This is a genomic window from Streptomyces natalensis ATCC 27448 (genome assembly GCF_000935125.1).
Lineage (GTDB): Bacteria > Actinomycetota > Actinomycetes > Streptomycetales > Streptomycetaceae > Streptomyces > Streptomyces natalensis.
Genome location: NZ_JRKI01000037.1, coordinates 1 through 44,169 on the forward strand (window position 1 = coordinate 1; position 44,169 = coordinate 44,169).

Annotated in this window: 44 protein-coding genes; 5 read left to right on the plus strand and 39 right to left on the minus strand. The window is 68.8% G+C overall.

What is annotated here, in order from left to right; genetic code table 11:
* Nucleotides 1–149 precede the first annotated feature (149 nt).
* From SNA_RS28375 to SNA_RS28485, 25 genes are all read right to left on the minus strand, one after another.
* Entirely contained in the window at nt 150–332 is a 183-nt protein-coding gene (locus tag SNA_RS28375) for a hypothetical protein (RefSeq protein ID WP_030065397.1), read from the minus strand.
* 33 nt (nt 333–365) lie between these two features.
* Nucleotides 366–1,226 (minus strand): SPDY domain-containing protein, encoded by an 861-nt coding sequence (locus SNA_RS28380; protein WP_044367412.1) that lies wholly within the window; start codon nt 1,224–1,226, stop codon nt 366–368.
* A 102-nt stretch (nt 1,227–1,328) separates the two neighbouring features.
* The gene (locus SNA_RS28385) at nt 1,329–2,114 is read right to left on the minus strand and encodes a winged helix-turn-helix transcriptional regulator (RefSeq protein WP_030065400.1); all 786 of its coding nucleotides are present in this window, start codon (nt 2,112–2,114) and stop codon (nt 1,329–1,331) included.
* Between the two features lie 80 nt (nt 2,115–2,194).
* A complete protein-coding gene (locus tag SNA_RS28390) occupies nt 2,195–2,671 on the minus strand; it encodes a type II toxin-antitoxin system RelE family toxin (protein WP_044367414.1) in 477 nt (158 codons plus the stop codon).
* Nucleotides 2,668–3,471, minus strand: a complete 804-nt coding sequence (locus tag SNA_RS28395; RefSeq protein WP_044367417.1) for a hypothetical protein — start codon at nt 3,469–3,471, stop codon at nt 2,668–2,670. The genes SNA_RS28390 and SNA_RS28395 overlap by 4 nt, the downstream gene beginning before the upstream one ends.
* A 1-nt stretch (nt 3,472) precedes the next feature.
* Complete coding sequence (locus tag SNA_RS28400) at nt 3,473–4,084, minus strand: DUF4913 domain-containing protein (RefSeq protein ID WP_044367419.1); 612 nt, start codon at nt 4,082–4,084, stop codon at nt 3,473–3,475.
* A gap of 90 nt (nt 4,085–4,174) precedes the next feature.
* Complete coding sequence (locus SNA_RS44380; protein ID WP_338059831.1) at nt 4,175–5,017, minus strand: DNA cytosine methyltransferase; 843 nt, start codon at nt 5,015–5,017, stop codon at nt 4,175–4,177.
* The gene (locus tag SNA_RS44385) at nt 5,010–5,303 is read right to left on the minus strand and encodes a DNA cytosine methyltransferase (protein ID WP_241779873.1); all 294 of its coding nucleotides are present in this window, start codon (nt 5,301–5,303) and stop codon (nt 5,010–5,012) included. The genes SNA_RS44380 and SNA_RS44385 overlap by 8 nt, the downstream gene beginning before the upstream one ends.
* Entirely contained in the window at nt 5,293–5,901 is a 609-nt protein-coding gene (locus SNA_RS28410; RefSeq protein WP_051877413.1) for a hypothetical protein, read from the minus strand. The genes SNA_RS44385 and SNA_RS28410 overlap by 11 nt, the downstream gene beginning before the upstream one ends.
* Nucleotides 5,898–7,085: a DnaB-like helicase N-terminal domain-containing protein gene (locus SNA_RS28415; protein WP_044367421.1), complete on the minus strand. Its 1,188-nt coding sequence runs from the start codon at nt 7,083–7,085 to the stop codon at nt 5,898–5,900. The genes SNA_RS28410 and SNA_RS28415 overlap by 4 nt, the downstream gene beginning before the upstream one ends.
* A complete protein-coding gene (locus SNA_RS28420) occupies nt 7,082–7,330 on the minus strand; it encodes a hypothetical protein (RefSeq protein ID WP_037791847.1) in 249 nt (82 codons plus the stop codon). Before SNA_RS28420 ends, SNA_RS28415 begins: the two co-directional genes overlap by 4 nt.
* Nucleotides 7,331–7,441: 111 nt before the next feature.
* Nucleotides 7,442–9,235 carry a type IV secretory system conjugative DNA transfer family protein gene (locus tag SNA_RS28425; RefSeq protein WP_030068295.1) on the minus strand — a complete coding sequence of 598 codons (1,794 nt, stop codon included), beginning with the start codon at nt 9,233–9,235 and terminating at the stop codon, nt 7,442–7,444.
* A gap of 88 nt (nt 9,236–9,323) precedes the next feature.
* Entirely contained in the window at nt 9,324–9,755 is a 432-nt protein-coding gene (locus SNA_RS28430; protein WP_030068294.1) for a hypothetical protein, read from the minus strand.
* Between the two features lie 35 nt (nt 9,756–9,790).
* Complete coding sequence (locus tag SNA_RS28435; protein ID WP_030068293.1) at nt 9,791–10,297, minus strand: hypothetical protein; 507 nt, start codon at nt 10,295–10,297, stop codon at nt 9,791–9,793.
* A 32-nt stretch (nt 10,298–10,329) separates the two neighbouring features.
* Nucleotides 10,330–10,827, minus strand: a complete 498-nt coding sequence (locus SNA_RS28440; RefSeq protein WP_030068292.1) for a hypothetical protein — start codon at nt 10,825–10,827, stop codon at nt 10,330–10,332.
* A 44-nt stretch (nt 10,828–10,871) separates the two neighbouring features.
* Nucleotides 10,872–11,579, minus strand: a complete 708-nt coding sequence (locus tag SNA_RS28445) for a hypothetical protein (RefSeq protein WP_044367424.1) — start codon at nt 11,577–11,579, stop codon at nt 10,872–10,874.
* 27 nt (nt 11,580–11,606) lie between these two features.
* Nucleotides 11,607–12,320, minus strand: coding sequence for a hypothetical protein (locus SNA_RS28450; protein ID WP_030068290.1), 714 nt, complete (start codon nt 12,318–12,320; stop codon nt 11,607–11,609).
* 152 nt (nt 12,321–12,472) lie between these two features.
* Nucleotides 12,473–12,667 carry a hypothetical protein gene (locus SNA_RS42850; RefSeq protein ID WP_157880130.1) on the minus strand — a complete coding sequence of 65 codons (195 nt, stop codon included), beginning with the start codon at nt 12,665–12,667 and terminating at the stop codon, nt 12,473–12,475.
* 98 nt (nt 12,668–12,765) lie between these two features.
* Complete coding sequence (locus SNA_RS28455; RefSeq protein ID WP_030068289.1) at nt 12,766–14,274, minus strand: ATP-binding protein; 1,509 nt, start codon at nt 14,272–14,274, stop codon at nt 12,766–12,768.
* Between the two features lie 18 nt (nt 14,275–14,292).
* Nucleotides 14,293–14,748, minus strand: a complete 456-nt coding sequence (locus SNA_RS28460) for a DUF6238 family protein (protein ID WP_044367426.1) — start codon at nt 14,746–14,748, stop codon at nt 14,293–14,295.
* Nucleotides 14,749–14,794: 46 nt separating this feature from the next.
* Nucleotides 14,795–16,264 carry an SCO6880 family protein gene (locus SNA_RS28465; RefSeq protein WP_030068286.1) on the minus strand — a complete coding sequence of 490 codons (1,470 nt, stop codon included), beginning with the start codon at nt 16,262–16,264 and terminating at the stop codon, nt 14,795–14,797.
* A 96-nt stretch (nt 16,265–16,360) separates the two neighbouring features.
* Entirely contained in the window at nt 16,361–17,746 is a 1,386-nt protein-coding gene (locus SNA_RS28470; protein ID WP_030068285.1) for an SCO6881 family protein, read from the minus strand.
* A 31-nt stretch (nt 17,747–17,777) separates the two neighbouring features.
* Nucleotides 17,778–18,467 carry a hypothetical protein gene (locus SNA_RS28475; RefSeq protein WP_030068284.1) on the minus strand — a complete coding sequence of 230 codons (690 nt, stop codon included), beginning with the start codon at nt 18,465–18,467 and terminating at the stop codon, nt 17,778–17,780.
* On the minus strand, nt 18,467–18,775 hold the full coding sequence (locus tag SNA_RS28480) for a DUF6112 family protein (RefSeq protein WP_030068283.1): 309 nt from the start codon (nt 18,773–18,775) through the stop codon (nt 18,467–18,469). Before SNA_RS28480 ends, SNA_RS28475 begins: the two co-directional genes overlap by 1 nt.
* A gap of 81 nt (nt 18,776–18,856) precedes the next feature.
* Complete coding sequence (locus SNA_RS28485; protein WP_104532094.1) at nt 18,857–19,990, minus strand: C40 family peptidase; 1,134 nt, start codon at nt 19,988–19,990, stop codon at nt 18,857–18,859.
* A gap of 609 nt (nt 19,991–20,599) precedes the next feature.
* Here SNA_RS28485 and SNA_RS28490 point away from each other — a divergent pair.
* Entirely contained in the window at nt 20,600–21,349 is a 750-nt protein-coding gene (locus SNA_RS28490) for a DNA-methyltransferase (RefSeq protein ID WP_030068281.1), read from the plus strand.
* Nucleotides 21,350–21,445: 96 nt separating this feature from the next.
* Here SNA_RS28490 and SNA_RS28495 read toward each other — a convergent pair whose 3' ends face one another.
* Together SNA_RS28495 and SNA_RS44855 are read right to left on the minus strand one after the other, a co-directional pair.
* Nucleotides 21,446–22,363 carry a DUF5655 domain-containing protein gene (locus tag SNA_RS28495; protein ID WP_030068280.1) on the minus strand — a complete coding sequence of 306 codons (918 nt, stop codon included), beginning with the start codon at nt 22,361–22,363 and terminating at the stop codon, nt 21,446–21,448.
* Between the two features lie 55 nt (nt 22,364–22,418).
* Entirely contained in the window at nt 22,419–22,553 is a 135-nt protein-coding gene (locus tag SNA_RS44855) for a hypothetical protein (RefSeq protein WP_275042037.1), read from the minus strand.
* Nucleotides 22,554–22,686: 133 nt separating this feature from the next.
* Here SNA_RS44855 and SNA_RS44390 point away from each other — a divergent pair, with 133 nt between their 5' ends.
* Both SNA_RS44390 and SNA_RS44395 read left to right on the plus strand, forming a co-directional pair.
* Complete coding sequence (locus SNA_RS44390) at nt 22,687–23,130, plus strand: NUDIX domain-containing protein (protein WP_241779877.1); 444 nt, start codon at nt 22,687–22,689, stop codon at nt 23,128–23,130.
* Between the two features lie 3 nt (nt 23,131–23,133).
* Nucleotides 23,134–23,322: a hypothetical protein gene (locus SNA_RS44395; RefSeq protein ID WP_044367429.1), complete on the plus strand. Its 189-nt coding sequence runs from the start codon at nt 23,134–23,136 to the stop codon at nt 23,320–23,322.
* 251 nt (nt 23,323–23,573) lie between these two features.
* Here the strand turns inward: SNA_RS44395 and SNA_RS28510 are convergent, their stop codons facing one another.
* The 11 genes from SNA_RS28510 to SNA_RS28560 form a co-directional block, all read right to left on the minus strand.
* Nucleotides 23,574–24,437, minus strand: coding sequence for an immunity 49 family protein (locus SNA_RS28510; protein WP_241779874.1), 864 nt, complete (start codon nt 24,435–24,437; stop codon nt 23,574–23,576).
* Nucleotides 24,438–24,576: 139 nt separating this feature from the next.
* Nucleotides 24,577–25,446 (minus strand): immunity 49 family protein, encoded by an 870-nt coding sequence (locus SNA_RS28515; protein WP_241779875.1) that lies wholly within the window; start codon nt 25,444–25,446, stop codon nt 24,577–24,579.
* A complete protein-coding gene (locus SNA_RS28520) occupies nt 25,443–26,306 on the minus strand; it encodes an immunity 49 family protein (RefSeq protein ID WP_030068276.1) in 864 nt (287 codons plus the stop codon). The genes SNA_RS28515 and SNA_RS28520 overlap by 4 nt, the downstream gene beginning before the upstream one ends.
* Nucleotides 26,303–29,092, minus strand: a complete 2,790-nt coding sequence (locus SNA_RS28525) for a hypothetical protein (protein ID WP_030068275.1) — start codon at nt 29,090–29,092, stop codon at nt 26,303–26,305. Before SNA_RS28525 ends, SNA_RS28520 begins: the two co-directional genes overlap by 4 nt.
* Nucleotides 29,089–29,541 (minus strand): DUF6507 family protein, encoded by a 453-nt coding sequence (locus SNA_RS28530; protein WP_030068274.1) that lies wholly within the window; start codon nt 29,539–29,541, stop codon nt 29,089–29,091. The genes SNA_RS28525 and SNA_RS28530 overlap by 4 nt, the downstream gene beginning before the upstream one ends.
* Before the next feature lie 126 nt (nt 29,542–29,667).
* Entirely contained in the window at nt 29,668–29,979 is a 312-nt protein-coding gene (locus tag SNA_RS28535) for a pore-forming ESAT-6 family protein (RefSeq protein ID WP_030068273.1), read from the minus strand.
* Between the two features lie 48 nt (nt 29,980–30,027).
* Complete coding sequence (locus SNA_RS28540) at nt 30,028–30,360, minus strand: hypothetical protein (RefSeq protein ID WP_030068272.1); 333 nt, start codon at nt 30,358–30,360, stop codon at nt 30,028–30,030.
* A gap of 193 nt (nt 30,361–30,553) precedes the next feature.
* Entirely contained in the window at nt 30,554–31,972 is a 1,419-nt protein-coding gene (locus SNA_RS28545) for a DUF6177 family protein (protein ID WP_044367431.1), read from the minus strand.
* 82 nt (nt 31,973–32,054) lie between these two features.
* Nucleotides 32,055–36,029 (minus strand): type VII secretion protein EccC, encoded by a 3,975-nt coding sequence (locus SNA_RS28550; protein ID WP_044367434.1) that lies wholly within the window; start codon nt 36,027–36,029, stop codon nt 32,055–32,057.
* Between the two features lie 36 nt (nt 36,030–36,065).
* Nucleotides 36,066–36,812, minus strand: coding sequence for a MinD/ParA family ATP-binding protein (locus SNA_RS45080; protein ID WP_338059830.1), 747 nt, complete (start codon nt 36,810–36,812; stop codon nt 36,066–36,068).
* Between the two features lie 547 nt (nt 36,813–37,359).
* A complete protein-coding gene (locus SNA_RS28560; RefSeq protein ID WP_044367436.1) occupies nt 37,360–38,715 on the minus strand; it encodes an EsaB/YukD family protein in 1,356 nt (451 codons plus the stop codon).
* A gap of 2,178 nt (nt 38,716–40,893) precedes the next feature.
* Here SNA_RS28560 and SNA_RS28575 point away from each other — a divergent pair.
* Nucleotides 40,894–41,667 carry a calcium-binding protein gene (locus SNA_RS28575; protein WP_044367440.1) on the plus strand — a complete coding sequence of 258 codons (774 nt, stop codon included), beginning with the start codon at nt 40,894–40,896 and terminating at the stop codon, nt 41,665–41,667.
* Between the two features lie 490 nt (nt 41,668–42,157).
* On the plus strand, nt 42,158–42,901 hold the full coding sequence (locus tag SNA_RS28580; RefSeq protein WP_044367442.1) for a hypothetical protein: 744 nt from the start codon (nt 42,158–42,160) through the stop codon (nt 42,899–42,901).
* Between the two features lie 464 nt (nt 42,902–43,365).
* On the opposite strand, the gene SNA_RS28585 is transcribed toward SNA_RS28580, so the two are convergent.
* A complete protein-coding gene (locus tag SNA_RS28585; protein WP_044367445.1) occupies nt 43,366–44,022 on the minus strand; it encodes an HNH endonuclease family protein in 657 nt (218 codons plus the stop codon).
* Nucleotides 44,023–44,169 lie beyond the last annotated feature (147 nt).

The following is a 44,169-nucleotide window of genomic DNA, read 5'->3' on the forward strand; positions in this document are numbered from 1 at the left end:
GACGCCGCATCCCTCCCTCACCCCAAGCGCAACCATTCCTGACCAGCAGAAATCAAGGGATCACATTCGGTTGAGAGACGGCTTCTAATGCCACAACCGGCCAACGGCCGCCCGTGGCGTTGTTCCCCTTGATTGTTGCGGGGCAGCCCTCAGGCAGGGACAAACATCATGGTGCCTTGACAAATCTGATTCCACATAATCGCCAGTTCGTCGTGGTGGAGGTGGAACCCCTGGTCGAGCAGCGGCTGAAGGGCAGGGTCACCGGTGAAGGTGGCGCCGGCGAGGTAGACCGGGGAAACGTAGAAGTCCCCGTCAGGAGTGTGGGCGGGCATGGCGGTCGGATCTCCGGGTGTGCGGTGTGGGTGTCAGCGTTGACGGCGCGAGCCGGCGATTACGGGCGTGACGAGAGCGGATGCGGCTGGTGGAGGCTGGACTTGGTGCACCGCGTTGGTGCGCGAACTGCGGGCCAGTGCAGCCGTGCTGCGGGAAGTCGTCTGGTCGGGTCGCAGGGGCTGCGTTTTGACCAGGGAGCGGTGGCGGTCGGGGATGAGGAATGCCGTGCGGACAACGGGCCTTGGGTCGGTCAGAGCGTCGGCCGTGGCGGTGATGAGGTGCTCGGGAATGTAGCTGCTGAAGTACGCCTGCCAGCTCGGCTTGGCGATGGGGTCGGGGCCGGCGGACATGCGCCAAGTCGACTTCTTGGGGTCGAGCAGCTCGTCGTACTCATGGATCCAGCCGCCGCGTATCCGGAAGGCGGCGTGGCCGTCGGGCGAAACCGTACGGAACGGCCGCGCGCCGCGGACGGCCTCCCACTGGTGCTGGGAGAACACGGTAGCGGGCGTGTGCCCCGTGTAGTGCGTGCCGCCGCGCAGGGAGTCGGCAAAGTGGCTGGGGAGTCCGTGGACGAGCGTGCCCGTGAAGGCTGCCACGATCTCTTGCGGGGTGTCGCGGTCGAAGGTGGTGATCCAGTCCGGTACACCGAGCGGGTCCTCGGCATACGAGATCGTCCAGCCGCCATAGTGGCTCGCCACTGCGTTGGCGATGCGTACACGCTGGCAGGGGCTGGTGTAGTACGTGTCGCTGCCGAAGGCCACGACCTTGGTCCAGCCTGCCGCGGAATCAAGGGTGTTGAAGACGGCTTCGCCACTGCCGGGTCCGGCGAGGTAGACGGGGGCGATCAGGACTTCGGCGCCCGGGTCTGGAGTGTGGGGGTCGGTGGTGGGCATGGGGAACAGCTCCGGAGGGGGTGCACGGGCACCCGCGTGGCTCGATCTGGAACGTGCGCGGGCGCCGGTGTGGCGGCGGGGTCTGACGGGGGGCATGTCGATCTACCTGGTCCGTGAGGGGTGGGAGAGCGCCGTGACGTGTGCCAGAACACGTGGCTGGGGGGCCGGGGCGTGGGAGAACAACCCCGGGAGGGCTGAGGGGGTTCGCTGTACGGCCGCGTTGGCCCTGGTCGTGCTGGCCGTTGCCAGTGCGGCGGGCTTGTGCTGCACAGCGACTGATGCGGCCATCGACTCGAAGGCGGCCAGCTCCGCGTAGACCGGCCCGAGTTCCTGGGCTGCCGGAGTCAGGGCGTACGCGGCGCGGAAGGACGGGCCTGTGCGGGTCAGCAGCTGATCCTCCTGGAGCTGCTGGAGGCGGTAATGAAAGGAGCCCGTGGCCAGTCCCGATGCCTTGCGCAGTTCGCCGTGCGGAAGGGGGCCGTGCTTCGACAGGGTGTGGAGGACCTCGACTGCCCCCTCTCCGCGCAGCTGGCGCAGGGCGTCCTCCGTCCGCTCTGCCTCGGCGACCGCCGGGCTGTTTCCACCGGCGTGTGTGCGGTGCCAGGAAGCGAGCGTGCGGTGCACGCTGCACGCGTTCTGACCCGAGGGGGAGAGCTCGTAGACCCCGTAGTCCGGTCGGTCCAGCAGGTTGTTGGTGTGCATTCGCCGCAGGATCTGCTGCGTGTACTGGGTGCTGAGCCACGGCAGCGCCACGGCGATCTTCGCGAAGCGCATCTGGGCGTGCTGCGCGATGGTCTGGAGCGTCCAGGTCGTCCAGCGGGGAGCGAGGCGGTCGATCGCCTTGCTGACGAGCGCGGTGTCGTGCGCCGATATGCGGTGGTCGGGCATGTCCAGTTCTCCGGAAGTCGGTCGGGGGCTGTTCGCGGGAGTGCGCAGAGCGTCCAGCGGGCGCGGGTGAACTCGGGGGATCAGGTGCGGGTGCGACGGGCCCGTGGCTGTGTGGCGGGAGCCGTCGGCGTCTGCGGACGGGCGGTGGTCAGGCCGCCGCTGCTGCCGTGGGGGGAGCGGGCCCTGGCGGCCTGGGCGCGACGCCCGAGAGGCTGCGTGGCAGCGGATGCCTCCCGCTCACGCTCCAGCCGGTGTGCTGCGGTGCGGTAGGCGGCCTGGTCCTGGCGCTCGCCGACGGCCAGGAGGTAGATCTCCCTCTTGTGCTGGGAGGAGGCCGGGGCGTCCCGGTACTGGATGACCAGCCGCCACCGGGTTTCCGGATCGACGTAGACCTTGTGGCAGCCCGCCAGTTCGCGGTGCAGGGCGGCTCCGCGCTCGTTGCCGTGGACCAGGTGCTGCAGTTCCAGCAGGGCCAGGTCGCGAATGTTCTCCGGGACGGACCGCAGGTCGGCGAGGGCCTCGGGATGAGCCGCGAAGGCGTACCGGGCCCGGCTCACGGCGTGCTCCGACGCAGACGTGCCGGTGCAGCTGCGGGTCGAGACGGCACGACGGCTGCCGGAGGCGCGGCGAGGACACCGGAGTTGACCGTCGAGCGGGCACGGGCAGCCTCGGCCCGCAGGCCGACCGCGCCATGGGGTGCCGGAGCCAGGGGAAGGAGAGTGGATCGCTCCCGGAGCCAGGTGTCTGCGGCTTCGGCGGTGGGGAAGGCACCCTCTCGCACCGTGTAGGAGCCGAAGTCCTTGGTGGTCTCCTCGAGGAAGAGCCGGTACGGAGCGTGCCCGGAGGCGGGGTGGTTGTCGTGGACGGCGGTGCTGACCTCGATGCCGAAGTCGAAGGAGCACGGGTTGTCGGTGGAGTGGTCGAGGACCGTGTACCGATCGTCCGGATTGGCTCGGAGCATGTCCTCAAGTCGGGCCGTGAGCGCATCGGCTGGCCGCGGACCGTGGTTCGTGGACAGCTCCACCGATTCGGCCGGGCAGCCCTGGCGGATGAGCCAGTTCTGCGCCTGCGGAATGACCGGGTGGCGCTCGTGCGCGAAGTCGAACGTGCGCTGGACGGTGTCCCGGGTGATGTGCAGCGTGACGTACTCTGCCGTACCGGGGATGTCCCAGATGGCGGCCCGGTCGTACAGCAGTAGATAGGTGTCGCGGCCATCGGCGCTGTGGTGCTCGGCAAGAGGCACGAGCATGTCGTCCGAGAGCGTCACCGAGAAGAAGTCGTCCTCGGTCTGTTCGGTGGCGGCTTCGAAGCTGTCGAACCGGTAGTCCGGGCGCGGTGGTTCGTAGGAGTTGGCCATGTCAGACCCCGGCAGGCTCGGGCGCGGCCAGCACGCGGTGGTTGGGCCGGGCCGGGCTGGTGGTGCACGCCCCGAATGGGCCGTCCGGTGTGCGGAGTTGCAGCAGGGCCGGGTCGAGGTGGTCGCGGTGCCAGGTGGAGGGTCCGGCTAGGCCGGCCTCGACGTCGGTGAGCTGCTGCCAGGCCAGCCACAGGGCGTGCAGCCGGGCCACGGCCTCGGGGTGCTCGTGCCACTGCTGGCACCACGGGCGGCCGGTGGTGATCTCCCGCCCGTAGACCGGCAGCAGAAGGTGGTGCACCCAGGTCGTCAGTGCGGCGAGTTCCTCGGCGTACGCCTTGCCGTCGAGCGCGAGGATGAAGATGGAGGACGGCCCCTCTGCCCCGGTGGCAGCCGCATCGCTGCCCGCCGGGGCGGAGGCCGGAGTGGTCTCTTCCGTGTGAACGGGCTCGTCGTGTTCGCCGTCCTGCTGGGGTGGCTGGTCGTCGGTGAGCCGGGCGAGCGTCTCGCCCTGCTTGCGGCTCTCCGTGACGAGCTGGGTGACGGTGGCGACGAGGTCGTCCAGGTTGTGGTCCGGTATGCGTACCGGCTCGCTGTCGTGAGCGGGGTCAGACATCGATACCCCTTGGCGTGAACGTGTGGGGTGTCGAGGTTCCGGAGAAAGCACGGTTTGGCCATGCCGGAAATTTGGTGTAGAAGGCGCAGATCAGGGCAGTGTGCGGTGGCGGCAGAGTGGCCGTGGTGGGGCGAGGATCTGCAGGGCGCGGGCGGCCTGTTGCGGCACAACACCGTTGCCCAAGGCCGCCAGTTGGGCCGGGCGTCCGAGCCCTGGAGTGGCGGTCACCCAGCCGGGGTCAAGGCCCTGCATCCACTCCACGAACAGCGGGCTCAGGCGGCCCGCGTCATCGGTCGGCCGCGGCGCGGGGCGGGTGATCTTCTCCCATCGGGCGATGGCGGCGCCGTACGGCCCCCAGACCCCGGACCGGCCTCCGCGTCCGCGAACAGCGACAGCACCTCCGTCAGCGATGCCTCGCCGACGGGCCCCTTCCGTCCCCGCCCCGTGCGCATGCCCTTCCCACCGGACAGGTGTGAGAGCCGGGCCGCTGAGGTGGGCAGGAGCCACTCGACCTCGTCCGCCAGGTTCGGGCCGTGACCGCCCTGTTTCCGCTTCGACGGGTGTTGGCTGCCGCCATTGGTCGCCAGGTTGCTCGTCGGCGTCTTGAGCAGCGGCAGTCCGTCCGGATGGCCAAGCGACGAGGAAAACCCGTGCTCGGTGATGGGGGGCTCCGACGTCGGAGGCGCGAAGCACGCACCAGCGTGCATCGAACCGGAGGTCGGCCAGGGAGCCGAGTACGGCACCGAGTGCTCGCACAGCAGGCTGGCCTGTGCCGTCTCCCAGACACCACGGGCAGGGTTCCACGTCGCCAGGGGAACCGGCGGGGGAGGACAGGAGTCCTCGGACATTCTCGATCACCACCAGGCACGGGTTGAGGGCGTCGATGGCACGGACGACGTGGTGCCACAGGCCGGACCGGGTGCCGTCAGCCAGTCCGGCGCGGCGCCCGGCGACCGAGACGTCTTTGACAGGGGAAACCGGCCGTCAGGACGCAGACTCCGGGGACGTCGGCCCAGTTGACGGTCGTGATGTCGCCGAGGTTGGGCACAGCCGGCCAGTGGCGGGACAGGATCCGGGATGCCCCCGGATCGATCTCGGCGTGCCACGCAAGCGTGCCGCCGCCCAGGGCGGCCTGGACGCCCAGGTCCAGGCCGCCGTATCCGGAGCACAAACTCCCGATCAATGGCGAGGTCGACGGCACCGTCAGGTCAGCGAGCATGGCGGGAGGCAGGGGTGTCGGCGACCGGCGTGGGCGTCGGTGCGGGGGCGTTGAGCTCCGGAGGGATCCGGTAGATCGAGATCATCGGGCGGGCTGACCGGCTCAGTGCGGCCAGGATGCGTGGCGGAGCACCGTCCATACGGTCAGCCGAGCCCCGCAGTGTGTTGGCGGCTTCCTTCAGATCGTCGCGGACGTAGATCATCCGCTCTTGGAAGACACAGAATGCGGCCAGCCGGGCATCCCGAAGGTCTGCGGTGGCCTGGGCTTCGGCGAAGCGGCGAAGAAATCCGAGCTGGGCGTATGCCCGGGTGTAGTTCTCCACGGCGCGCCCAGCGGGCACCGAAGCCGAGGTGTATGCGTCGATGACCAGTCCGAGGACGAGCTGGGGGGAGTCGTCTTGCGTGCTGTACCGGACGGCCTCCGACAAGTCCTTGGTCAATCCCGCCAGGGTGGCCAGCTGCTTGGATGCGGTCGTGAGGTTGGGAAGCCCGCTCGGTGCCCCGGGAACGCTGATTTCGGTGCGCAGTTCGTCGAACTCGTGGGCAATGGCGTACAGCCCTTCGCGCTCCAGGCCGGCGCGGCCAGTGTGATCGGTCATGACGCACTCCGGCGGTGAGGACGGTCGAGGACAGCGGGACGCGAGGCCGCGGGGGATGCCGCGGCAGGGGCGGTGTTTGAGAGGTGAGTGCGGCTGCGGGATCGGGCCGCTTCGCTGCGGGCAGCAGGTGGGGCAGCGGCCGTTTGGTCGGCGGCGCGGCGCGGCTCGGCCTGGGTTCCGGTGGCGATGCGCCAGCGCCGGCGGACTTCCTCCAACGGACCGAGTGCGTGGAGGGCGTAGCCGATCAGCTGCCCCGGTGCCAGCGACTCGTCGTCGGCCAGCGCCCGCACCTGGCGGGCCGAGGCGGCTGCCGTCCGCACGAGGGAGGCTCGCACGACCTGCTCGCCGACGTACTCCGCCGACCCTGCGAACACCGAGGGGTCGCAGATCCGCAGCACGCGTCCGGCATCGAGGGTTCGGTCGGCCAGAGCGCCGCGGCGCTGGGTCTCCCACAGCACGGTCAGCTGGTCGATGGGCTCGCCCCTGTGGTGGAGCGCGCCCAGCGACCGATAGATCTGCTGATGGCCGGCATCGGCGAAATCGCCGGGGTAGAGCCAGCCCACGATCTCGTCCAGCTTCTGGGGACGCGCACTGAGGCAGCCGAGGAGGAACTCCTCATCGGCCAGGAGCTGCTCATCCACCGGCTGTTGATGAGCAGGAGGCAGCGGTACTGACGCCGGGGGTGCTACGGGCCGGGGCTCGCCGCCCCAGCGGCGTGCGAGATCGGCCAGCACATCGGACAGAGCGTGGGCGTGGTGCACCGTTTCCTCAGCGCCGCCGCGGATGGCGTCGGCGCTGGCGGCTTGGTGCAGTCGTGTGGCGTGCTGGGCGACACTGCGGTGAATGGCGCCCTCCAGCACCATCCGTCCGTAGATCGCTGCGTGCTCCGGCCGTGGACAAGCCGCCACCAGGGAGTGCGCGTAGGAGGCGGTCAGGCCCCGGGTGTGCTTGCTGGCCTCGGCGACCGTGTCGGTCATCCACGACATCGGTACGGAGCCGGCGTCCTGGGCCTTCGAGGCGGGGTGGTCGTCGGATCGGAGCTTGAGCATTGCGGCGTAGATCGCAGTGTGTGCTGGACGGGAGAAGTGCTCCGGCCGTAGCCAGGGGGAGAGCTGGTCGAGCTGGCCGGGAGCTAGGAAGACCGCTCCAAGGACTGCCTGCTCGGCTTGGACGAGCGGCGTCACCGTCGGGCCTCGCGTACGGGAGTGTCGGAAGCGTCGCGTCCGTTGTGCAGATCAGCGACGGCGCGGTTGGCGGCGGCCATGTCGGTGGCGAAGCGGTCCAGTTCGCCCGTGAAGGCAGGGTCGGAGGCGAGCACGGCTCCGGAGGGCGATACGAGCCACCAACGGCCGCCGCGGCGTACGACGGGAGCGTCGGCCAGCCGCTCGGAGGGGTGAACGGAAGCCCGGGACGGTGCGGGGCGTGGCATGGAGGAGCACCTCGTGATCAAGGCGAAGGCCGGGAAGTGGATCGGGTGGGCGGCGCGGCGCGGGGGCCGCGCCGCGCGGTCTCGCCCGGGTGCGGAGTTGCTCGGGGTCGGTCATGCCGCGGGAGTGAAGTCGTCCTGGCGCAGCGCCTTGGCGGCAGCGCGTTCGCTGATCGCGGCCGTGGCTTTGGCGGATGCGGCGCCCAGCTTCTTGGCGTCGCGGCCCTTGTACCAGGGCTTGAGGTCGATACTCGCGAGGCGGATACCGGTGGCCATCAACACGGCGGTGCCCTTGGGCATCGCGCGGAGCACGTCCAGCGGCAACACCCGCTCCTGGCGCATCGAGACCGAGGTGGACTTTCCCGACTCGCCGGTGGAGACCGAGACCGTCCGCACGTCGTGCTCACCACCGAGGCGCGAGATCTTGTCGGCGAAGTCCGCGTCGTCCATGCCCGAGCCGATCACCTTGATCGTCGCGGCGGAGAGCAGCGAGTCCATGCCGGACTGGCCCCAGACCCTCACGCCCTGCTGGTAGGACTGCAGGATCGTCATCGGGATGACGCCGCGGGAGCCGAGATGCGAGTACAGGTCCGGCAGGTCGGCGATCTTGCAGACGTTGGCGGCCTCGTCCAGGATCGCCAGCAGTGGGGCGTCGAGACGGCCACCGTCGCGTTCGGCCTGGATGACCGCGGCGCGCATGACGGCGTCGGCGGCTGCGGCGATGATCGCCGAGGCGGAGCCACCGCCGTCCTTCGACAGCAGATACAAGGTGTCCTTGCTGGTCGCGAACGCCTCCGGCTTGAACTCCCGTACCTTTTCAAGGCTGTTGGGTGGGGTGACCCAGGCGGCGATGCCGGGGTCGAGGAGGCAGCTGGCGTACTGGCGGGCGGTTTCGAAGATGCCGTCGCGGGTTTCGACCGCGCCGGCCACGGTGCCCTGGAGCTGTGCTGCGACTGCGTCGAAACCGGCGTCCTGGAGCAGATCGACCGCCGTGCGGTCGGCTGGCGAGGCCAGCCAGGCCAGGACGTCCGTGACAGGGCGTCGGGCTTGGGCGGCGGCCAGGAAGAAGGCGGTGAGGGTGTTGGCGGCGGCCGTGGACCAGAAGTCGCCTGCACTGGATTCGTCGACGGAGGCGGTGACGAAGTGCCCGGCGAGGCGCCGGGCCCCGGCGAGATCGCGGGCGTCGGCGAGGACGTCCCACCACATGGTCTGTGGCGCGTGGGCGATCTGCTGCGGATCCAGCGTCCACACCGTACCGACCTCGGCTCGGGCGTCGATGGTTGCGGTGTAGGCGTCGCGTGCCGCCTTGTTGGAGGTCAGCAGCACGGGGCCGGGGGCGCGCAGGATGGCGGGGATGGCCAGGCCGGAGGTTTTGCCGGAGCGGGGGGCCATGATCGCTAGGATCACGTCCTCCCAGGAGGAGCGGAGTTCGTCCTTGCCCGGTGTGAAGGTGCCCAGCAGGACGCCCCGGTCGTCGGGGGCGACGTCCTTGGGCTTCTTGCCCGCCAGGCTGGGGCGCAGGTCGATGGCCTTGTCGGCGATCTGCTTGGCCAGGAGAGGTTCCAGGTCACGTCGGGTGGCCAGCCCCGACGGGCTGCTGCGGTAGCGCAGCCAGACCTTCGCGGTGACGACGGTGGTGGCTATGAGGACGAGGGCGGGCAGGACGTAGCAGCCGGTGATCAGGGCGGGCTGCGGCAGATGAGGCCAGACCCGCTCCGGATGAAGAAACGCTTCTTCAGGGTGGTAGGCGGCCCATGGGTCGGAGCCGGCGACGGCGTTGGTGAGGTTGCCGAACAGCCAGGCCAGCGAGCCTCCTGCCATGCCGAGCCCGGCGACGGCGAGCAGGAGGTAGAGGAGGAGGTCGGTACCGGTGGTGGTCGAGGGCGTGCTGGTGCGTGGGGACGACAAGGTGAGTTCCAGGTGGCGCGGCGCGGTGAGGGACGGCGGGGCGGCGCGTTGTTCTGGTGATCACGAGGACTCCTGGAAGCCGTTGGGTCTACGGGCGGAGGGAGGCGGCGGTCTGTGTGTTCGTCGCCGTGTGCGTGTGCGTGTCGGTGGTCGGGCTGGTGAGCCGGTCGGGGTGGTCGGGGCGGCGCTCGCGGATCTCGGCCCATGTGGCGGCGAGCGTGGAATCGCAGACGAGGTGGGAGGCGATGTCGGTGTAGTGGCCCGCATGAATCAGATGGACCATGGCCTGGGTGGCACGGGCCTTCTGCTCCGCCTCGCTCAGCCCTTCGGGCAGGCGCAGACGGAAGGCTGTGGGCGTCCTTTCGAAGCCGCAGGCCAGGAAGATCCGGCGGGCGCAGTTGTTGCGGCAGTCGGCGATGACCGCGCCGCTGGTCGGGTCGCGGTAGATCTCGGCTTCCCGCCCGTACACCTCGTTCAGGGAGGAGATGCAGCGGGACAGGAATCGGCTGATGCGAGACATGAGGATGGCCTTTCTGAAGAAGAGCTGGTGGCGGGTCAGGCAGCGAGCTGGACGGTCAGGGCGCCGGCGTAGTGGTCACATGCGGAGCGTGCGTGGAAGGTGTCCTGATGGATCCGGGCCCAGCGCCCGTCCTGGCGGATCACGTTGGCGACGAGATCCACCGAGCGGCGGCTCCGGCGCAACGCGACCCATCGGCAGGCGGCCGTGTCGCCGTCGGGCTCGATTCCCGCGGCGGCGACGATGGCCTTCACCAGGGCCGCCCACTGCTCGTCGGACAGGATGCGGCCGGTGTGGTTGACCACGGAGCAGTGCCAGGCGGGACGGGCCGGCCGTCGTCCGGTGCGCTGCTCGCGTGCATGGAGAGGCTCATCGAGCAGCTGTGCCAGGTGCGCGAGGGAGAGCGCGTTCGCGGCTTCCAGGTGCGGCGACCAGGCGGCGAGGAGGTAGGGCTCGAAGCCTTCGTCTCGGTTGGCGTGGAGCGTGGTGAGGAGTGCTGCGGTGTCGGCGGAGCGCCGTATGTGGCAGTCGAAGGACGGATGCACGGCAGAGCCTTTCGGGAGAAGGGGGGAGGGTTTTAGAAGTGGGGGTTTTCGTTCGGCCGGTCGCTCTCGGCGGCGGCGTCCAGCAGTTCTGGCAGGTCGGCGGGGTCGGCGTCGCGCTGGTCGATCCACCAGCCGGCGCGGGTCAGGGGTCGCACCGCGTCCTCGATGGCCTCCCATTCCGCTTCGCTGGTGGTGCCGTCGAGGACGAGGGCGGTGTAGGCGGCGGAGACGAGCTGGTGGCGGCATCGGGTGCCCCAGGCGATGGCACGGTCGGTGCCCTCCAGATCGGGCATGCGGTACTGCTCGGACCACTCCCGGGCTTCGGCCTGCTCGGCGGCCCGCTTCTTCGCCAGCCACTCGGCCTTCGACTCGGCATCCTCGCCCTGGGCGGCCCGCCAGCAGTCGGTGCAGTCGCGTGCTGAGAGCCAGCGGGCGTAGCCGGCACGCCGGTCGGCCGACCGGTCGGCAAGGTCGGCCTCGGTGGTGTGCCCGCAGGCGTGGTCGATGGTCCACAGCGTCTTGACGGCCATGACAGGAACTCCTTCTTCTGTGCTTCTGGGATCGGAACGGGTGGTCAGCGTGTACGGCGGGGACTGGGCGGCGCGTCGCGGGAGCGGGGTGCTTCTTCCGGGACCGCAGCAAGGTCGGCTGGGCGTTTCGGTGAGGACTCCACGGCCGCGCGGGCACGGGCGGTGTACGTGACGGAGGGGACGTCGGTGGGCTTCGGGTGCGGAACGTCGGCCAACCGGTCGCCGAGGAAGGCGACATGGTGCGCGATCGTGCGCAGATGCTGGCCCAGCTCCCGGCCGCCCGGGGTATCGAGCCGCTCGCACCAGGCCGCAGCGGTGTCCACGAACTCCTCAAGATCACCGACGGCACCATGGTGCTCATCGAGGATCTGCCCCAGCACATCGGCGACATCTGCCGAACGACGCAGCTCGTGCAACTCGCCGGTCAGCGCGGTCAACGACTGCCCAGGCTGCGTTGTACGTGCGGCCACGCCGTTCGGTGTGGGGACGGGCGGCGGCACCATGATGCGGGGATCGGCAGCGACGGTATGACCGGAGCGCTGGAACTCGCGGGAGGCGGCGGCCACGGTCCGGACCGCGGTGTTGTGTGGTGTCCCCTCCGGCAGGAGATAGACGTCCAGGTCCTGGCTGTAGCGGAAGTGGTGCTGGCGCAGGACCTCGTCCAGGTGCGGCCGGTCATCCGCTACCGCGGCGCCCACACCAAGATCGGGGTGAACTCCGAAGGCAACGTCGGGCTCGTAGGGCAGGTTCATCACGAAGACTCCTTCGAGGCAGCGGCGTCAGCGGGCGCGGACCGGCTGCTGGGTGCCGGTAGCCGGGTGGTAGGCGACGGCGGCGGCTGTCTGTTGCGGCAGCGCGACGTCGGCACGGGCCGGGGAGATGGCGGTGGCGGCCTGAGCGCGGCGCTGCATCATCGACAACCTCGGATCACGACGCTCATTGCCGGGCATCGCGTAAAAGGCATCGAACGCGCGACCGGTGTGCTCCAGCCGGGACTCGACGTACCGCAGGTCGTCCTCGCCACGGAGCAGCAGGCCCTCGCGGGTACGTACGTCGGTGCCGACCGCGCGCAGCGTGCCCTCACGGTCACGCACCTGGTCGTGCACCACGATCTGAGCAGCCCGTATGTCAGCGTCGAGCGCGCGGGCGGACGCGAAGGCCGCCTGCCCGACACTGGGCACCTGTGCGGCGGAACGATTCTCCAGTCGGCCAAGACCTTGGTGGGGGGTGAGCGGGGTGTGGGGATTGAGGTCGTATGCAGCGTCGGAGGTGACGTGGTACTGCGCGGCCCGCAGGGACTGGACCGCCTGCTGTCCTTGGCGGGTCGGGTCGCGGTTCGGCTCGGTGAGGGCGTAGAGGTTGCTGCCGGGCAGCCGCTCGAAGCCGACCCGCCGCAGTATGTGGTCGACGACGTGGTTTTCGTGGGAAGCAGCTGCCACGACGCCGTAGCGGTCGTGGTGGCTGACGGTGATGTGCGGACGTGTTTCCGCCACGAGAAGTGCACCTCGCAGAGGTTGGGGCCGTGCGGACGACGAGGCTGCGGCCCAAAGACGGGTTTGGTGATGCCGGAAAAATGCGCTAGCGCGAGCGAGGCCGACGTTGGTGCCCATGTACATCGACCGGCGCCGAGGCGGCGCGATTGGCTTCAGCCATGACGGGGCCCGGTGCGATCACCCGCGGGTACCTGGTGTGCCGTACTCGTGCGGCGAGTCTCATCCAGTACGCCGAAGGGGCCTGTAGCCAAAGGGATGTGGCTATGGGTGGCGTTGGCCTTGGCGGCGTCGATGTAGAGCTGGACGAGCCGACGTGCGGCACGGCGGATGGTGGTCTGTAGAGGCATGGGAACGGATTCCTTCAGATGCTTGGGAGGGGAGGGCGGGGGGAGCCGAAGTGCGGCTTCGGCTCCCCCCGCGGGGTGAGCCCGGTCAGCGGATGCGCTCAGGCGGACATCCGGGCGTCTGTGTCGAACAACTCGCGTTCACGCGGGTGGAGGAGGTGTTGAGTAATGAACGACCGGCCCGCGACCTTCCACAGGCCGCGCCCCTTGGTGAGGGCGGACACGGCCTGGGTCTCCACGCCGGTCAGTCCCAGCAGGGCTGCGGCGGAGGTGAGTTGGTCGGCTTCCTGGCGGTAGATGATGCGGGTTGAGCAGTCGGTGAGCAGACCTTCTGCCAGCGCCCGGCCTCGGGAGCCGGCATCGCCTGCGGTCAGCAGGTCGCTGAGGCGGTGGATCACCATGAGGTTGGCGATGCCAAGACCACGTGAGAGCTTCCACTGGCTTTGCATGCGCTCCAGCAGGGCGACGTGCCGCATGACGCGCCATGCCTCGTCGTAGATCACCCAGCGCCGTCCGCCGGTGGGGTCGGCGAGCGCGGACTCCATCCATGCTGAGGCGCAGGTCATGGCCAGGACGAGCGCGGTGTCGTCGCCGGCCCCGCCCAGGCGGGAGAGATCGATGGACAGCATCGGGGCATTGGGGTCGAAGGCCACGGTGCTGGGGGCGTCGAACATCCCGGCCAGGTCGCCGTGTACGAGCCTGCGCAGCGCGTGGGCCAGGTCCTCGGCTGCGTGCCCGAGTCGCCCGGTCCGCTCGCCGAGCGCGGAGTCGAGCTGCTCAGGGGAAGCGAGCGCGTGCGCGACGTCGCCCAGGAGCGGGGTGGTGCCGTTGGCCTCGGCGTGCGAGACGGCCTGATTGAGCGCCACATCCAGAGCGGTGTGCTCCATCGGATGCAGATCCCGTCGCAGGACGGTTTTCGCGAGGGAGCCGAGGAGGAGAAGGCGGCGCTTGCGAACCTCGCCTGCCCAGTCCTCCTCGCCGACGCCGTGTGGCCTGGCGGGTGCGTCCAGGGGGTTGAGCCGTCCGGGCAGGCCGCGGCCGAGGGCGATGGTCTGGCCGCCCAGCTCCTGGGCGACGACAGTCCACTCACCCTTCGGGTCGCAGGGGACGTAGATCCGGTAGCCGAAGGCCACGGCCCGCAGGGCGAGGGACTTGGCCAGGGCGGACTTGCCCATGCCGATGATCCCGGCGAGCAGGATGTTCGGATTCGTGAACCCGTCGAGACGCCCGTAGAGGGCGAACGGGTCGTACGTAAATGCCGCTTCGGCGTGGACGTCGCGGCCGATGTAGATGCCCTGGGCGCCGAGGCCGCCCTCGGCGAGGAACGGATACGCGCCGCTTGCGGTGGCGGTCGTCATGCGGTGGGCGGGGAGCTTGAGACGGCCGCCGCGGGCGGAGTACGGGCCGGGTCGGCCGGCGGCCGGGTAGGTGGCCCGCAGCTCGGGGTCGATGCCGGGTTCGGCGCGGTGGGCTTTGGGGCGTGCGGCGTGGCGGGCCTGGTCGCGGGCGGCGGCGAACTGGTTGCGGGCCGCGCGGGCGGTGCGGCGGTCGCTTTTGCGGGGGACGAACAGCGGGCTGGCGCTGGCGCGGTCGCGGGTGTGGGTGGGCATGACGGGTGCTCCAGCGGGTCAGTGGCGGGTCAGGCCGGTGAACGGGTCGCGCAGATCGGCCGGGGTGTGGTCACGGCGGACGTGTGCGGCGGTGGCCAGGTGGCGCTGGCAGATGGTGAGTTCGGGCGCGCCTTCGGGGAGCCGGGCCCGGCACGCTTCCCGCGTGCGGGGTCGGCCGGTGCCGGGGTGAGGGGCTGCGTGGTAGGCGTCGTGGAGGTGCTCGGCGGCCTGCCACAGGCGGATCCGGCAGGCCCGCAGGTGATCGCCCTCGGCCTCGGCCACCGGGGTGGTGCGGGCGGTGTGGGTGTCGAGGAGGCCGTACAGGGCGGTGAGGTGGGCGTGGAGTGCGTCCAGCTCGGTGCGGTGTGCGGCCATGGGCCCGGTGGGAAGGTTGATCGCCCGGTGGAAGTCGAGCGCTGCGGTGGCGAACGGGACGAAGTCCGAAGCCAGGTCGGGCAGGGGGTCGGTCGGCATGGGAGAGGGGCCCTTCGGGTGAGCGCGGTGGTGGTGCTGGAGGGCGCTAGGGGCGGGCCAGCGGGAGGGCGGAGGTGGTGAAGGCTTCGGCCTGCTGCCAGGTCAGCAGCCGCAGGTCGAGCAGGGCGGCGACGGCTGCTGTCTCGATGGCGGCGCAGGCGGAGTTGAGTTCGTCGTCGGTGTCGGCGCTGACGGTGAGCAGGCCGGTCAGGGCGACGTCGGCGTGGCCGGCGATCAGCTGGCGCTCACGGGCCTTGATGTCGGCGTACTCGACGGAGTCCTCTTCGGAGTCGACCTGGCCCTTGCGCTGCCGCTCGGCGGCGTCCGCGATCACGGTGGCCTTCTTGCGCTGCACGTCCTTGAGCGCGGCGTCCAGTCCCTTGGGCGCGTAGGTCAGCGACAGGGTGCGGCGCACGCCGGAGGTGAACAGGAGCTGGTGCAGGAAGCCGGGAGAAGTTTCGATGCGGGGCCAGTTCTCGATCCAGTACGTGGCGTGGCGGGCCGAGTCGGTCTGTATCCGGTCGGCCTTCTCCACTAGGACGACCGGGCCGGCAGCCGCCGGATTGGCCTGCGGGCGGCCGGAGTCGGACCACTGGTCCAGGGCCGCGGATGCCTTGGGGTCGTAGGCGGTGCGGATCACGGCGGCGATCTCGCTTGCCCCCAGCCAGTCACTGGGCATGAGGCCGGAGTTGCGGGCGGCCTGGTCGAAGGTGGAGGTGAGCTGGGACAGGACGGCGAAGGCGCCGGTGAGTCCGCCGCCGGCCTGGTTGATCAGACGACGGGCAGCCTTGAGATCGAGCGCGAGCGCGACGTATGCCTCGTGCGGGGCCGCGGCGGGACCGGCGGCGGCCAGCAGTTCGCTGTAGATGGGGCCGGCGAGGTGGGTGTCGGCGTTGCCGTGCTCGCTCCAGTAGCGGTTGAGCGCATCGCCGGAGTCGGGCACGGTCCGCTCCAGCACCTGGACCCGAGCGATGTGCCCGGTACGCGACAGTGCGGCCAGGGTGCGGCCCCAGCCTGCGACATTGCTGGTCTGCGTGGCCGGATCGAGCAGGGCGAAGGCGCGGGAGGAAACCTTCACCACGGCGGTCAGGGTGCCGTTGTGCGGATCGTGCACCGCACCGAAGCCGCCGCCCGGCGAGGCGACCACCCGCAGGGAGGCGGCTGTGCCGGGCAGGTGCAGTAGACCCTCGCGTCGCGGTCGGCGAGAGGGGCGGGCGAGCCAGATGAGCTGGCCCTTGAAACGCCGCAGCGCATAGCGCAGGGCGATGGGTGCCCAGTCGGCGAGGGAGCGCCCGCGGTGGCGGATGAAGACCGCCGCCAGGATGACCGCCCACAGAGGGATGAGCTTGAGCGCCCCGGTGACGCCGGATTGCATCAGCACCCCGAGCAGGGCCAGGCCGGTGAGAGTGACGACGACGAGCTGGGCGACCGACAGGCCGAGCAGTACACCGCGGCGCGAGCGGTGGGGGAACTTCACGGTGGCCGGGCCGTCAGGCAGAGAAGCGTCGGGATGCATGGCAAAGCCGTCCTTGGAACGTGGTGAGAAAGAAGGAAGAGGAAACGGGGGCGGGCGGGCCGAGCGCGGCAGGCGCCCGCCCCCGTCAGATGAGGGCTACGAGCCCGATCCACCCGGTGGCTCGGGATAGATCCACTGCTGCGGCGTACTGCCGCCCTGCGGAGGAGGCCCGCTTGCCGGTGGCGGTCCGCTGGGCCGTGGCGCTGGCGGATCCATCCGCGTCCCCGCCGCGGCCGAAGCGCCCGGCGTGGACGAAGCCGGCGCCGAAGCTGCTGCCGCGCCCGAGGTAGCCCCCTGGCCGGGGCGCTGGATCAGGGGCTGGCCGCGGTCGCCGTCCGTGGGAGGCCGCTGGATCAGCGCACGGCCCTTGTCGCCGGTGGCGTTGGAGTCCTCGCCGTAGCGGAAGCGCGTCTGCTTCGGCTTTCCGCCACCGCTCGAACCGCCGGTCGGGTCGATGCCGGAGGCAACGCCATCCGTGCCCTGGCCCGGCACCTTCGACGGACCCTGCGGAGCAGGCGTCCCGGTGCCCGCCTGCATGGCGAGCTGGCCTGCGGTCTTGGCCGCACCCGCCGCCACCGCCATGCCGGCGACGCCGGTGCGGTGCAGGTCATCGTGGCCCCTGCCATCAGCCGCCCAGTGAATGAACTTGTAGGTGGCATAGGGGCACAGCATCACCAGGACCATCACGACGATGCCCGCGATCGCATCCGACAAGGCAGCGAGCCCACCGTGCGAGTCGGACTTGCCCATGGCCGAGACGCCCAGCAAGAACACGATCGTCATCAGCAGTTTGCTGACGACCAGGGTGGCCGTGGCCTCGGTCCAGCCGCGGCGCCAGCGCCGAGCCACCTCCCAGCCCCCTCCGGCACCGGCGAAGACCGCCAGCGTGACCAGGACCAGGATGCCGACCTTGCGGGCGACCATCACGGCCCAGTACAAGAACGCCCCGATCGCGCAGCCGAGCGCGATGATCGAGGGGACACCCCAGCCCAGGCCATACATCGCGCCCAGCTCGTTGACCTTGATCATGCGGCGGACTGCATCATCGACGGAACTGTTGGCGGCCTTGAACAGACCGGCACTGAGCGCGTCGACCACGGTGATGGCGACGGTGGTGCAGGCGATGGCGGCAAAGGCGAAAAAGACGCCGACCATCGTGCCGAACGCGGCCTGGGCAAGGGCGCGTTCGTCCCGGCGCCAGGCAGCACGGGTGAGCTGGAGGCAGAACGTGCCCACCGTCAGGATCAACCCGATCGGCAACAGCAGCTCGTAGTTGTTGCGGAACCACTCGGCGTTCAGGTCGATGGCGGTGGTCTGGTCGACCGCCTTGGACGCGAGGTCGGCGGCGGACTGGGCCACCTCGCCCATCGACTTGGCGATCCAGGCACCGATGCCGTCGGTGACCGCCTTGCCGGTGGAGCTGACGACGCCGCCGACGGCGTCGCACACGGTATTCATCAGGGGAAGGTCGCAGGCTCCCATCAGGGCACCTCCTTATCCGGGATCGGGGCGGTCATGGCGCGGCGTTGGGCAGGACGGCTGCCAGCGCGCAGTTCTGGTGGGGCCGGCACTGGACGGCGAGGGTCATCGAGCGGGCCTCGGCCCCGGCTCCCGAGCCCTTCCAGGCCAGGGTCTGGTTGCCGGTGACCGTGACGGCGTAGACGTACGCCTCGGTGATCGCACCGGGATCCTGGGCCAGCGCGGTCTTGAACGCCTGCGGGAAGTGGCCCTCGCCGACGCTGGCGCTCGCGTGCTGGCGGTTGTCGTGCATCCGCGACCACAGCACCGGGCTGGGCACCTGGTCGGTGATGGACTTCCAGTCGGCGTACTTCTTCTCGCCGCTCATCCACCGCTTCAGCCCGGCCAGATGCTCGGTCTGGGAGAAGGCGCGGGTGTCGTATGTCCACAGGACCTTCGTGGCTGCCTTGGCGAACACGATCGGATCGCTCGTCTTCGGAGGATCCGCGACAGCGACACCCTTGCCGTCAGTTGCCTCGGGTGAGGGCGACGGATCCTGGGCGGACGTCGATGGCGGGGAGGGTTTGGCCGAGGCTGGGCTGTCCGTACGGTTGAGATACGCGACGAGACCGGCGACGGCCAGCAGCACGGCGAGGATGATGCCGCCGATCAGCGAGCGCCGCAGGACCGACGCCGGTTCACCGTACGTGCGCTCCTCAGGGCTGCGGAGACGTTTCTTCGGCATCAGTGGACCTGCGTTCCCATGGCGGAGAAGAACGCAACGATGCCGTTCGCGGCACCCAGCAGCAGGGCGCATCCAGCGGCGATGGCCGTGCCCTTCTTGCCGTTCTGCTCGGCCTGGTGGCCGCCGCTGTGGTGGCCCCAGGCCCAGACGACTGCGGAGATGACCAAGGCGCCGACCGTGGCGATGATGCCGAACAGGTTGATGCTGCCTATCACGTTCTTCAGGACATCGAGACCGGGGAGCCCACCCTGCTTCGGCGTAACGCCGGGGTTGTAAGCCAGGTACTGGGCGTGCTGCATGAGTTTCATGGGAACTCCAGAGTGAATTTGGGCGTATGAAGGCCCGGAAGGGGCGGAAGAGGGGGAGAGGGGAGCGGGGAGCGGGGCCGGTCAGGCGACTCGGCGGGCGGCGAGGATGTCCGGCCGCCAGGAGGCGAGGGTCGAGATCTTGACCACGTCGCCGGTCTTCGGAGCGTGCAGGATCAGCCCCTGGCCGATGAACATCCCGACGTGCTCCGGCACCGCGGCACTGCCGCGAGTGAAGAGCAGATCACCGGGCTTGAGGGCATCGACGCTGACCGCCTTGCCCTCCTTCACCTGCGTGTAGGTGGTCCGGGAGATCGAGACACCACCGGCCTTGTACGACGCCTGCATCAACGACGAGCAGTCACAACGACCCATCGGGTCCTGACCACGCGGCTCGGTACAGCTGCCACCCCACTGGTACGCAGTGCCAAGCTGACCGAGCCCCCAACGGATGGCTGTGCGAATCGACTTGGGTGCGTCAGCGGGGATCTTGTAGCCCTTGGGTACGGCCCCAGCAGGGATCGGGCCGAACCCGCTCCCATCGCTTCCCGTCCCACATCCGCCAGAAGGGACCTCCGGCTTGGCTTCCTTGCCGTCGTCCTTGCCGGAACCGCCCTTGGCGGGGAGGTTCTTGGCGATGGCCTTCTGGAGCGCCGTGGCCAGTGGTTCCCACTTGGCGTAGGCGTCCGGGAACCCGCTCGCCTGGACCGCCTGCGCGGCCTGGGCGACGGTCATCGACTGCCAGCCCGAGACCTTCAGCAGCCCCTCGTAGAACTTCGTCGAGGCATGCACCGGATCCCGGACCTGCTGCGCGGTACCCCAGCCCTGGCTGGGACGCTGCTGGAACAGACCGAGCGAATCCCGGTCGCCATAGTCCAAGTTCCGCAGCCCCGACTCCTGCAACGCAGTCACCAGTGCGACGATCTGCCCGCGCGTGGGCACCTTCATCGCGACACCGGTGGCCAGGATCGTCTTGGCGTTCGGTATCTGCTCCTTCGGATTGTCCAGCCCGGCAACGGATACCGAACCCTTGCCGCCGGCCTTGAGGATCGCCTCCACCTGCTTGGCCACGACCTTGGCATCCACCGCACCGGCACCACCGGCGTCGCCGCAGGCGGCCTGGGCGTTGCTGGCGCCGGCCAGGGCGACGGCGATGGGCGCGATCAGCAGCATCGGGGCGAGGACGACGCCCCCGGCTATCGCTGCGACCTTCTTCACAGCCGGCCGCCGGACGCTCGGCGTATCCAGATATCCGGCTCGGGCGAGGGGCGTGCCTGGGCATGCTGCATCAGCAGCTCCTTACTCGTAGGCAGCGTGGTGCCGGCGTTCTCGTCGAAAAGGCCACCGGCACCACACCGGTTAAACACTCGAAAGTCCCCGAAGGGAGGGCCGTGCTTCGGAGCCGCTAACTCCGAAGCGCCAAACCCTTTATCGCAATGCGGCAGCCAGCCGCGCTCGTAATCTCAGGTGCCACACAGCGAATTCCTCTCCCTCGCATCCGTCAGGGCTCTATACGGGTGCCGAGCGGGCTGCCAATTGGACGAGGCAACACGCATCAGCACAGCTCAACAGGGGCGGGATCAGGGCCCGTCCTGCGAACATGCCGAGACTGTAGAGACAAAATCCGGTCGCGCCAAACGAATCGCGATCATGAAAAGGCGCGGGCAAGATCACGTCATTGGGTGCGACCGGGAATAGGCGCTAACCTCCAGCCCACTGCTCGACCCAGTCAGCCATCTGTGCGGTTGTTCCGAGCAGTTCTTGCACGCATATCCCGTGCCACGGGGGCGTGCGTGTGGCCGTCTTCCAGAAAGAGAGATCCGCCGAATGTCGTCGTACACCCTGCATCGAGGCGATGCGCTTACCGTCCTGAAGTCCCTCCCGGACGAGAGCGTCGATGCCGTCATCACCGACCCGCCGTACAACTCCGGCGGACGCACCAGCTCCGAACGCACGGCCCGCACCGCACGGGCGAAGTACACCAGCGGCGACGCCCGCCACGATCTTGCCAACTTCCCCGGCGAAAACCGCGACCAGCGCTCCTACCGCGCATGGCTGACCGAGCTGCTTACCGAGGCATACCGCGCCAGCACCGAACACGCCGTCGTCATGGTCTTCTCCGACTGGAGGCAGGACCCCACCACCTCCGACGCCCTGCAAATGGCGGGCTGGACCTGGTCGGGCACCATCCCGTGGATCAAACCGTCCTCACGGCCCCGCAAGGGCGGACCGAAGCAGGACTCCGAGTTCATCCTCTGGGGCGTCAAGGGCACCCTCGACAACACCCGGGACGTCTACCTGCCCGGCCACTACATCGCCTCCCAGCCCCGCAAGGACCGTGTCCACATCACCCAGAAGCCCGTGGAGGTCATGCAGCAGCTCGTACAGGTCTGCCCACCTGGCGGCACAGTCCTCGACCCCTTCGCCGGCTCCGGATCCACCGGCATCGCCGCGCTGAAGGAGGGGCGCAACTTCGTCGGCGTCGAACTGTCCGACCACTACGCCGGCATCGCCGAACAGCGCCTCCGCAGCGCCCTGTCCCGCGACGACTTCGCACTCGCAGGACCCGAAGCGTGAGTCCGAGAGGCCCGGAAATCGGGTCAGAACACAGAAATGGGCGGGTTGTGCCAACGGAATCCCGATGGCACAACCCGCCCTTGACCGTCCGCTGCGTCAGCCGGCGGCGACGCCCCGCCGAATGAGGTCACCGGCCCGTGCGAGGTCCTCGCGCGATCTGATTCGCACCTCGACACCATCTCGGATCCCCAGGCACCCCAGGCCGCGGACGTCCCGCGAGAACCCCTCGTGCAGCTCCACCGTGTCCGGGGCGAGCTTCAGATTGACCACCAGCATCCGATTCCGCGGCTGGATGCGCACCGTGGCGACGTTCTTGATCCGCCGGTACGCGAAGTAGTGGAGCTGCGGCTCCATCCGCACATCGTCGTGCGACAGCAGAAGGTCATTGAGGTCCGCGAACAGCTCCTGAAGATCCTGCGGAGACTCATCCAGGTACTGCTGAACCGACTTCGACGACGACACACTGGCAACGTGGCCCGCTTCGGGTGCCTTTCCCCGTGCCCGAGATGAGGCGCCGGCAACGGACGCGACCAGCTGTAGCGTCAGCACGTCATCGAAGACCCGGTAGCTGACCAAGTCGATCCGGCGGCCGATCATCTCGATCGCGACCGTGTCGTGATGCGTGAAGTCCCCCGCGATGCAGACGAGCCGTGGATTGCTCCAGTCGACGGCCTCCACTGCTTCGACGCCAAGCTTCGCCTTCACCAGGCTCTCGAACTCGTGGTGGTGATCGTGGAGCCACGACAGATACGACAGCGCCTGATTCGTGACGTTCTGGTCCCGGGAGCGCTTGTATTCGATCAGCGCAGGCGTGCCGTTCTCGTCCAGACCAAGGGAGTCGATCCGGCCCCGGTGTCGGCCCGTGGCGTATTCGCTGGCCAGGAAGCGGATGCCGAGCATCGCCTCCATGTTGTCCTCGATCAGCGTCTGAAGGTGACGCTCCAACGGCATCGACGACCCCGGTATCTCCGTGGCCCGCCCGTCACGGACACGGAACGCCTTCAGGTTACTCATGCCTCCCCCGTCTGCACTTCGATCCTGCGCAGGAACAATCGAGGAACGGAAGTAATTATTCCGGGAGCAGCCGCAGTGCTGAGCTGGTGAGCCAGTAGCTGTCCCACAGGGAGATCACGGCGGGTAGTACCGTCATCGGCATGGGGAACGGGGCCCGCTGGCGGCGGCTGGAGAGCGAGATCTTGTTCACGGGCGGCCCCAAGGACCGTATCCGTCTCGCGGTGGACCAGGCGGTACGACCCGACGGGGCCGTCGTAGCGTATCCACACGTTGCCGCACCGGACTCGGTGCGCGTACTTGCAGTTCACCACGGCCGCGTGCCGATGGTCACCCAGCACCACTACCTGCACAACACGGAGATCACCGACTTGCCTGGCGGTCTCATCGATGAAGGCGAAGATCCGGCAGACGCCGCGCGTCGCGAACTGGCTGAAGAGACGGGGCTGCACGCGTCTTGGGTGTATCCGCTCGGCGCCGTCGCGACCGCCCGGTCAGCGAGCACGGAGACGGCCCACCTCTTCCTCGCCCACGGATGCGTGCTTGGAGAGACGAACCTCGATGCCGGCGAGGCAGTCGCAACGAAGTGGTGCTCATGGCACGAACTCGCAGAAGTCGACGTCATGGCGGTGTACGGCGCCAATCCCCAGGCTCTCGCCGACGCCGCGTCCCTCGCCGCCGTACAACGAACCCAAGCGCCGATGCGTGCTGTCGGAGGGGCACTTCCCGAACCCCATGACGACCTGCCCACGGCCGCCTATGCGGCGTAGACCGTGACCGAGCTGCGCGATCCGATCGCGGATGAGCGGCTGACGCTCGTGTGGCTCGACCTGGCCGTCGGTCGGTACCCGGAAGGTGCATCCATCCTGGCCGAACTGGAGGGAGCCTGCGGAGGGCCGGAAGCTGAGCGAGCTTGGACACGTGCCACCGAGCGGCTCTGGGCCCTGGCCCAGGGGGCGTGACCCGGCCTCGACAACCTGGCGCGCCCTCACACAAGCTTCCCCCGGAGCGCTATCCGCTGGCCTGTCCGGTTCTATTCGAGCTCACGGCCTTGCCTGATTTCCCACGGACCTGTCGGCACCACGCGCACTATAGCGCTCGTCCTCGGATGCCTCGATCCCCTCGATGGCGTCCTAGGAGGCCGCGACGACCAGCTCCACAGCCTCAGCCGCGTTGTCCGTACAGAAGTGATGGCGGGGAATGCCCGTGTGGCTCACGTGGGGAACTCGCCGCACCAGTTGCGGTTGATGAGGACGGCGGGCAGGTACTCGGACTCGACCTCGATGGGGATGCCCGCGTCGTGGGCGATGCAGGCGATGGCGAGGGGGGCGAGAGCGACGAGGCCCGATGCCTGGAGAGCCCGGCTCTCCTCGCTCCAGTACTCCTGGTGCCACTGGAGGGCGGTGGTGAGCGCCCGGCTGAAGCCGGCGTGGTCCTTGCGGAGGAAGCGGTGGAACATCTCCATTGGCGGGTACAGCAGCTTGCCCGCCGTCTCCGGGTCGGTGGCGACCGCCGGGTTGGTGCCGTCGACCGCGGCAACCAGTTTCGGGACGAGGTCGGCGCCTCCGAGCCAGTAGGTCTGGAGGGTGTCGATCCAGGCGTAGTGGTACTCGTCGAAGCGCGAACCGTTCTCCCGAAGCAGGGATATGGGCACTTGGCACAGGGCGGTGATCCTCTCCTTCTCCCTGCACACCACGGCCAGGTAGAAGGCGCTGAGCCAGGCGCCCGGGTTCACGTACCACTGCGGGCCGGTTGCCCGGAGCGTGCGGTCCTTGTGCGCGATGCGGCACTGCACGTGCTCCTCGGTCGTGGTCGCGGCAGCGAACACGGCAGAGCCGACCTGCATTGCGTTCACCCAGGCGTCCCACGTGGGGAAGATCGATGCCCGCGGGTCCAGCAGGCAGTGCGACTGGGCCAGGGTGAGCGTGACGCGCTGGGTGTCGCCCAGATCGGTGGAGTCCGTCTCAAGCCCGTCGATCAGCTCCTGCATCTCCTCTTGGAGCACGGCGAGGCCCGCTTCCGCGTTCCCCGTGGGAAACGGGTGGCGGGGAATGTTCGAGACCAACGCGTTTCTCATTGGAAGACCTTGGCCCAAGCGTCGACCTCGCCGACCCAGCCGAACTGCAGAAGTTCTTTGGGCAGGTGCTCCGGGGCATGCTCATCGACTGAGGGAACGAGGTGCCGCCGCACCCTCAACATCACGGACGACCTACCGATCACGTCGGGAACTCGCCCACCCATGTGTGCTTGAGCAGGTGCTTTGGGAGGTACTCCGACTCCACGCCGATGGGCATGTCCGCGTCGTACGCCATGCACGCGATCGCCAACGGGGCCAGAGCCACCAGGCCGTCGCCGCTCAGGGAGCGGGCCTCGTTCGCGGTCCAGTACTCCTTGTGCCAGGTTAGGGCGTTCGCCAGGGAGTCGGTGAATGCCTGGTTCTCGCGGCGCAGGTACAGCTGGAAGAGCTCCAGCGGCGGGTAGAGGATCTTCAGCATCAGCTCGGAGTCGGCAATCCGCGCGTTCTCCGGGGCGGTGCCCTGGACCGCGGTAACCAGGGTTTGCCAAACCTGCGAGCGGCCGAACCAGAAATGCTGGAGGGTCTCGATCCAGGCGTAGACGTACTCGTCGAACTCCGCGCCAGAGGCACGCAGGAACTCCACCGGGACCTGCGCCAGCTGCTTCGCCCGCTCGTTCTCGCGGCAGATCACCGCCAAGTAGAAGGAGGTTAGCCAGTTCCCGGCGTGCAGGTAGTCCTGCGAACCGGTGGCGGGCAGCTTCCGCACCTCGTCCAGGGCCCCGACGTTGCAGGCCACCGGGCCCTCCTGCGCGGTGCCAGAGGCGAAGAGCGCCGAGCCCACCTGCATGGCGAGAACCCACGACTCCCAAGTTTCGAGGTCGCCCGCAACGGGGTCCTGGAGGCGGTGCCACTTCGCCGCCGAGAGTGCGAATGTCAGTGCGTCGTAGCGATCGTCCTCGGACGCCTTGATCCCCTCGATGGCCTCCCGGGCGGCCGTGACGACCGGCTCCATGATCTCCGCCGCGTTGTCCGTATGGAAGTCATGGCGTGGAACGCGCGGGCGGCTCACGTGGGGAACTCGCCGAGCCAACCGTGGTGCAAGAGGTGCTTGGGCAGGTACTCGGATTCGACCTCGATCGGGAGTTCCCCGTCGAAGGCCAGGCAGGCGATCGCGAGAGGGCCCAGGGCGATGCTGCCGTCGATGTCGGCCCTCCGCTCCTCGGTCAGCGTCCAGTACGTCTGGTGCAGCTTCAGTGCCTCTGCCAGGGCGGGGCTGAAGCCGGCTTCGTCTTTGGTTACGAAGCGGTAGAAGAGGTTGATCGGTGGATAGAGCAAACCCTGAAGCAGGTCCCGCGGGGCGGTCCGTGCCACTTCGGGATGCGACATCTGGAGCGCGGCGGTGAGCTTCTCCACCAGACCCGGCCGCCGCAGCCAGTACGTCTGCAGGGTGTCCACCCAGTGGTAGATGTACTCGTCGTACTGCCCTTCCGGGGCGCGAAGGCGCTCCAACGGGATCTCGCACAGCTGCGTCATCCGCTGCTGTTCACGGCAAATGACGGCCAGCCAGAACGCCGTCAGCCAATTCCCCGCGTCGGCAGACGACAGCGGGCCGATCGCCTGGACGGTTCGCAGCTTCCGGTCGATGCGGCATTCGACGGTTCCCTCGCTTTCACCTGTCACGGCGAATAGTGCTGAACCCAGCTGCATCGCGTTGACCGTGGCCTCCCAGGTCTCCACCTTCGCTGCGCGTGGGTCAATGACGCAGCGAGCGCGTAGCGCCATGACAGCGGTGTTGAACGCGAAGTCGATCGAGCCTGCCGACTCCTCAAGGTGGTCAATGCGCCTGGTCACTCGCTTGCTGAGCCGCTCCGCGAACCGCTCGGCGTCGGGTCCTGCTGGGAGTTCATGCCGGGCAACAGTCACGGTCACGGAAGAGTCCCCTTGCTGATGTCGAACCGTCGATACTGGTAGCCAGTGTACTTTCCTGTGTTTTTCTCTCCCTTGACGACGACGTAGTCTAGCTTGCCCTCATCGAGCGCCTTTTCCAGGGCATCGACTAGATCGTCTTCGCCTCGCTTTTCCATCGCCTTGAGGATGTCGAAGAAGTACTCTCTACTTCCCTGGGACACTTTCCTACCGTTCGGGAGGGTGCGACCTCCCAGCTCGGTATCAGCGCTACTCTTGGCCTCGACGACGACTATTCGGCCATCGTCGTGTTTCCAAACCTGGTCGAACTGGTCATTTCCGTTCTTTGGGCCGAGGAGCGTCTGCTTGTCAAAGTCCGGGTAATTTTCGGCGACGTAGTGGTATTCGGCCGCCTTCTCGCCGAATGCCTCGGTAGCGTCACCCATTGCGGTGTGGGATTCCTTGTACGTACCCCTAGCTTCTCCCCAATGTGCGGCTGTTTCGGGGGTGTCGTGGATCTGGTGAGCCTTTCCGGTCTCTGCCTTCCAGTCGCTTACGATATTGTCCCATTTGACGGCGAAATGGCGTTCTCGTGCAGCCTCTTCCAGAATCTCTCGCCGGGCCGGGCTTGTGACAGTGTCCGCCCCCACGCTGATGTAATCCCGGTCGAGGAAATGCGGTTTTGGGGGCTCGGGGGCATCCTTGGCACGGATCCACGGGGCGTTTTCTGACAATCGCGTGAGTTGAGGTGGAGTTTGCCCGCTCTCATCGTACAAATCCAGGTCTTTGCGCGTTCCATCCTTTCTGTAGTAGTGCTCGCGGTACCCCGGCTCGTGATTGGCGCGATAGACCTGAATTTCTTGTATCTGCTCGTGCGTGAGCGAACCGCGGGGGCCGTAGGGGTTATCGCCTTCGTGCATGAAGCTGGGACGCGGTGCAGAATTGTGCTGCGGAGCGCCAGTGCCATCTCCGGCTGACGTGGGCACATCGCCGACAGCGTCACCCCGAGGCTCGGGGTGGCCGGAGCCGCCCGACAGATGGGTGTCGGCCATAGAGCCATCACGGACACCGTGGTCGGTGGCGGAGCTGCCCGGTAGGTCGCGGCCGCCGCCTGTGGTCGGGGTGTTGTCTCCCGAGCGGCCAACCGTCGGGTTGTTGTCCAGGCTGTTGCTGGGCGTGTGGTTGCCCGGGGTGCTGTGGTCGCCGGCACGGCTCCGGGGAGTGTTGTCACCCGAACCAACGTCGCGGTGGCCCGCGTTCTCGCCGACGCGGCCCGGGTCGGAAATGTCTGAGCCGACGCGTATGGTGTCCTCGCCCCGTCCGCCGACACTGGCCGGGACCCGCTGCTCCTGGTGGACCGGGGTCTCAATCCGTGGATTGTCCGCGCCCGCGGCGGGTGGGGCGGGGTTGTCCTTGGGGGCGTCCTCGGCGCGCTGGAAGAGGCTGCCGTCCTCGTTGTAGAGGTCGCCTCTGCCGCTCATGTACTTCCCGCTGACCGGGTCCTTCACCGTGTCCGGTGGGAAGGTGACCGTGTCCTTGGGCAGCTTGATTGTGCCGTCCGAGAGTTTGGTCGCCCCTTCCGGAATGGCGGCACCCTCGGGCAACTGCACTGTGCCGTCCGCCAGCTTGACGGCGCCCTCGGGCAGGCTGAAGGCACCCTCGGAGATCTTCGGGACCTCGACGCGGCCGACGCCCTTGAGGCGGGCCATCACGTCGCCGACCTTCGACAGGCCGGCGCCTGCGCCCTTGAAGACGTAGGTCATCGGGTCGACGTAGTGGCCGACCTTGCTGACGACGGACAGGCTCTTGGCCACCATGCCGGCCTTGCCCGCGCCTTCCACGGCGGCGCCGCCACCGCGGGTGAAGACGGCGGTCACGATGTTGAAGGTGACCGCGCCGGCGGCCCGGGAGCCATTCGTCTTCCACTGGTCCCAGGCCACCATGGCCTTGCCGGTATCCAGCACCGCGGTACGCGAATCCCGCAGCCAGGAGGGGAGTATGTCCCCCGGCGCCGCCAAGTAGGCGGGTCCCACGATGGGCAGCATGGTGATCGTAAATGCGGTGGAGAGCTTGGCCAGACCGGTCCACGCCGCGCCGGCGGCGTCCCCGCCGTGCCCGCCGAACAGGGTGTACAGGCCGTCGATGGTGCCCCCCACGCCGTCGACGATGAAGCCCTTGGCGAAGTCGTAGGCGTGCTCCCACACCTGCCACGCGGGAACGGATTCCTCGACCGCTTCACCCCAGGGCAGGGTCTTGGACGCCTTGAGGGCTTCGGCGTCATAGCCGTATCCGTCTTTGTGGGAGGCGTCGATCGCGTGGAGTGCCTTGCCGCCTACCAGGTGGACGATCTTGGCGTGGCAGTCGCGTTCGGCTTTCTGGAAGGCGGCCCAGACTTCGGCGATCTTGTTGCGGCGGTTGAGGTTCTCCTCGACAAGGTCGCCGTCCTCGCTCCAGTCGTCTTCGGCAGCCTCGTTGTCGCGGAAATCGGCGGCTTCCTTCTTGAGCTGCTTCAGTCGCTGGATCAGTGGCCTGATCTCATGGGCGTAGGTGCCCAGAGCCTTGGCGATGACGTGCATGTCGTCGCTCAGGTCTTGTGCCGTGTCCGCCACTGGTTTGGTGACACCGAACAGCTGCTCCGCCTCGGGGGCTTTGTAGAAGGCGGCCAGTCCGCCGAAGGACTTGTGGACGTCCGAGCCGGCGGTTTGGACCTTGGAGCCGCCGCGGGACAGCGCCTTCGTCTTGGCTTCGAGGACATGGAGATTGCCGGTGTAGACGGGTACTTCGGCCGGGTTGACCGGTCCGCCGCTCATTTCTTCTTCCCCCCGAAGTCCTTGAGAGCATCCACTCGCACGTCATGAGCGGCGGTCTGGGCGTTCTTGGCTGCCTCCAGATCGCCCTGGACGTATTCATTAGTGGCTTTGGCAGCGCCCAGGACGGCGGCCTGGCAGCGATCGGCCATCGCCTTCATGTGCTTCTTGCGGTGCGTGACGTACTCGGCCAGCGCCGCGGCGACCGGACCCGTCGCCTTGTGCGGCAACAATTCGGGGGCCACCGGTCCCAACGGCTTGCCCGCTGGCGTCATCGGCCCGCGCATCGGCGTCATGGCGCTCGTGCCCGGCACAGCCGTACCTGCCGCCTGAGCTGCCTCCTGGATGTCAGAGAGCAGTGTGTTGAGGGCTTTCCCCAGATCTTCGGCATGCGTGCCGACGACCTTCAACTGGCCCTGTACTCCCTGTGGCTGAATGTCCCATGACGCCATGAACGCCCCCTGCTTACCTCTCTGCTGCAACGCCACCACGACTCGCGCGGCGCCGTCCCCCACGGCTGGCCGACCCGTCAGTGCACCCCGAAGGAGTGCTTCTCCTCCTGACGTGCCGGGGTTGGTTCAGCCGATGTTGTCGACCGCGGCCTTCGCCCGCGCAAGCGTCTGGTGCGCCGTTGCGTCGTTCTTCTCCAGCGTCGTCTTCAGCAAGTGGATGATGCTCTTGACCTCCTGGGAGGCGCGGTTCCAGCGCAGTTCCTTGCCGTGGTACTCCTCCGCGACACCATCCGCCGCGAAGTCCGCCATCGCCGCCTTCACCTGCGCATCACGCGCCGCGATCACCTGCTCCAAGCGCGCGATCACCGCCTGGATGTTGCCCTGCGCCTCCGCTGATGCACCCGAGTCGTACGAACGACGGTCCATGCCAGCAGCCATCACAATCACTCCCCCTGGGGTCTGAGTACTTCCGTCGCGATCGGGCTGTCAGCGGCCCGAGAAGCGGGCCGCGTCGAAGTTCGCCGCCGACATCTGCGACCGGGCGTTGTCGGCCTGTTCCTGGACACCCGAGCCGAAGGCCGACTCCATGCCCGACTGGCCGCCCACAATCGCGGACAGCGCACTGTTCAACGACGCCGTGATCTCGTCCGCGTTCGCCTTGAACGAGTCGAAGGCCGCCTTGCCCGAACCGTTGAACTTGCCCTCCAACGGCTGTGCTGCCTGAATGAGCTGACGGATCAAAGTCCCCAGCTCCGCACCCGATCCCTGCGACTTCGACCTCAGGGTCGAGAGCGTCTGCGCTCCCATATCGAACTTCATCGGGCTCCCCCCCGCCAGACTTGACGATCATATGTGCGGTCATGCCTATCAACTGCGGATCATTGCTGCAATCCGCATTCCCCATGCTATGACGAAGGTGTGACAACGGCTCAGAGTCGCCGTGCGTCCCCTCCCCACTCCACTGTGTTTGGTAAGGAGGGCCACGGGCTGGCTCCGCCCCCGATCCAGGTGCTCACGCGCCTTTCAGATGCCGCACCAGGCGCTCGAAGTCCTGCCAGCCCGACAGGTCCAACGGGTCGCCCGGCAGCGGGTAGTACATCGCCGGGCGAGCCTTCGGGCCGAGGAGGACAGGCGGCTGGGCCAGCGGCGTGTGCCGGGCGCGGTCGCCGGGCATCTGGCGGACCTCCTCCGCGCCGAGCACGAAGGCCAGCGGGACACCGGGGCCCTCGAAGCGGGGCGGCACCGCCAGGTCCCGGCGGGCTTTGCGGATCTGGACGAGCATCGACAGAAGCTGGTGGCGCGTGGCGAGCACCTCCGCGGCCCTGGGCAAGGAGTCCAGCGGCGGCTCCTCGTCGGGGCCGTAGCCGAACATCAGCGTGACGTACTCCTCCACGCCCGCCTTCGTCCGGCTGACGCGCACCGTGGCCAGGCCGGGCCGGTCCGGGGTGCCGACCGCCACGAACCAGGTTGGCTCTGGCGCCCTTTCGTAGGTGAGGTCGGTCATCTGGCGCGGCGACCATGGGAGGTTGGCGGGCTCCGCGGTCCCCCACCCAGCCGGCGGCTCACCGGTCAGTTCGCGCCATATCGACTCCAGCGCGCCGCCAAGGACCAGACGCTCGTCCGCGGGGTGGACCGTGCGGAACGTAATGGCCAGCTGCTGCTCACCGGTGTCCGTGACCTCTTGGTAGGAGGCGGCTACCGGGGTGCGGGGGTCGTCAGCGGTCGCGTCGGCCGCCGCTACCGGTGCGAACATGCCGTCCTGCCAGCGCAGGACGGCTCCGGACTGTCCGTCGTAGTAGCCGTCCCGTTCGTCGCGCACGACCCAGCGGGAGGGCCAGTTGCTCAGGCTGCCGCGTACGGCCGGAGAGAGCGTGGTACCCGGTGGGGTGACGATCTGGAGGCCCAGCTCGGAGTTGGCGGCGGTCTGGAACGCGTCCTGAAGCCAGGCCGTCATGGCGATCACCGGGCGGTCCTGGATGACGACAGCGACCTTGTCGGTGAGGACGTCGACCGCGGGCTGCGCGGCGTCGGGCGTGGGTGCGACGCTCACGCCTTCGGTCTTCACGACGGCCAGGGACTGCGCGGCCGCTGGTGGCCAGGCGGAGCCGTCGGCCAAAGCGGCCAGCCGGGCCGCGAAAGTGCCCGCGAGCTGCTCGGCTTCTTCCACACCGGTGGTCGCACGGGCCTCTGTCCACCAGTACGGAAGCGGCGGCGGGGTGGCACCGAGAAGCCGTTCGGCCTCGCCGGCGACCTGTACGAGCAGCGGCGCCTCGACGGAGACGAGAGGGCGTCCTTCCTCGTCGCACAGTCGCACGACGGCGCCCTCGCCCGCCGTGTCCACCAGATTGTCGGGGCCCCCGGAGAGCAGGCCCGCGAGCATGGCCCACGGGTCGGGCATGCGCCGGGTGAGGGCAATGACGTCCTTGGTCATGGGGTCGTCCGGTCCTTCGTCGTTCGGGGCATGGATGCCGTACGTCTCGTGGTCCGCGGGGGTGGGAGAGCTCTCCTGTATGTCACGCGGGGGAGTACACGGTCTGGATCAGGCGGTTGGACTGGCCCCTGCGGATGAGGACACCGCGGCCCGGCGGCTGCCAGGAGGCGTAGACACCGGGGAACAACTGGCCTTCGCCGCGGTCACCTGCCATGAGGAGTGCGGACGATCCCGACTCGCGCAGGCCCTGCACCAGGGGCTCGTAGATGCCGCGTGAGGCGCCTGCGACGCGGCGGGTCAGGACGAAGTGGAGGCCGATGTCCACCGCGGACGGAATGTACGGCAAGAACGGTTCCAGCGGTTCCTGGCCGGCAGTGGTCAGGATGTCGTAATCGTCGACGAGGACGACGATCCGCGGACCGCCACCCCAGCTGCCCGGTTCCAGGTCCTCAAGGCGCGCGCTGTCATCGGGCAGCCGCTTGTCCAACACGCCGGCGATACCGGCGGCGAGGCCCGCGCACAGCTTGGCGTTGTACGCGTAGCCGCCGTTGAACTCCTCGGGGATCGCGCCCCGCAGACTGCGCCGGGGGTCCATGACGGCGAAGACCAGCTCGTCCTCGCTGTACCGCTCGATGAGGCCGGCGGCGATGGTCTTCAGGAGATTCGTCTTGCCGCACTCGCTGTCGCCCATGATCAGCAGGTGCTGGTCGTGCTGGAAGAGGTCGAGCAGCATGGGTTCAAGCCTCGTCTGGTCCAGGCCGATGGGGACCCGCTGGGGTTCGGCGACCGGGCCCGGCAGGAGGTGGGGCTCCAGGAGGTGCGGCAGCACCCGCACCGGCTGGGCGACCTCGCCGCTCCAGGTGGCGCGGATCGTCCTCGCTGCTCGCTCCAGAACTGCGCCCATGTCCGCGGTGTCGGCGAGTGAGTCGGTGCGGGGCAGCGCGACCTGCGCGAAGAGTTTGCCGTTGGTGAGGACGCGGCCGGGCTCGTCGGGCGAAAGGGTTACTGCCAGCTTGCTGTCGATGCTGGACTCGCTGGGGTCGTTCAGTCGCAGCTCGACGCGGGTGCCGAAGTTCGACTGGACGGCGATGCGTACGTCGTTCCAGCGGAGCATGCCCGCAACGACGTGGATGCCGTAACCGCCGCCGCGTTGGAGGATGTCGGCGATGTCGTCCTCCAGCTCTTCGAAGTCGTCGCGCAGTGCACCGAAGCCATCGATGACGAGCACGATCTCCGCGGAGGCCAGCTGAGGCAGCCGGCCCGCCGCGTGCAGGCCGCGCAGCTGATCGACGGAGTCGATCCCGTGCTCGCGGAAGAGGTCCTCCCTGGCCGCGAGCATGTTCCGTACCTCGTCGACGGTGCGCGCCACCCGCTCACGGTCGACGCGACCTGCGACACCACCGACGTGAGGCAGTCCCGACAGGGCCGCCAGGCCGCCGCCGACCAGGTCGAGCCCGTAGACGCCGACCTCCTGCGGAGTGTGGGTCAGCGCCAGCGAGAGGACGAGGGTGCGCAGGAGCGTGGTCTTGCCGGACTGCGGGCCGCCGATGACGGCTGCGTGGCCGCCCGCCACCGTCAGGTCCAGGTACCACTGGCTCTGCCACTGCCTGGCCGGATCGTCGAGCAGACCCAGCGGTACCTCCAGTGGGCCGCGGCGCCCCGCGAGCTGCATGCCGCGCGTGCCGACGTCCAGCGGTCCGGCGACCGTGTCCAGGGTGATCGCGTCGGGCAGTGGGGGCAGCCAGATGCGGCGCACCGTACCGGCGGCGTTCGCCAGCTGCTCGACCATGACGCCCAGCTCGGTCGGCCCCATCTCGCGGCGCCGCACCGTCGGCTCCTGCGCGTCCGCATCGTCTTCAGCGGAGAGGGTGTTGAAGGTGTCGTAAGGGAGGGCGAGGGGCCCGCTGTCCTCGTCGTCCGGGCGCTGTACGGGGCCGCGGTAGGCGCCTGAGACATAGCTTGCCTTGAACCGGTCGTAGTGGCTGGTGTCGACCTTGAGGTAGCCGAATCCGGGCAGCGGCGGCAGGTGGAAGGCGTCTGCGGTGTCCAACACCGTACGGGATTCGTCGGCGGAGAAAGTGCGCAGGCCGAGCCGATAGGAGAGGTAGGTGTCCAGGCCCTTGAGATGGCCGCCCTCGATGCGCTGGCTGGACAGCAGCAGATGCACCCCGATCGAGCGGCCGATGCGGCCTATGGACAAGAACAGGTCGATGAAATCCGGCTTGGCGGTGAGCAGTTCACCGAACTCGTCGATGACGACGAACAGATGCGGCAGCGCCTCCAAATCGGGCCGACGACTGGCGCGCAGCGCGGCATAGTCACCGATGTCGGCGACGTTTCCCGCATCCTTGAGAACCTGCTGACGGCGCTTGACCTCACCGGCAAGCGAGGCATGGACGCGCTCGACGAGGCCCGCCTGATTCTCCAGGTTGGTGATCACACCGGCCACGTGAGGCAGGTTGGCGAACGGCGCGAAGGTCGCACCGCCCTTGTAGTCGACCAGGACCAGGGCCAGATCCTCTGGCGGGTGGGTGGCCGCCAGGGCGAGGACGATGGTGCGCAGGAGTTCCGATTTGCCCGATCCGGTGGCGCCGACGCACAGGCCGTGTGGGCCCATACCGAGCTCGGAGGACTCCTTCAGATCCAACAGCACCGGCTCGTGGGAGTCGTTGAGGCCGATGGGTACGCGCAGGAAGGCGCGCTCGCCACGCGGCGCCCACAGGTGTGAGAGATCGAGCTGCGCCACGTCATCGACGCCGAGCAGCTTGGCGAAGTCCACAGGCCCGGTCAGAGGGGCATCGGTGAGCGATTCGGCGGACAGCCGCAGCGGTGCCAGCATCCGGGCCAGGCCCTCGGCGAACGGGATGCTGACCTCGTCCACGGTGCCGTGGGCGATGACCGGCTCCTGTTCGCGCAGGTCCTCGATGATCACCTGGTCGCCGTCGACGGTGATCCGGACACCGACGTGACCTGGCTCCTGTACCCGCTGCTCCAGCAGGTGCAGGACAGTGACGCCCATCTCGCGCAGGCCGACCGCCTCGTCGGGGCGCGGCAGGTCGACCGCGTCCTCGCCATGTCCGTCGGCGACGACGAGCATCCGGGACGTCATCGACAAGGCGTCATTGTCGGACAGGCCGCGGCGCACCTCAGCCGCATAGGAAGCACGGCGGCGCAGTTCGGCCCCGATCTGCCGGGCGAGCTGGGGAGCAGAGGGAGCGATGCGGCGGGCAGCGACGGGGCCATCGAGCTGCTCGGCATCGAGCAGATGTGGCAGCCACTTGGCCCACTCCCAATCGGCGAGCCGGTCGCCGGGCACTGCGAGCGCCATCGCCACATCATCGGGGGCATGCAGAGCGGCGGCCTGAACAAGCAGACCACGGGCAGCGCGCAGGCAGTCCTCACGGGGGCCGATGACGCTGATGTTGCCGACACGATCGAGCGGGACGGTGAGGGGCAGTTCGGTACCGGTGCGGAAGCGGGCCATCAGCGCCGACGCTTCGTTGAGCATGAAGGGGTCGGGCGGGGTGAGAACCGATGAGCCCTGCTCAGCAATCTTCAAGTCGCGTACAGGCATCTCGCCGGTGCCAACGCGCACGCGCAGGAAGTCGCCGTCGACGCGGCGGCGCTCCCAGAGGCGAGCCGGATCGCGCACGATGTCGTAGAGGGCGGGCGATGGCGGGTTGAGGATCTCGGCGCGCTCGCGGCGCTCGCGCTCCGCGGCGGAGAGCTCGTCGCGCAGGTCCTCCAGATAGGCGAGATATGCCTCGCGCTGGGTGCGTCGGGTGCGTTGGGCCTTGCCACGCTGGGAGAAGACGAGCGTGAGGGAGCCGATGACGGTGACGACGAGGATGATCGCGCCGAGCCCGGCGAACTGACTGTTGCGCACGACCGTCATCATCACCACGGACGACATGACACCGGCGATGGGCAGCAGCGACATCGCGATGTTGCCCGCCTTGCCCTCGGGGAGGTTGGGCGGGGCCTCAATGATGCGTGCCTCGGAGGCGGCCGGGGGCCTGGTGGCCCTGGCCGGGCGGTGTATCAGTCGGGTACTCATCGTCGTCCGTCATTCACGCTCGGGCTCGGCATCTGCTCAGTAACGCTTCTGGGAGAGGTGGAAAACGTCCGAGGCAAGGCGGGCGGTGGCCTTCCTGGTCGGGTGAGCGAGCAATTCGGTCTGGACCGGGCCACCGGCCGCCAAGTGCCGGTCATACGGCAGCACCTGGACGCTCGCCCCGGTCGACGTCAGCGGTCGCGCGGCTTCGTCGAGGTCGAGCCCCGAGTGGACTGTCAATTCGGTGAGCACGACGACCGTGCTGGCGATCACATGCCGGGGCAGCTGCTGCATCCACTGCAGTACCGCGTACGTGCTGGTGATGCCTTCCGGCGTGGCGGGGGCGGTCAGGACACGGGCGTGGGCCGAGGCGAGCGCGACCCGGGCGACCTCGGCGGGCATCGTCTCACAGTCGATCACCATCACACCGAAGTAGCGGCGTAGCGCAACCACGGCCCGTTCGTACGCCCGGCTGTCCAGCATCACGCCGATCTGCCCCTGACTCGCGGGCAGCAGCCAGGCGTTGTGGGGCAGCTGGACCAGATAGCCAGTGACGTCGAGCAGCGACATGTCCGGCTTCACGATGTCCGCGACATCACTTGTGGTCCACCGCCGTGACTGGACACCGAGCCGCAGCGGCAGCGAACCGAGCGCCGGATCGGCCTCAAGAAGCAGGACCGGATCCTGCCGGTAGTGCGCATACGTGGTGCCGAGCAACGCGGCAACGGTCGACTTGCCCGAGCCGCCCCGGATGGACGTGACCGCGATCTGCCGACCGGTCGTCACAGGCCGTTGCAGCACCTCAGCGACGCGGGTGACCTCAGCAACCTCGCGTGCCGCTGACGAGGAAAGCGTGCGCCGCAGGGCATGGCCGGCACGCGCAGCGAAAGATTCGCCCCGCCGTGGCTTGAGCCGTACCGCGCTGGCCAGACCCTCGTCCATCACAGGCCGGGAGACAGGAGCACCGTGGAGCAGGGGACCCGGGGGCGGTATGTGCGCGGACGGGTCCTGCTGCTTCTGTACCTGGTACCGGTCGCCGGACTGCTGAGGCCATCCGCCCTGAACGCCCGAAGGCTGCTCCGGCCCCTGGTACGGGTAGCCGGTCTGACGGTGCGCACCACCCCCATGGGTGGCGTCCGGGGCTTGGGCGCTCTGCGCAGGCGGGCCCGGCGGGGGTGCGGAAGCGCGGTACACCTGCCCCTGGGGGCCATGGACACCCGGCTGCGCACCGCCCCCGAGGTCGCGCAGCACATCCCCCTGCCAGCCGTCTCCGCTCGGCATGCCTGCCCTTCACCCCACCCTGCCGCCCCGCACGGAGCGCCTGCACATCGACTTAGAACTGGTTGAGCAGCTGCCCGTACACACCGAACACACCAGCGGTGATCGGGAAGAGCCCCACCATGCCCATGGATTCGACCAGATCGGCCACGCGCCGCAGCCGCACCTGCACATGCTCAGGCACCTGCACCGCCAACACGAGCAGCGGCAACACCGCGGCCGCGCACAGCACGGCAAGTGGACCAGCGCCCCCTGCATGATCCATCCACACCATCACGAGGCGCACCAGGAGACACGCCGCGGCGGCGAACAGTGCAACAACCTCAGCCACCAGCGGGAAAGCCCGTGCCCTTGACACCAAGACCAGGATGACGAGCGATGCCAGCACCACGGTCCACACGGTCGGTTTCTCGGCCGCTGTGAGCAACCAGCCGGCTGAGGCCGCCGAGACCGCAGCGACGGTCGTCGACACGGCAAGGCCACGGTGCGTCGCCGCAAGCGCGGTGCCCACCTGGTGACGACTGACAGAGGCCCCGCCCGAGCGGCGATCATCGAGCGCGGTAAGCCCCGACGCCATCATGGCAAGCCGCGGCAGCACACCGAGCAGCACCAAGGAGAAGACGGCCATGACCGCGCCGAGCCGAGCCGGATCACTCTGAACGGCGGCGACCACCTCCCACACGACGGCGAGCGCAGCGCTGGTCACTGCCCCAACGAGCCCGCCCTTGCCCAGCGGTGAAAAGAGGCCGAGGAACCCAAGCGTCAGGACCAACGCGCCCGCGACGGCAGCGAGCCGCACAGTGCCCGGCCAGCCGTATGCATCGGCGGCCGTCCACGCGGCGAGAATGCCGAGCCCCCCGGAGGCGACCAGAAGCGCGGTCGCCAGACCCCGGTTTCCCTGCCCGATCTTGGCGACGAGCGCACCAGCCACCACAAGCACGAGCGTGACGACCAAGAGAACGCCGGCCAAGGCATCGAGCACGAACTCACGGCGGGCGAGCAACCCGGCGATCACCATGAAGGCGACCGTCGCCACGCCCGCGCCGACTCGACGCGCGGCAGGCCGCCAGCGCCAAGTCTGCAGGTCGAGGTCGTCAGCCACCTGGTCGGTGACGTCGTGGACTACGGGGGCGGGCGGCGCAGAGTGTGTCCTGACAAGCCGGAGAACGGCCCCGTCGGTAATCCCGGCCGACGCCAGCGTGCTGTCGTGCGGCAGGACAGTGCCATTGGACGTCACCAACTGCCGCGTCAACGGACGCGACGCAGGCCGGTCGCCCAGCAACTGCATGACATCCGGGAGCAGCTGACCTACGGGCATATCGGAGCGCAGGACGAGGTCGGCCCGACGCCGCTCGCCGACCAAGGTCACTCGGCTCAGTAGCGCCTGGGAAGTCGTTGCTCTGCTCACCACCTACGGGAACCTATCATCGCGGCATCGAGCCCCCTCGGGGCAACCGGCCCGCGGGGGCAGCGAACGAAATGCCTCTCCTGCCCCTCCGCCAAGCTCGGCTTCAAGGAACCCCTCTCCGATGACAGGGCGTTCGTCGAGCATTTTCCCGGGAACGCCGCAAAATCTGTCCGAAACCAATGGACCCCTAGGATCTCGCCGGCCTCGTCGGCTGCTCGTACTGCTGCACCTGGTGCTGCTGCTTCTCCTGCTCAGCTTTCTGCTGCGCAAGCGTGTGTTGAAGGAAGGCCCACCCGACGCACCCCGCACACAGGACAGCCGTGATGGCGATCCCCGCGAATACCTTCCCAAGCCGCTCGTCCGCCGTACGCCGCCCCCGTTGCGCGCCAAACAACAGAGCATCCCGCAACCTGCGGCGGCGTACTGCCACCGACTCCAGCAGCTGACTATCGTAATCCCGCGCCATTTCGCCGCCCGTCGCCGCAGTCGTCCATCGCTGCAGTCACGCTCGATGAACCTCAGTCCATCGGCGGTCCCGCACCGGGCGTCAATCCTAGGTGCTCCACGCGTGACGACGACTTCCGCATCGGTCATCGTGAGGATCTTCGGGCTCACGCGGCGCTCCAGCCTGGTGGCCAGCGACAGAGGTTCTGGTCGATTTCGCCGCACGCCATGGAGCCGGCACTCCAGGGTGGGTGGCCTCCGGAGACCAGCGGCCGAGGGAGCGACTGTCGACGAGGCGCGGCCGACTTCGGCGCGTTGGGCGCCGGACGGCTCACCGTTGTCGACCCTGGCATCTGGGGATCCGTATGAGGGTCCTCGACGAACGCCTGCCGTGAAACGTCCTCACGGCCCGCGTCCTTGAGGTCCACACCTTGCTGGCACGCGCCGAAGCAGCCGCGGGCTCAGGCAGGAACAAGGGGGAGGACGCCATCGCCGGGGAGGCGGCTGCCTACCTTGAGGACCTCAAGCGCTCCGCCAGGTGGGAACACCGGGATGCCGCTCCGCCGGTCCGCGGCCCGAAATTCTCCAGGATCTCCAGCCGGTACAGCGCCCGTACCGCCCCGGCTGTCCTCCGATCCCAGGCCCCCAAGAAAAACCCGCAGGCGGACGCACATCGGCGCATGTGCGACATCCTCGCCGACCTGTGGCGTCAAGGTGAGCGCCTGACCACGGCAGAGCTCCAGCAGACAGTCACCAAACTGTCGAAGGCCACGGCTGCCGCCGGCAGTGAGGTAACCGGCCGCCAGCGGGTGGAAGTACTCGACTGGATCGCCCGCGCCGACGCTGCCCAGCCCCCGCCACGGTCGGGCACCCCACCTCCCCAAGGCTCCAAGCAGCACCGCAAAGCCCAAGACCGCGGCCGCGTGCCACGCCAGCCGGCCCGGGCCGAGCCCGAACGCACCACCGCACAGCACGAGCCGCGACGGGAGAACACGAGGAAGAAGAGCCAACCGGCGCGGTTGCCGAGCAGCGCCTTCGCGGACGTTGCCGCCGCGGTCAAAGGGGCGCTGAAGAAGACCGCCAGGGAAGGCTCCACGACCTCCTGGTCCAGGCTTCGGACTCAGCTCGGCTCCGCCCTCCCCGCGCTCCACCCCGATGACCAGCTTGAGATCCTTCTCCGCGTCGAGACCCTGCTACGGGTCGGGCAGCAGGCCCAAGCCAAGCAGCCGTTGCTGTCCGCACTGATAGCGGTGAACGACACCAGCAACCCCCCCGGCTGTATCAGCAGCTCCTCCACCGGCTCGGCCGCGATCAGGCCGAGCCGGGCTGGTGGCAGACCGAGGCGCTCCGACTCCACCAGGTCTGGCGGTATCGGTAGCCGTACCGGGACATCGCCTGAACCGCGCCGGAGGCGGGGGCCGGCGTCGTCGACCAGGAACTGGCCCTGTTGGGCCGAAGGGGGCAGCGAGGGCCTCATCGAGGTTCTGTCGCATGCGTCAAGGAGCGTTGTCCAGGGCGCGCGTCCGCGCGCGGCCGGGCGTCCGGTACGGCCGGTCTCCCTCTCGCACCTCCACACGCCGGGGGCAGGGTGTTGTACGCGGTGCCAGGAGGCTGGTCACAGCGGTGTCCGGGCGAGACGCTGCACATGTCACCCCCCCCCTGTGGCTGCTGCCGCATCAGCGCGCCGTGTGGCGTGCGCTCGTGGTGCGCGACAGATAAGGAAAGGGGAAACTCGTGATGAGACGTTTCCGCAACTTGGCCAGGCGGACCCTCTGGTCGGCCGGACTCGTGCTGGCCCTCCCGGCCGCCCTCCTGACCGCCCCCACCCCCGCCCACGCCCAGAGCATCTGCACCGTCAACAACCAACCCGGCACCACCGGAACCAGCGGCGACGACGACATCGTCTGCACCGGCGATATCAACTTCACCGTCGACGGCGGCGCCGGCAACGACAACATCACTATCAACGGCCAAGTGCTGAGCAGTGGCACGGTTCTCGGCGGCGCCGGCAACGACAACATCGTTATCAACGGGTCCGTCAGCCCCGGCGGCCTCGTCGACAGCGGCGACGGCGCCGACTTCATCACCACCGGCGACGCCGCCGGCACCGTCAACGGCGGCGCCGGCGACGACGACATCAGAACCGGCGACGACCGCGGCGTCGTCAGGGGCAACGACGGCAACGACACCATCAACACCGGCCTCGTCGCCTCCGGCGTCGTTCTCGGCGGCACCGGCGACGACAACATCACCACCGGCAACGTCGTCGGCGGCATCGTCAGCGGCGGCACCGGCAACGACACCATCAACACCGGCACCGTCGACGTCCGCAGCAGCGTCTTCGGCGACCCCGGCGACGACAACATCACCACCGGCGCCAACGCCGGCACCGTCCAGGGCAACGACGGCGACGACACCATCACCACCGTCGCCAACACCGGCACCGTCGATGGCGGTACCGGTATGAACACGTGCACCACAGGAGGGCCGAACCCCGCAATGAACTGCTAACCCACCAGCCCCTGACGGGCCCGGTCTCCGGGGCTTCACCTCGCCCGCCCAGCGCGAGGCGGAGCCCCTTTGGCCATCCCTTTCCTGCTGTCGTGGCGCGGGCCCCGGGGCACGGCGGGTACCCCTGGCCCGGCCGGGATCGCCTCTGCTGCGGGCCCGGCGCCCCGGTCTGCGGCCGGGGCGCTGGGCCTGACCCGGCCGCCCGGAGGCGGGCGAGCAGCGGCACGCGGGCGCACGCGGTGGTCTCTTCACGGGAGTTGTGCCGACGGCCGGCGAGGAACCCGCGATGGGGTGACCATGCCCAGAGAAGTGGCTCACATCAACTCAGCAGCGTTATGACGCGATCGTCGCCGTAGATCGTCAGCTGGCCGCTCAGATCTGCCGCAACCAGTGGACTGTCGGCGACCACGCCATGGAGATGCCGGACCTCATTCGCACTCGGCTGCCACATCCTGCCCCATCCGGGGCGCTCACCTTCACGGAGGAAGCCATGAGCACGCGCACACTCACCTCCACACTCCGCCGGTGGCTTGCCATCCCCGCCGCAGCCAACGCGCTGCTGCTGGCCACAGCCCAACCCGCGCACGCGTCCGCGCCGGCCGGCACGATCATCGACATCGCCTCGATGACCGGCACCGGCACCACGGCGCTGCACTGGTCGGGCAGCTACTCCTGCACCGGCACCACCCCCCTGACCCTCAGCCTCATCGCCAGCGACACCAAAGGCGGCGGCCTCAACAACGTCACCACCAGCCGCAGCGTGCCCTGCCCGGCCACCGGAGCCGCGATCTCCGGTGTCGTCAAAGCCACCACCGGCACATGGCGCTCCCCCGTGGTGTGGCAGGCCGCCCTCAGCGACGGCGACACCCGCCTGGCCAGCACCGATGGTGACGTGGCCAACGGCAAGGACGATGACGTCACCCTTGACTCCGGTGCCATCAACCCCGACGGGACCATGACGGTCGCTGGCACCCTCCGCTGCTCGGTCAACGGCGGATCGGAGACGCTCACGTACACCTTCACACAGGGCACCGGCACTACCGCCAGAACCGCCACTGAGGCATTCAACGTCAACTGCCCAGCCACCGCCGGAAGCCAAGGCACCTGGTCCCACAGTGGATGGGGCGGCGGCTGGGGCAGTGGCGGGGGCGGCTGGGGCGGCGGGGGGTTCGGCGGCGGCTGGGGCCGAGGTTGGGGCGGCTACCGCGCCAACGGCGGCTGGGGCTGGTCGTGAAGGACGGGGTGATCCCGGTGGACTGGACCCAAGGATGAGAGAGACCGCTCCAGGGTTGGCTCCCGCGCCGTCGGGCGCGGGGGCCGGCTCCGGTACCGCCGCGCCCACCGATCCGAGCAGGGTGCAGCCGGGACGGGTGTCGTGTCCCACGTGCAAGGCACAGGTGGGGCAGCCTCGAACCGTTCCGGGCAGCCACCCGTCCCGTCTACGACGAGCAGCTGGTCGCTGACCCCGCCGGCATGGACGTCATCGACATCCGGCAGCAACCCTTCCGATGAACGGGGATCACACCTGCGTGGCGAACGGGGCTGCACATGCTGGTCTCCAGCCGCCACCCGTCCGTCGCGGGTCGGCGTACGGACGGGCGGGGCTTGGCGACAGAGGGGAGGGGCGAGGTAGGGGCCGAAGGCGGGGAACAGTCAACCGCTCCGGCCCGCGGTGCGGCAGCGGCCGCAGGGGCATGGTCAGGCGATCGGCACGTCCAGTGTGGTGTCCGGGCATGCCTCGGCCAGCTGCTGAAGCGCCCGATGCTCGGCGTCGTCCACGGACAGATCCCACCGGGTTTTCACCGACACCCAGTCGTCCAGATACTGGCACTTGGCGTCCTCGGCCGGCGGCATCCACTCGGCCACGTCCTTGTCGGCCTTGCTGCGATTGGACTTCGCTGTCACCGCCACCAGTGACCTGGGGAACGCCAGGTCGTTGGCGTACAGCTCACGGCGCTTGGCCGTCCAGTCATAGGCCCCGCTGTCCCAGGCTTCTGCGAGCGGGACCATGTGGTCGATGTCCAGGCCGGATGGGCCGTTCACGGCGGGGTCGTCGGAGTAGGACCACCACTGGCCGCCGGTCAGCTTGCAGCCGCTTGCCTGCACCGGAGCCTCCACTGCCTCCTGCTTCAAAACCTCCTGGCGGGTGTTGCAGCCGTCCTTGTCCGCATCCACCCAGTGCTTGAACTTGCTGCGCTGGTAGCCCTCACGGTGCTCACCGGTCACCGGCAGTTCCGCGACGAGCTGGCGCACCGTCGCCACACGCGTATGCCCCTGTGCATGCGCCCCCACTGCCGGCGTCACCGCGACCAGGGCAGCTGACAACAGACCGATCATTGTCTTCTTGGCTCTCATGGCGACATGACTACCGAGAAGAAACGATCAACTAGTCCGAGGCGCAAGGCGATTCACCTGGATCAGGGAGTGGACGAACCCGCGTCCGCACTCCGCCAGGCGGCGCCCTCGCGCCAGCACATGCCGCACGCGCTTCGGGCTACGCCG

Excerpts from the sequence above, each read along its gene's own strand:
- SNA_RS28490 (WP_030068281.1), top strand. The coding sequence starts at position 20,600 with ATGTCGTCGTACACCCTGCATCGAGGCGATGCGCTTACCGTCCTGAAG.
- SNA_RS28460 (WP_044367426.1), bottom strand. The coding sequence starts at position 14,748 with ATGCCGACCGACCCCCTGCCCGACCTGGCTTCGGACTTCGTCCCGTTC.
- SNA_RS28445 (WP_044367424.1), bottom strand. The coding sequence starts at position 11,579 with ATGAACCTGCCCTACGAGCCCGACGTTGCCTTCGGAGTTCACCCCGAT.
- SNA_RS28385 (WP_030065400.1), bottom strand. The coding sequence starts at position 2,114 with ATGCCCGACCACCGCATATCGGCGCACGACACCGCGCTCGTCAGCAAG.
- SNA_RS28545 (WP_044367431.1), bottom strand. The coding sequence starts at position 31,972 with ATGACCAAGGACGTCATTGCCCTCACCCGGCGCATGCCCGACCCGTGG.
- SNA_RS28380 (WP_044367412.1), bottom strand. The coding sequence starts at position 1,226 with ATGCCCACCACCGACCCCCACACTCCAGACCCGGGCGCCGAAGTCCTG.
- SNA_RS42850 (WP_157880130.1), bottom strand. The coding sequence starts at position 12,667 with ATGCCTCTACAGACCACCATCCGCCGTGCCGCACGTCGGCTCGTCCAG.
- SNA_RS44390 (WP_241779877.1), top strand. The coding sequence starts at position 22,687 with ATGGTCACCCAGCACCACTACCTGCACAACACGGAGATCACCGACTTG.
- SNA_RS28375 (WP_030065397.1), bottom strand. The coding sequence starts at position 332 with ATGCCCGCCCACACTCCTGACGGGGACTTCTACGTTTCCCCGGTCTAC.
- SNA_RS28400 (WP_044367419.1), bottom strand. The coding sequence starts at position 4,084 with ATGTCTGACCCCGCTCACGACAGCGAGCCGGTACGCATACCGGACCAC.
- SNA_RS28395 (WP_044367417.1), bottom strand. The coding sequence starts at position 3,471 with ATGGCCAACTCCTACGAACCACCGCGCCCGGACTACCGGTTCGACAGC.
- SNA_RS28470 (WP_030068285.1), bottom strand. The coding sequence starts at position 17,746 with ATGGGAGCCTGCGACCTTCCCCTGATGAATACCGTGTGCGACGCCGTC.
- SNA_RS28530 (WP_030068274.1), bottom strand. The coding sequence starts at position 29,541 with ATGGCGTCATGGGACATTCAGCCACAGGGAGTACAGGGCCAGTTGAAG.
- SNA_RS28535 (WP_030068273.1), bottom strand. The coding sequence starts at position 29,979 with ATGGCTGCTGGCATGGACCGTCGTTCGTACGACTCGGGTGCATCAGCG.
- SNA_RS28410 (WP_051877413.1), bottom strand. The coding sequence starts at position 5,901 with ATGACCGATCACACTGGCCGCGCCGGCCTGGAGCGCGAAGGGCTGTAC.
- SNA_RS28550 (WP_044367434.1), bottom strand. The coding sequence starts at position 36,029 with ATGAGTACCCGACTGATACACCGCCCGGCCAGGGCCACCAGGCCCCCG.
- SNA_RS28580 (WP_044367442.1), top strand. The coding sequence starts at position 42,158 with ATGAGCACGCGCACACTCACCTCCACACTCCGCCGGTGGCTTGCCATC.
- SNA_RS44385 (WP_241779873.1), bottom strand. The coding sequence starts at position 5,303 with ATGCTCGCTGACCTGACGGTGCCGTCGACCTCGCCATTGATCGGGAGT.
- SNA_RS28510 (WP_241779874.1), bottom strand. The coding sequence starts at position 24,437 with ATGAGAAACGCGTTGGTCTCGAACATTCCCCGCCACCCGTTTCCCACG.
- SNA_RS28440 (WP_030068292.1), bottom strand. The coding sequence starts at position 10,827 with ATGGCCGTCAAGACGCTGTGGACCATCGACCACGCCTGCGGGCACACC.
- SNA_RS28465 (WP_030068286.1), bottom strand. The coding sequence starts at position 16,264 with ATGCATCCCGACGCTTCTCTGCCTGACGGCCCGGCCACCGTGAAGTTC.
- SNA_RS28430 (WP_030068294.1), bottom strand. The coding sequence starts at position 9,755 with ATGTCTCGCATCAGCCGATTCCTGTCCCGCTGCATCTCCTCCCTGAAC.
- SNA_RS28455 (WP_030068289.1), bottom strand. The coding sequence starts at position 14,274 with ATGCCCACCCACACCCGCGACCGCGCCAGCGCCAGCCCGCTGTTCGTC.
- SNA_RS28540 (WP_030068272.1), bottom strand. The coding sequence starts at position 30,360 with ATGAAGTTCGATATGGGAGCGCAGACGCTCTCGACCCTGAGGTCGAAG.
- SNA_RS28525 (WP_030068275.1), bottom strand. The coding sequence starts at position 29,092 with ATGAGCGGCGGACCGGTCAACCCGGCCGAAGTACCCGTCTACACCGGC.
- SNA_RS28575 (WP_044367440.1), top strand. The coding sequence starts at position 40,894 with ATGAGACGTTTCCGCAACTTGGCCAGGCGGACCCTCTGGTCGGCCGGA.
- SNA_RS28475 (WP_030068284.1), bottom strand. The coding sequence starts at position 18,467 with ATGCCGAAGAAACGTCTCCGCAGCCCTGAGGAGCGCACGTACGGTGAA.
- SNA_RS28585 (WP_044367445.1), bottom strand. The coding sequence starts at position 44,022 with ATGAGAGCCAAGAAGACAATGATCGGTCTGTTGTCAGCTGCCCTGGTC.
- SNA_RS28495 (WP_030068280.1), bottom strand. The coding sequence starts at position 22,363 with ATGAGTAACCTGAAGGCGTTCCGTGTCCGTGACGGGCGGGCCACGGAG.
- SNA_RS28480 (WP_030068283.1), bottom strand. The coding sequence starts at position 18,775 with ATGAAACTCATGCAGCACGCCCAGTACCTGGCTTACAACCCCGGCGTT.
- SNA_RS28420 (WP_037791847.1), bottom strand. The coding sequence starts at position 7,330 with ATGCCACGCCCCGCACCGTCCCGGGCTTCCGTTCACCCCTCCGAGCGG.